At 66.9% G+C, this 56,879-nt stretch carries 49 protein-coding genes and 1 tRNA gene (2 of these 50 running past the window's edge); 23 read left to right on the top strand and 27 right to left on the bottom strand.

What is annotated here, in order from left to right; translation table 11 throughout:
• Positions 1-445: the 5' end (the start) of a S8 family serine peptidase gene (locus SOM26_RS02545; RefSeq protein ID WP_320451152.1), read on the bottom strand. The gene continues 833 nt to the left of window position 1, outside the view; only the first 445 of its 1,278 coding nucleotides appear in the window; its start codon is at positions 443-445; its stop codon lies beyond the left edge, outside the window.
• Positions 446-542: 97 nt separating this feature from the next.
• Between SOM26_RS02545 and SOM26_RS02550 the strand changes: the two genes are divergently transcribed.
• The 6 genes from SOM26_RS02550 to SOM26_RS02575 all read left to right on the top strand — a co-directional run bounded on the left by SOM26_RS02550 (position 543) and on the right by SOM26_RS02575 (position 7,632).
• Entirely contained in the window at positions 543-1,034 is a 492-nt protein-coding gene (locus SOM26_RS02550; RefSeq protein ID WP_414712006.1) for an RNA polymerase sigma factor, read from the top strand.
• Complete coding sequence (locus SOM26_RS02555) at positions 1,031-1,741, top strand: anti-sigma factor family protein (RefSeq protein WP_320451154.1); 711 nt, start codon at positions 1,031-1,033, stop codon at positions 1,739-1,741. The genes SOM26_RS02550 and SOM26_RS02555 overlap by 4 nt, the downstream gene beginning before the upstream one ends.
• A gap of 73 nt (positions 1,742-1,814) precedes the next feature.
• Positions 1,815-2,831, top strand: coding sequence for an LLM class flavin-dependent oxidoreductase (locus SOM26_RS02560; protein ID WP_320451155.1), 1,017 nt, complete (start codon positions 1,815-1,817; stop codon positions 2,829-2,831).
• 346 nt (positions 2,832-3,177) lie between these two features.
• On the top strand, positions 3,178-5,928 hold the full coding sequence (gene gyrA / locus SOM26_RS02565; protein WP_320451156.1) for a DNA gyrase subunit A: 2,751 nt from the start codon (positions 3,178-3,180) through the stop codon (positions 5,926-5,928).
• Positions 5,929-5,969: 41 nt separating this feature from the next.
• Positions 5,970-6,275 (top strand): DUF952 domain-containing protein, encoded by a 306-nt coding sequence (locus SOM26_RS02570; protein WP_320451278.1) that lies wholly within the window; start codon positions 5,970-5,972, stop codon positions 6,273-6,275.
• Positions 6,276-6,348: 73 nt separating this feature from the next.
• The gene (locus SOM26_RS02575; protein ID WP_320451157.1) at positions 6,349-7,632 is read left to right on the top strand and encodes a methyl-accepting chemotaxis protein; all 1,284 of its coding nucleotides are present in this window, start codon (positions 6,349-6,351) and stop codon (positions 7,630-7,632) included.
• Between the two features lie 4 nt (positions 7,633-7,636).
• Here the strand turns inward: SOM26_RS02575 and SOM26_RS02580 are convergent, their stop codons facing one another.
• Entirely contained in the window at positions 7,637-8,071 is a 435-nt protein-coding gene (locus tag SOM26_RS02580) for a DUF488 domain-containing protein (RefSeq protein ID WP_320451158.1), read from the bottom strand.
• Positions 8,072-8,145: 74 nt separating this feature from the next.
• On the opposite strand from SOM26_RS02580, the gene trmFO reads away from it, so the two are divergent.
• Positions 8,146-9,540 (top strand): methylenetetrahydrofolate--tRNA-(uracil(54)-C(5))-methyltransferase (FADH(2)-oxidizing) TrmFO, encoded by a 1,395-nt coding sequence (gene trmFO / locus SOM26_RS02585; RefSeq protein ID WP_320451159.1) that lies wholly within the window; start codon positions 8,146-8,148, stop codon positions 9,538-9,540.
• Here trmFO and SOM26_RS02590 read toward each other — a convergent pair.
• The 4 genes from SOM26_RS02590 to pdhA form a co-directional block, all read right to left on the bottom strand.
• Entirely contained in the window at positions 9,449-9,940 is a 492-nt protein-coding gene (locus SOM26_RS02590) for an EF-hand domain-containing protein (protein ID WP_320451160.1), read from the bottom strand. The two genes, trmFO and SOM26_RS02590, sit on opposite strands and share 92 nt — an antisense overlap.
• 271 nt (positions 9,941-10,211) lie before the next feature.
• Positions 10,212-10,904, bottom strand: a complete 693-nt coding sequence (locus SOM26_RS02595) for a squalene/phytoene synthase family protein (protein WP_320451161.1) — start codon at positions 10,902-10,904, stop codon at positions 10,212-10,214.
• Between the two features lie 89 nt (positions 10,905-10,993).
• Positions 10,994-12,424, bottom strand: coding sequence for a pyruvate dehydrogenase complex E1 component subunit beta (locus tag SOM26_RS02600; RefSeq protein WP_320451162.1), 1,431 nt, complete (start codon positions 12,422-12,424; stop codon positions 10,994-10,996).
• 1 nt (position 12,425) lies between these two features.
• Positions 12,426-13,469 (bottom strand): pyruvate dehydrogenase (acetyl-transferring) E1 component subunit alpha, encoded by a 1,044-nt coding sequence (gene pdhA / locus SOM26_RS02605; RefSeq protein ID WP_320451163.1) that lies wholly within the window; start codon positions 13,467-13,469, stop codon positions 12,426-12,428.
• Between the two features lie 171 nt (positions 13,470-13,640).
• Between pdhA and SOM26_RS02610 the strand changes: the two genes are divergently transcribed.
• The 3 genes from SOM26_RS02610 to SOM26_RS02620 are packed head-to-tail and all read left to right on the top strand — an operon-like array spanning position 13,641 to position 17,193.
• Entirely contained in the window at positions 13,641-14,993 is a 1,353-nt protein-coding gene (locus SOM26_RS02610; protein WP_320451164.1) for an MFS transporter, read from the top strand.
• Positions 14,990-15,910 carry a cysteine synthase A gene (gene cysK / locus SOM26_RS02615; RefSeq protein ID WP_320451165.1) on the top strand — a complete coding sequence of 307 codons (921 nt, stop codon included), beginning with the start codon at positions 14,990-14,992 and terminating at the stop codon, positions 15,908-15,910. Before SOM26_RS02610 ends, cysK begins: the two co-directional genes overlap by 4 nt.
• The gene (locus SOM26_RS02620) at positions 15,907-17,193 is read left to right on the top strand and encodes a cell wall hydrolase (RefSeq protein WP_320451166.1); all 1,287 of its coding nucleotides are present in this window, start codon (positions 15,907-15,909) and stop codon (positions 17,191-17,193) included. The genes cysK and SOM26_RS02620 overlap by 4 nt, the downstream gene beginning before the upstream one ends.
• 4 nt (positions 17,194-17,197) lie before the next feature.
• Here SOM26_RS02620 and SOM26_RS02625 read toward each other — a convergent pair whose 3' ends face one another.
• The 4 genes from SOM26_RS02625 to SOM26_RS02640 all read right to left on the bottom strand — a co-directional run bounded on the left by SOM26_RS02625 (position 17,198) and on the right by SOM26_RS02640 (position 18,826).
• Positions 17,198-17,608: a MerR family transcriptional regulator gene (locus tag SOM26_RS02625; protein WP_320451167.1), complete on the bottom strand. Its 411-nt coding sequence runs from the start codon at positions 17,606-17,608 to the stop codon at positions 17,198-17,200.
• Between the two features lie 32 nt (positions 17,609-17,640).
• Positions 17,641-18,135, bottom strand: a complete 495-nt coding sequence (locus SOM26_RS02630) for a hypothetical protein (protein ID WP_320451168.1) — start codon at positions 18,133-18,135, stop codon at positions 17,641-17,643.
• Between the two features lie 8 nt (positions 18,136-18,143).
• Positions 18,144-18,506, bottom strand: a complete 363-nt coding sequence (hisI, locus tag SOM26_RS02635) for a phosphoribosyl-AMP cyclohydrolase (RefSeq protein WP_320451169.1) — start codon at positions 18,504-18,506, stop codon at positions 18,144-18,146.
• Positions 18,507-18,574: 68 nt separating this feature from the next.
• Positions 18,575-18,826 (bottom strand): Rho termination factor N-terminal domain-containing protein, encoded by a 252-nt coding sequence (locus SOM26_RS02640; protein ID WP_320451170.1) that lies wholly within the window; start codon positions 18,824-18,826, stop codon positions 18,575-18,577.
• A 144-nt stretch (positions 18,827-18,970) separates the two neighbouring features.
• Between SOM26_RS02640 and purF the strand changes: the two genes are divergently transcribed.
• Positions 18,971-20,422, top strand: coding sequence for an amidophosphoribosyltransferase (gene purF, locus SOM26_RS02645; RefSeq protein ID WP_320451171.1), 1,452 nt, complete (start codon positions 18,971-18,973; stop codon positions 20,420-20,422).
• Positions 20,422-21,132: an SDR family NAD(P)-dependent oxidoreductase gene (locus tag SOM26_RS02650; protein ID WP_320451172.1), complete on the top strand. Its 711-nt coding sequence runs from the start codon at positions 20,422-20,424 to the stop codon at positions 21,130-21,132. Before purF ends, SOM26_RS02650 begins: the two co-directional genes overlap by 1 nt.
• Positions 21,133-21,266: 134 nt before the next feature.
• On the opposite strand, the gene SOM26_RS02655 is transcribed toward SOM26_RS02650, so the two are convergent.
• From SOM26_RS02655 to SOM26_RS02670, 4 genes are read right to left on the bottom strand one after another with little or no spacing between them, the layout of a single operon-like run.
• Entirely contained in the window at positions 21,267-22,238 is a 972-nt protein-coding gene (locus tag SOM26_RS02655; protein WP_320451279.1) for a DNA polymerase III delta subunit-related protein, read from the bottom strand.
• Positions 22,239-22,248: 10 nt separating this feature from the next.
• Complete coding sequence (locus SOM26_RS02660; protein WP_414712000.1) at positions 22,249-23,421, bottom strand: D-alanyl-D-alanine carboxypeptidase family protein; 1,173 nt, start codon at positions 23,419-23,421, stop codon at positions 22,249-22,251.
• A 31-nt stretch (positions 23,422-23,452) separates the two neighbouring features.
• Positions 23,453-24,130 carry a septal ring lytic transglycosylase RlpA family protein gene (locus SOM26_RS02665; RefSeq protein WP_320451173.1) on the bottom strand — a complete coding sequence of 226 codons (678 nt, stop codon included), beginning with the start codon at positions 24,128-24,130 and terminating at the stop codon, positions 23,453-23,455.
• Complete coding sequence (locus SOM26_RS02670; protein ID WP_320451281.1) at positions 24,114-25,130, bottom strand: lytic murein transglycosylase; 1,017 nt, start codon at positions 25,128-25,130, stop codon at positions 24,114-24,116. Before SOM26_RS02670 ends, SOM26_RS02665 begins: the two co-directional genes overlap by 17 nt.
• 190 nt (positions 25,131-25,320) lie before the next feature.
• On the opposite strand from SOM26_RS02670, the gene SOM26_RS02675 reads away from it, so the two are divergent.
• Both SOM26_RS02675 and SOM26_RS02680 read left to right on the top strand, forming a co-directional pair.
• Positions 25,321-25,410: transfer RNA gene (locus tag SOM26_RS02675), tRNA-Ser, on the top strand.
• A gap of 313 nt (positions 25,411-25,723) precedes the next feature.
• The gene (locus SOM26_RS02680) at positions 25,724-29,326 is read left to right on the top strand and encodes a family 43 glycosylhydrolase (protein ID WP_320451174.1); all 3,603 of its coding nucleotides are present in this window, start codon (positions 25,724-25,726) and stop codon (positions 29,324-29,326) included.
• On the opposite strand, the gene SOM26_RS02685 is transcribed toward SOM26_RS02680, so the two are convergent.
• Entirely contained in the window at positions 29,301-30,761 is a 1,461-nt protein-coding gene (locus SOM26_RS02685) for a family 43 glycosylhydrolase (protein ID WP_320451175.1), read from the bottom strand. The two genes, SOM26_RS02680 and SOM26_RS02685, sit on opposite strands and share 26 nt — an antisense overlap.
• A gap of 32 nt (positions 30,762-30,793) precedes the next feature.
• Complete coding sequence (locus SOM26_RS02690; protein WP_320451176.1) at positions 30,794-31,480, bottom strand: acetylxylan esterase; 687 nt, start codon at positions 31,478-31,480, stop codon at positions 30,794-30,796.
• A gap of 220 nt (positions 31,481-31,700) precedes the next feature.
• Here SOM26_RS02690 and SOM26_RS02695 point away from each other — a divergent pair, with 220 nt between their 5' ends.
• Positions 31,701-32,612 carry a dienelactone hydrolase family protein gene (locus tag SOM26_RS02695; protein WP_320451177.1) on the top strand — a complete coding sequence of 304 codons (912 nt, stop codon included), beginning with the start codon at positions 31,701-31,703 and terminating at the stop codon, positions 32,610-32,612.
• Positions 32,613-32,640: 28 nt separating this feature from the next.
• Here SOM26_RS02695 and SOM26_RS02700 read toward each other — a convergent pair whose 3' ends face one another.
• Positions 32,641-33,234: an exopolysaccharide biosynthesis protein gene (locus SOM26_RS02700; RefSeq protein ID WP_320451178.1), complete on the bottom strand. Its 594-nt coding sequence runs from the start codon at positions 33,232-33,234 to the stop codon at positions 32,641-32,643.
• Between the two features lie 124 nt (positions 33,235-33,358).
• Here SOM26_RS02700 and SOM26_RS02705 point away from each other — a divergent pair, with 124 nt between their 5' ends.
• The 3 genes from SOM26_RS02705 to SOM26_RS02715 are packed head-to-tail and all read left to right on the top strand — an operon-like array spanning position 33,359 to position 36,897.
• The gene (locus SOM26_RS02705; protein ID WP_320451282.1) at positions 33,359-34,372 is read left to right on the top strand and encodes an SDR family oxidoreductase; all 1,014 of its coding nucleotides are present in this window, start codon (positions 33,359-33,361) and stop codon (positions 34,370-34,372) included.
• A 50-nt stretch (positions 34,373-34,422) separates the two neighbouring features.
• Entirely contained in the window at positions 34,423-36,276 is a 1,854-nt protein-coding gene (locus SOM26_RS02710; protein WP_320451179.1) for a DUF885 domain-containing protein, read from the top strand.
• Between the two features lie 30 nt (positions 36,277-36,306).
• Positions 36,307-36,897, top strand: a complete 591-nt coding sequence (locus SOM26_RS02715) for an NADPH-dependent FMN reductase (RefSeq protein WP_320451180.1) — start codon at positions 36,307-36,309, stop codon at positions 36,895-36,897.
• A gap of 90 nt (positions 36,898-36,987) precedes the next feature.
• Here the strand turns inward: SOM26_RS02715 and SOM26_RS02720 are convergent, their stop codons facing one another.
• Positions 36,988-39,174, bottom strand: a complete 2,187-nt coding sequence (locus SOM26_RS02720; RefSeq protein ID WP_320451283.1) for a putative bifunctional diguanylate cyclase/phosphodiesterase — start codon at positions 39,172-39,174, stop codon at positions 36,988-36,990.
• Positions 39,175-39,310: 136 nt separating this feature from the next.
• Between SOM26_RS02720 and SOM26_RS02725 the strand changes: the two genes are divergently transcribed.
• The 3 genes from SOM26_RS02725 to SOM26_RS02735 all read left to right on the top strand — a co-directional run bounded on the left by SOM26_RS02725 (position 39,311) and on the right by SOM26_RS02735 (position 41,313).
• Complete coding sequence (locus SOM26_RS02725; protein ID WP_320451181.1) at positions 39,311-40,153, top strand: hydroxypyruvate isomerase family protein; 843 nt, start codon at positions 39,311-39,313, stop codon at positions 40,151-40,153.
• Positions 40,154-40,220: 67 nt separating this feature from the next.
• Positions 40,221-40,688 carry a YaiI/YqxD family protein gene (locus tag SOM26_RS02730; protein ID WP_320451182.1) on the top strand — a complete coding sequence of 156 codons (468 nt, stop codon included), beginning with the start codon at positions 40,221-40,223 and terminating at the stop codon, positions 40,686-40,688.
• A gap of 49 nt (positions 40,689-40,737) precedes the next feature.
• Positions 40,738-41,313, top strand: coding sequence for an FKBP-type peptidyl-prolyl cis-trans isomerase (locus tag SOM26_RS02735; protein ID WP_320451183.1), 576 nt, complete (start codon positions 40,738-40,740; stop codon positions 41,311-41,313).
• A 25-nt stretch (positions 41,314-41,338) separates the two neighbouring features.
• On the opposite strand, the gene SOM26_RS02740 is transcribed toward SOM26_RS02735, so the two are convergent.
• Positions 41,339-43,147 carry a M14 family metallopeptidase gene (locus SOM26_RS02740; protein ID WP_475527923.1) on the bottom strand — a complete coding sequence of 603 codons (1,809 nt, stop codon included), beginning with the start codon at positions 43,145-43,147 and terminating at the stop codon, positions 41,339-41,341.
• Positions 43,148-43,317: 170 nt separating this feature from the next.
• On the opposite strand from SOM26_RS02740, the gene SOM26_RS02745 reads away from it, so the two are divergent.
• On the top strand, positions 43,318-44,751 hold the full coding sequence (locus tag SOM26_RS02745) for a serine hydrolase domain-containing protein (RefSeq protein ID WP_320451184.1): 1,434 nt from the start codon (positions 43,318-43,320) through the stop codon (positions 44,749-44,751).
• Here SOM26_RS02745 and SOM26_RS02750 read toward each other — a convergent pair.
• The 8 genes from SOM26_RS02750 to SOM26_RS02785 all read right to left on the bottom strand — a co-directional run bounded on the left by SOM26_RS02750 (position 44,723) and on the right by SOM26_RS02785 (position 56,262).
• A complete protein-coding gene (locus SOM26_RS02750) occupies positions 44,723-45,547 on the bottom strand; it encodes an AAA family ATPase (RefSeq protein ID WP_320451185.1) in 825 nt (274 codons plus the stop codon). The genes SOM26_RS02745 and SOM26_RS02750 overlap by 29 nt on opposite strands.
• Positions 45,537-46,508, bottom strand: a complete 972-nt coding sequence (locus SOM26_RS02755) for a 2-hydroxyacid dehydrogenase (protein ID WP_320451186.1) — start codon at positions 46,506-46,508, stop codon at positions 45,537-45,539. The genes SOM26_RS02750 and SOM26_RS02755 overlap by 11 nt, the downstream gene beginning before the upstream one ends.
• Positions 46,505-47,194, bottom strand: a complete 690-nt coding sequence (locus SOM26_RS02760) for a hybrid sensor histidine kinase/response regulator (RefSeq protein WP_320451187.1) — start codon at positions 47,192-47,194, stop codon at positions 46,505-46,507. Before SOM26_RS02760 ends, SOM26_RS02755 begins: the two co-directional genes overlap by 4 nt.
• Before the next feature lie 137 nt (positions 47,195-47,331).
• On the bottom strand, positions 47,332-48,825 hold the full coding sequence (locus tag SOM26_RS02765; protein ID WP_320451188.1) for a tryptophan halogenase family protein: 1,494 nt from the start codon (positions 48,823-48,825) through the stop codon (positions 47,332-47,334).
• Positions 48,822-49,850, bottom strand: coding sequence for a cupin-like domain-containing protein (locus SOM26_RS02770; RefSeq protein WP_320451189.1), 1,029 nt, complete (start codon positions 49,848-49,850; stop codon positions 48,822-48,824). Before SOM26_RS02770 ends, SOM26_RS02765 begins: the two co-directional genes overlap by 4 nt.
• On the bottom strand, positions 49,843-50,547 hold the full coding sequence (locus SOM26_RS02775; RefSeq protein ID WP_320451190.1) for a SapC family protein: 705 nt from the start codon (positions 50,545-50,547) through the stop codon (positions 49,843-49,845). Before SOM26_RS02775 ends, SOM26_RS02770 begins: the two co-directional genes overlap by 8 nt.
• 60 nt (positions 50,548-50,607) lie before the next feature.
• Complete coding sequence (locus tag SOM26_RS02780) at positions 50,608-53,859, bottom strand: TonB-dependent receptor (RefSeq protein WP_320451191.1); 3,252 nt, start codon at positions 53,857-53,859, stop codon at positions 50,608-50,610.
• Between the two features lie 138 nt (positions 53,860-53,997).
• Complete coding sequence (locus tag SOM26_RS02785) at positions 53,998-56,262, bottom strand: beta-glucosidase family protein (protein WP_320451192.1); 2,265 nt, start codon at positions 56,260-56,262, stop codon at positions 53,998-54,000.
• Positions 56,263-56,571: 309 nt separating this feature from the next.
• Here SOM26_RS02785 and SOM26_RS02790 point away from each other — a divergent pair, with 309 nt between their 5' ends.
• Positions 56,572-56,879: the beginning of a LacI family DNA-binding transcriptional regulator gene (locus SOM26_RS02790; protein ID WP_320451193.1), read on the top strand. The gene runs 736 nt beyond the window's last position; only the first 308 of its 1,044 coding nucleotides appear in the window; the start codon lies at positions 56,572-56,574; its stop codon lies off the right edge, out of view.

Consider the following 56,879-nt stretch of genomic DNA (forward strand, 5'->3'; position numbering starts at 1 on the left):
CCAGCGCCTTTTTGAGCGGTAAACCCGACGGCACGCGCAACCGGACGAAGCCGACGCGGAGAACGTCGTCCCGCTCGATCACCGCATAACCCGCGAGCTTCGCCGCCGCGATGAGGGTATCGCTGGGCGCATCGACCACCACCTCCCCGGCGCGCGCCGGAAAACCCTGTGGGTCGAGCGTGATCGCGTCGGGATGCTGGCGTACAAGCTGCGCGAAGGCCTCGCGGCGCAGCGCCTCCAGACGGCTGGCCGTGGCGCGAACCGCATCGTCGACCGGCTGCAACAGGCCTTGGGCACGGGGCAAGCCCAGCGACGACAGGGCATCGGCGGGCGATGGCAAGCGAGGCAGCCCCCCGCCCAGCTGTGCCCGGCCGATGCCGGTGCCGCCCGCGATCGTGGCGGTCGCCAGCGCCAGCATCAGACAGGTCCGTCCCCGCCACCTCATTCCCGACCTTCCTCCATTCACGCTCTCCCATTGCCAAAATTCGCGCTGACATGGATTAAACGATCCTCGTCATCCGTTTCATCCCCGCAAGAAGGAAATTGGCTTGGCCGCGTTCGAGAATGAGCTGTTGGCGTTGCTCCCGCGTCTGCGGCGGTTTGCGCGTTCGCTCACCCATGATGCGACGGACGCCGATGATCTGTGCCAGGTCACGATCGAAAAGGCGCTGCTGGCGCGAGCGTCGTGGCAGGCGGGGACGAGATTGGATAGCTGGATGTACCGGATCATGCGCAACGCCTGGATCGACACCGCCCGCGCACGCCGTCGGGCTGCGGAAACCTTCGTCGGGGAGGACGCCGGGCTGTCCGTCGGCGCCCAGGGTAATGCCGAGGCGCGGGTCGCGCTGGGCGAAGTCGACGCCGCCATGCGCGCGCTACCCGACGACCAGCGCGAGGCGGTCGCCCTCGTCCTGGTCGAGGGGCTGGCCTATAAGGAGGCGGCCGAAATACTGGACATACCGATGGGGACCCTGACCTCGCGCCTCGTGCGCGGGCGTCAGGCGCTGATGGCGCGGCTGGGAGAAGCGGCATGACGATCGAACCCGAACTGCTCATGGCCTATGCCGACGATGCGCTCGATCCGCTGACCGCGAAACGGGTCGAACGCGCCGTTGCCGCCGACCCGGCGCTGGCCGAGGAGGTTGCGCGCCACCGCCGCCTGCGAGCCACGATCGCGCAAAACTATGCCCCGATCGCGAGCGAACCCGTGCCCGATCGGCTTGCCGCGCTGCTGACCAGCAATGTCGTGCCGATGCCGGCGCCAGCGCCCCGCACCGCTTCCCGCTTCGCGCTGCCGCATTGGCGGTCGGCGGCGGCGATGGCGGCCTGCCTGGTCGTCGGCGTCTTCGTCGGACAGGGACTCGACTGGAGATTCGACCAAGGGCCGATCGCGGCCAAGGGTGATGGCCTCTACGCCGCCGGATCGCTGGCCCGCGCGCTCGATGATCAGGCGAGCGGCGGCACCGGCCCGGTACGGGTCGCGGTCAGTTTCCGGGCCAGCGACAACGGGTTCTGCCGGGTCTTTCAATCGGCGCAGGCGGACGGCATCGCCTGTCGCGACCCTCAGGGCTGGGCGCTCCGGCGTACCATGCCGGGCACCCCGCCCGCCACGAACGGCGGCTATGCACAGGCAGGCTCGTCGGATGCCGAACTGATGGCGGCTGCGCAGAACATGATGGCCGACATGCCGCTGGATGCGGCGGGCGAGAAGGCGGCGATAGCCAAGGACTGGCGTCGCTGACGGCGGTTTTCGGAAAGCGATCGTTTCCGCGCGACCGGCTGGACCGGATACGCATGCGACCTATCTTGAGCCCATGAAAAAGATCGGTTTCCTGTCGTTCGGCCATTGGTCGCCCTCGCCCCAGTCCGCCACGCGCTCGGCGCAGGACGTGCTGCTCCAGTCCATCGACCTGGCCGTCGCGGCCGAGGAACTGGGCGCGGACGGTGCCTATTACCGCGTGCATCACTTCGCCCAACAGCTTGCCTCCCCCTTTCCGCTGCTCGCCGCAGTGGGAGCCAAAACGTCGCGGATCGAGATCGGCACCGGCGTGATCGACATGCGCTATGAAAACCCGCTCTATATGGTCGAGGATGCTGGCTCCGCCGACCTGATCGGCGGCGGCCGCCTGCAACTGGGCATCAGCCGGGGCTCGCCCGAGCAGGTGATCGATGGCTGGCGGCATTTCGGCTATGGCCCGGCACAGGGCGAGACGGATGCCGATATGGGCCGTCGCCATGCCGAGGTGTTCCTGCACCTGCTGAAGGGCCAGGGCTTCGCCAAGCCCAGTCCGAACCCGATGTTCCCGAACCCGCCCGGCCTGCTCCGGCTCGAGCCGCATTCGGCGGGCTTGCGCGATCGCATCTGGTGGGGCTCTGCGTCGAACGCCACCGCCATCTGGGCGGCCAAGCAGGGCATGAACCTGCAAAGCTCGACCCTGAAGGCCGATGAAAGCGGCGAGCCTTTCCATGTCCAGCAGGCGAAGCAGATCCGCGCCTATCGCGAAGCCTGGGCGGCGGCAGGTCATACGCGCACCCCGCGCGTCTCGGTCTCGCGTTCGATCTTTGCGCTGACCACGGATCAGGACCGCGCCTATTTCGGCCGCGACACCAGCCAGGATCAGGTCGGCGTGATCGACAATATGCGGGCCGTCTTCGGCCGTTCCTATGCCGCCGAGCCCGAGCGGCTGATCGAACTGCTGCGCGCGGACGAAGCCATCGCGGAAGCCGATACGTTGCTGCTGACCGTCCCCAACCAACTGGGTGTCGATTACAATGCGCATGTCATCGAGAACATCCTGCGCCACATCGCCCCGGCGCTCGGCTGGCGCTGAGGCATCGCGGCCTGGCTTGCCGCAGAGGTGTGCGAGAACGTTCGAATTTATCGTTCGGATTACAGGATCGTAACATCCGAGACATTCTCGCGAAAGCCGTCGGATAGCATAAGACCCTTGCTGGCCACCGTTCACTCCCGTCGGTGGCCAGTATCCTGCAAGTCCCGCGAACCTGCTGCCGTGGGGGGAGCACTCCCGCCGGGCCCATCCCCGCCGCCCCGTCCCGCCGCCGCCGTTCCTCCCAAACGGCCCCTCGCGAATGGGTTGAGCGGGGGTGGTCAGGCGGCTCACGCTGGTCTAGTACCTCTGGTTCCCATCTGACCATCAAGCCGGAAAGCAACAGACTTTGGCCGACGAGACGACCCTCGCGGAACCTTCCGATATTTCGACGATCTCCATCGTCGACGAGATGAAGTCGAGCTATCTCGACTATGCGATGAGCGTGATCGTGGCGCGTGCGCTGCCCGACGTGCGTGACGGCCTGAAGCCCGTCCATCGCCGTATCCTCTATTCGGCCGCCGAGAGCGGCTTCGTCGCGGGCAAGCCGTACCGCAAGTCGGCGCGCATCGTCGGTGACGTGATGGGTAAATACCATCCGCACGGCGACAGCGCGATCTACGACGCGCTGGCCCGCATGGCGCAGGACTGGTCGATGCGGGTGCCGCTGATCGACGGTCAGGGCAACTTCGGATCGATGGATCCCGATCCGCCCGCCGCGATGCGCTACACCGAGGCGCGTCTGGCCAAGGTCGCCAATTCGCTGCTCGACGATCTCGACAAGGACACGGTCGACTTCCAGCCCAACTATGACGGCTCGGAGCGCGAACCCTCGGTTCTGCCCGCCCAGTATCCGAACCTGCTGGTCAACGGCGCGGGCGGTATCGCGGTGGGCATGGCGACCAACATCCCGCCGCATAACCTGGGCGAGGTGGTCAATGCCTGCCTGGCCTATATGGAAAACGGCGCGATCACGGTCGAGGAACTGAACGAGATCGTTCCCGCCCCCGACTTCCCCACCGGCGCGCTGATCCTGGGCCGCTCTGGCGCACGCTCGGCCTACCAGACCGGGCGCGGCTCGATCATCGTTCGTTCGCGGCACGAGATCGAGGAGTCGCGCGGCGACCGCCGGGCGATCGTCCTGACCGAAATCCCGTTCCAACAGGGCAAGAACGCGCTGGTCGAAAAGATCGCCGAGGCCGCCAAGGAAAAGCGGATCGAGGGGATCAGCGACATTCGCGACGAGTCGAACCGCGAAGGCGTTCGTATCGTCATCGACTTGAAGCGCGACGCGACCCCCGAGGTCGTGCTCAACCAGCTCTGGCGGCACACGCCCGCCCAGACCAGCTTCCCGGCCAACATGCTCGCCATTCGCGGCGGGCGGCCAGAGCTGCTCAACCTGCGCGACATCATCCAGGCCTTCGTCCAGTTCCGCGAGCAGGTCATTACCCGCCGCTCGAAGTTTGAACTGGCCAAGGCCCGCGAGCGGGCGCACATCTTGCTGGGCCTCGTCATCGCGGTGACGAACCTGGACGAGGTGGTGCGCATCATCCGGGGTTCGGCCTCACCGGTCGCCGCGCGCGAAGCGCTGCTCGCCCGCGAATGGCCGATCGCCGAGATCGCGCAGTATATCCGCCTGGTCGAAGCTGTCGAACATGAGGGCTTTGGCGACACCTATCGCCTGTCGGAGACCCAGGTTCGCGCGATCCTCGACCTGCGCCTGCATCGCCTGACCGCGCTCGGCCGGGACGAGATCGGCGACGAGTTGAAGGGTCTGGCGGACTCGATCACCGAGCTGCTGGCGATCCTGGCCGACCGCGTGAAGCTGTATGAGGTGATGCGCGGCGAGTTGGTGGCGATCCGCGACCAGTTCGCGACCCCGCGCCGCTCGGAAATCGCCGCCGCCGCCGATGGCATCGACGACGAGGACCTGATCGAGCGTGAGGACATGGTCGTCACCGTGACCATGCAGGGCTATATCAAGCGTACCCCGCTCGATGCCTTCCGCGCGCAAAACCGGGGCGGCAAGGGCCGCTCGGGCATGGCGACCAAGGACGAGGACGTCGTTACCGAGTTGTTCGTGACCAGCACCCACACGCCGGTCCTGTTCTTCTCGAACCATGGCAAGGTTTATCGCTACAAGGTGTGGCGCCTGCCCGAGGGCGGGCCTGCCACCCGTGGACGGCCGATGGTCAACCTGCTGCCGCTGGCACCGGGCGAGGTCATCTCGACCGTCCTGCCGTTGCCGGAGGACGAGGCGGAATGGGGTGCCCTGCACGTCATGTTCGCCACCGCCAAGGGTGCGGTGCGCCGCAACTCGATGGACGCGTTCACCAACGTGCCGTCCAACGGCAAGATTGCGATGCGCTTCGACGACGAGAGCGACGATCGCCTGATCGGCGTCGCCTTGCTCGGCGCGGAGGACGATGTGTTGCTCGCCACCCGTTGCGGCCGCGCGATCCGTTTCGCGGCGGACGATGTGCGCGAGTTCCAGAGCCGCACCTCGACCGGCGTGCGTGGCATCACGCTGAAGGACAATGACGAGGTCATCTCGCTGTCTGTCCTGCACCGCGTCGGCACCACCCAGGACGAACGCGAGGCGTATCTCCGCTTCGCCCCCTGGAAGGGTGAGAAGGAAGGCGAGCCCGAGCTGTCGGTCGAGCGGTATGACGAGCTGCGCAATTGCGAGCAGTTCATCCTGACCGTCTGCGCCAATGGCTATGGCAAATTGTCCTCGGCCTATGAATATCGCCGCACCGGTCGCGGCGGCCAGGGCATCACCAATATCGACAATATCGCCCGCAACGGCGATGTCGTCGCCAGCTTCCCGGCGGCCAAGGGGCATCAGCTGATGCTCGTCACCGACCAGGCCAAACTGATCCGCATGTCGCTGGCGAGCTTGCGCGTCATCGGCCGTGGCTCGGCGGGTCTGCGGCTGTTCAACGTGGCACCGGGCGAGCATGTCGTCTCGGCGGCGCGCATCGAAGAGACCGAGGAAGACGCGGAGATGAACCTGGCCGACGGCACGCAGGAGATCGCGCCCGAGCCGGACGCGGTCATCGGCGAGAACCTCGCCGCCGGGCCGGAGGATGGCGAGTGACCCGGCCGACCACCGCCTATAAGGTGCTGACCGCCGGTCAGATGGCGGCGTTGGAGCAGGACGGCGTCTTCACGGGCGCCCCGGTGGATAAGGCCGATGGCTATATCCACCTTTCCACCGCCGCCCAGCTGACCGAGACGGTGGACAAGCATTTCGCCGGGCAGGACGACCTGCACATCGCGGCGGTCGACCTGGAGGCCATGGGCGAGGCGGTGAAGTGGGAAGAGAGCCGTGGCGGCCAGCTCTTCCCGCATCTCTATGCCGATCTGCCGCTGTCGGCGGTCGTCGCCTATGGCCCGATGCGGCGCGATGACGACGCAACGGTACGTCTGCCCATTTCGGGCTGAACGACCGTTTCGTCATCGAAACGTCACCAAACCCTAACACGACATTTACCGGTGACCGGTAGAGAATAGGGCAATGAAGCCGCCCTTCTTCTCTACCGGCCCCAATTCGGCCGAATGCCCGGTGATCGCGGCCGGGGAGACGTTGACCGCGGCCATTGCGCTGTTCCGCCAATATCCCGACATGCGGCTGCTGCCGGTCCTCGATGACGACCAGCGGCCGATCGGCGCCATTCGGGAGCGCGACGTGAAGGGGCTGCTCTACAATCCGTTCGGCCATGCGCTGTTGCAGAACCCCGATTTTGGCGCGTCGTTCACCGGCTATGTCCGGGCACATCCCTGTTGCGAACATGACGTGCCGTTGGCTGAAAAGCTGGCGCTGCATGCCGATTGGGACGCGCCCGACGCGCTGATCCTGACCGATCGGGGGCGGTTCGCCGGGCTGCTTGATGCGGCGACCCTGGCGCGGCATGCCGTCGATGCGCAGACGGCCCTGGCTCGCGAGCGTATCGCCCGCGCCGAGCGGGTCGACGCGGCCGCCCGCCAGTTCAATGCGGACATCTCCATACTCTCCGACACGTTGCTCCGCGCGACCGGCGACATGACGGCCATGGCCCGCGAGTTGGGCGGTTATGCAAACGCCACGCACCGGGGGGCCGAACGCATGACCCAGGCGATGGACGATACCGGTCAGGCGCTGGGCGATATCGCACGACGCGGTCACGGCCTGGCCGCCACCTTTGCCGCGATCACCCGCGACATGGAGCAGGCCCGCGTCATTCGCAGCGCGGTGCGCGACCAGATCACCGCCACCGATCAGCGGGCAAGCGCACTGGCGGACAGCGCGACCGCGATCGATGCACTCCTCGCACTGATCGAAGGGGTGGCGGCGCGCACCAACATGCTCGCGCTCAACGCCGCGATCGAGGCGGCACGAGCCGGAGACGCGGGGCGCGGCTTTGCGGTGGTCGCGCATGAGGTCAAGGCCCTGTCCGGCCAGACCCGCGCCGCCGCGCAGGATGCGACGCGCAACGTCGCGGAGGTCAAGACGCACCTCCATGCACTGCTGGCCGAACAATCCCGGTTGAACAAGGGCATCGACCAGATCGGCACCCTGTCGCATTCGATCGACCAGTCGGTCGCGGCCCAGGCGGTGGCGACGACCGCGATCGCGGCGAATGTCGACCAGTCGGTCGCCGCCGCCCGGCAGATGGGCCAGCAGGTTCAGCAGATCGAGGCCGACGCCACGCGCATCGACCAGGACGCAGGCGCGCTCCTGACCCTGGCCGATGCCCTGGGTCGAATGATCGACACGTTGCGCAGCCGGACCGCGCTGTTCGTCGAGACGGTCGCCGCCTGACCGATCAGACGTAGAGGTCGACGACCGTCATCCCCTGCCCCACCGCCTCCAGCAACAGCGTCCGGTGGCAATGATACGGATCGCGCTCGAAGCAGAGCAATACACTGGGTTTCTCCCCTGCCAGATCCAGCATGCGGGCGGCGGCCGCCTGCGCCTCGGGCAGGGCAAGCTGGTCGTCGTAAACGTCCCGCAACGTCCCTACGTCACCCTTCTTGGCCGCATCGCGTCCGCGCTTCGGCGTGCCCAGATCTTTCAGATGGACATATTCTATCCCGACTTCCTTCAGGGCGGCGGCAAGCGGCGATTTGGAAAAGCCCGGCCGCCGCGACAGTGGCAAGGCGCGGACGTCGATCAACCGCGCAACCCCCGCCTGCTTCAACGTCGCGAGAAAGCCGTCGACGGTCGCGCCTTCATAGCCGATGGTAAAGATGGTTGTCATCGAACCGAGGTGGGGAGCCGGGTCGGGCGCGCCAAGTCCTTCCAACCTGAGGCTTCCGGGTTTAAGGCAGCGCGATGACGTATGACATTCATGTGATCGGTGGCGGGCTTGCAGGCTCGGAGGCCGCTTGGCAGCTGGCCGAGGCGGGTCTGAAGGTGCGCCTCTCCGAAATGCGCGGCGGAGCCGACACGACGCCCGCCCATCATGGCGGCGACCTGGCGGAACTGGTCTGCTCGAACTCCTTCCGTTCGGACGATGCGACCTCCAACGCGGTCGGCCTGCTGCACCAGGAGATGCGCGCGCTCGGCTCGATCATCATGGCCAAGGGCGATGTCCATGCGGTGCCTGCCGGTTCGGCGCTGGCGGTCGATCGCGACGGCTTTTCGGGCGGCGTCACGGCGGCGCTGGCGGCGCATCCCAACATCACCATCATGCGCGAGCGGATCGACGCCCTGCCCGAAGGGCCGGCGATCATCGCGACCGGGCCGTTGACCGCGCCGTCACTGGCGGGCGGCATCGGCGAGGCAACGGGTGCGGAGGCACTGGCCTTTTTCGACGCCATCGCGCCCATCGTCCACCGCGAGTCGATCGACATGGACGTCGCCTGGTTCCAGAGCCGTTGGAACAAGGGCACGGGCAAGGATTACATCAACTGCCCGATGGACAAGGAGCAATATTACGCCTTCCATCAGGCGCTGCTCGACGGTGAGAAGACCGAGTTTCGCGAGTGGGAAAAGAACACGCCCTATTTCGACGGCTGCATGCCGGTCGAGGTGATGGCCGAGCGCGGGGTCGAGACGCTGCGCTTCGGGCCGATGAAAGGTGTAGGGCTGGACGATCCGCGCACCGGGCGCTGGCCCTATGCCGTCGTCCAGTTGCGGCAGGACAATGCGGCGGGCACGCTGTGGAACATCGTCGGTTTCCAGACCAAGCTGAAATATGCCGAGCAGATCCGCATCTTCCGCACCATTCCTGGCCTCGAAAAGGCCGAATTTGCGCGGCTGGGTGGATTGCACCGCAACACCTTCATCCGCTCGCCGGAACTGCTGGATGCGACGCTGCGCCTGAAGGCGCGGCCGAACCTGCGCTTTGCGGGCCAGATCACGGGGTGCGAGGGGTATATCGAGAGTGCTGCGATCGGCCTGCTCGCCGGGCGTTTCGCCGCTGCCGAACTGACCGGCAGGACGATCGCGCCGCCACCGGTCGAAACGGCGCTGGGCGCGCTGCTCGGTCACATCACCGGGCTGGCCGAGGCCGAGACCTATCAGCCGATGAACGTCAATTTCGGCCTCTTCCCGCCCATACCCGGCCGGACCAAGAAAGCCGATCGCAAGCGGATGTATACGGACCGTGCGCGCGATGCGCTGCCAGGTTGGCTCAACTCTCTTCCGCCGGGCCCGCCTCCGGTGCCTCAGCCGGCGCCGTTCGCGCCGGAGGACAGTCCCGCCGAACAGCCGGTCGACGCTTGACGGCGGTGGTGGCGAACTCGGGCGCGTTCATCGTGCCCGATTTGTCCCAGTCGGCGGTGGCGAATTTGGTCGTAGCCTTGATCGCCCATTCGTCGAAGGACAGCTTGCCGTCGCCGTCCCGGTCCAGCTTGGCATAGGCCTTGCGCCGGGCGGCGAGATATTCCTCGCGGGTGATCGTGCCGTCGCGGTCCTTGTCGTAACGGTCGAAGCGCTTCTGCTCGCGGGTCTTGGCAGAGGCTTCGGGGAGAGGTGCGTTATCCTCGGCGGATTGCGCTGGTACGCCCGAGGCGGCACTGGCGGCGGGAAGCGGGGATGGCGCATCGGGGCGGCTGCCCCACAGGAACAACCCTGCCCCCACCAGCACAAGCGTGCCCAAGCCACCCGCCAGATAGCGCCACATCTTCGTCTCCCCCGTCTGACCCGCTATGGTTAACCAGGGTCGGGGATGGGCGGCAAGGCAATTCCCTTGGCCTTCGACTTCGCTCAGGCGGAACGGACGTTGGGTGCAACTTCTCCCCACCGTGTCCACCCCGGCGAAGGCCGGGGCCCAGTATCTCCGAAGCCGGTGGCGCGCTCCTCATTCGAGTGGGAGGCAAGGGCCCGACGCCTTCAATAAGGCACCGCTACTGGACCCCGGCCTTCGCCGGGGTAGATAGCGGGATAAGGGTCGTTCAGCGCCCCGTCAGGCCATGCCACGCCAGCCGCGCAGCCCGCAACGGATGGCCCGGCAAGCGATCCGGGTGGCGTAGACTTTCGCGCGCCAAGACCGCCAGGCCGGTCAACCCACGAGCAGGCTTGGGCGATTTTCGGGCCAGCACCGTATCCAATTCGGCCTCCGCCATTCCACCGGCCGACGCCGCGACCGCCTTATCGGAAAGATGCGACGCTAGATCGGCTTTGCCCCAAGCGACGCCTATCGCCTCCATCCCATCCACCCTCAGCAGCTTGCCCGTGGCAGCAAACAGGACCCCGCCCCGCGCCTCGGCATGACGGGCGATCCGCTCCCCGTCCAATGGCTCGCCGTCATCGAGCAGCGCCTCCCACCCCTCGATCATCGGGGCGAGGTCCGCGCCCCTCACACCAGCAGGCAGCACCGACGCCCCCAGCCGCTGCAAAACCGGATGGGCAGGCGCAGGTTCTCGGTCGAGCTTTTCCAGCGCCTCATACCACCAGGTCAGGCGCATCTGGCCGATCATCGGCTCGGTCGTGCTTTGCAGGATCGAGGCAAGTTGGTGATCGAGATCGAGCAGCGCGGCAAACCCTTCACGCGCCGCTGCAGGAGCATAACCCACCGCCAATGCCTGTTCGCGCATGACCGCCTCAATGGCGGGATGGGGCGTGTCGGAAGCGGGGGTGTCGGTCATGCTCCAGCCTTTCGCACAGCAGGCCTCCACGAAAAAGGGCCTCCCGGTTTCCCGGAAGGCCCCATTCCATTCACCGATCACCCCACGGCTCAGCCGCGATAGGTGACCTTCTTGACGGCGGCGACGACCTTGTTGGCATCGACCAGCGCCAGCTTCTCGAGGTTCGCGGCATAAGGCAGCGGCACGTCCTCGTTGGTCACGCGCAGCACCGGCGCATCGAGGTCGTCAAAGCCCTCTTCCATGACGACGGCGGCGATTTCCGACGCGATCGAACAGGTGGGCCAGCCTTCCTCGACCACGACCAGGCGGTTGGTCTTTGCGAGCGACTTCAACACCGTCTTGGTGTCGAGCGGGCGCAGCGTGCGCAGGTCGATGACCTCCGCGTCGATGCCTTCGGCGGCCAGCTTCTCGGCGGCTTCGAGCGACACGCCCACGCCGATCGAGTAGGACACGAGCGTCACGTCCTTGCCCTCACGCATGATCCGCGCCTTGCCGATCGGCAGGACGAAATCGTCGAGCTTGGGCACGTCGAACGAACGACCGTACATCAGCTCGTTCTCGAGGAACACGACCGGGTCTTCCGAGCGGATCGCCGCCTTCAGCAGGCCCTTGGCATCGGCCGCGTCATAGGGCGCGATCACGATCAGGCCAGGGACCGAGGCGTACCACGGGCCATAGTTCTGCGAATGCTGCGCGCCGACGCGGCTGGCGGCACCGTTGGGACCACGGAACACGATCGGGCAGCGCATCTGGCCGCCGGACATATAGTTGGTCTTGGCGGCCGAGTTGATGATGTGGTCGATCGCCTGCATGGCGAAGTTGAACGTCATGAACTCGATCACCGGACGCAGGCCACCCATGGCCGCACCCGTGCCGACACCGGCAAAGCCGTATTCGGTGATCGGTGTGTCGATGACGCGACGGTCGCCGAACTCGTCGAGCAGGCCCTGCGTCACCTTGTACGCGCCCTGATACTGGGCGACTTCCTCGCCCATTACGAAGACGCGGTCGTCGGCGCGCATTTCCTCGGCCATCGCGTCGCGCAGCGCTTCACGGACGGTGGTCTTCACCATCTCGGTGCCTTCCGGGATTTCCGGCGAGGCGGGCGCTTCCTGCTCGGCGGCGGCGACCAGCTTCTGCGTGCCGCTTTCCTGCTCGGCCGCAGCCGCACCTTCCGGCATCGGCGGCGCAGCATGGTCGGTCGGCTCGTTCTTGGGCGCGGCGTTGGCCGCATCGCCCGAACGCGAACCCGACGCGGCGGCGGACGCGACGTCCTCGCCCTCTTCGGCCAGCAGCGCGATGGCGGTGCCGACCTTCACATTGTCGGTGCCTTCGGCGACCAGGATCTTGGCGATCACGCCTTCATCGACGGCTTCGAATTCCATCGTCGCCTTGTCGGTCTCGATCTCGGCCATGATGTCGCCGGACTTGACCGTATCGCCTTCCTTCACCAGCCACTTGGCGAGCGTGCCCTCTTCCATCGTCGGGGAAAGGGCCGGCATCTTGATCTCGATCGCCATCTCAGTAACGCTCCACCAGCACTTCAGTGTAGAGTTCAGCCACATCGGGCTCGGGGGTCTGCTCGGCGAAGTCCGCCGCTTCGTTCACCTGCTTGCGGATGTCCTGCTCCAGGACCTTCAGATCGGCCTCGGTCACGCCCTGCTCTTCGAGCAGCTTCTTGACGTGGTCGATCGGATCGGACTTGTCGCGAACGCCCTGCACTTCCTCGCGGCTGCGATACTTGGCGGGGTCGGACATGGAGTGACCGCGATAGCGATAGGTCTTCATCTCGAGGATGACCGGACCCTTGCCCGCGCGGACCCAGGCCAGCGCCTCCTCGGCGGCACCGCGACAGGCCAGCACGTCCATGCCGTCGACCTGGATGCCGGGGATGCGGAAGCTCTCGCCACGGCGATAGAGCTGGTCCTCGGACGAGGCGCGGTTGACCGCGGTGCCCATGGCGTACTGGTTGTTCTCGATCACGAAGATGATCGGGAGCTTCCACAGCTCGGCCATGTTGAAGCTCTCGTACACCTGGCCCTGATTGGCAGCACCATCGCCAAAATAGGCGAGGCAGACGCCGCCGTCATTGCTGTACTTGTGCCCGAACGCCAGGCCGGTGCCCAGCGACACCTGCGCGCCCACGATGCCGTGGCCGCCATAGAATTTATGCTCGGTCGAGAACATGTGCATCGACCCGCCCTTGCCCTTGGAGATGCCGGCGGCACGCCCCGTAAGCTCGGCCATGATGACCTTGGGATCGATGCCGTAAGCCAGCATATGGCCATGGTCGCGGTATCCGGTGATCACCGAATCCTTGTCGCCGTCGAGCGCCGACTGCAGACCCACCGCCACGGCCTCCTGGCCGATATACAGGTGGCAGAAACCGCCGATCAGGCCGAGGCCATAAAGCTGACCCGCCTTTTCTTCGAAGCGGCGGATCAGGAGCATCTGCTTGTAGAAATCCAGCAACTGTTCCTTGGTAGCCTGGAACGGTTGCGGTTCGGCGGGACGCTCCCGATTGGGAATGGGGGGCTCGCTGGTACGGCTTGGAGCTTTTGCCACAGTCGGGAACACCTTTGTTTCCGTTAGGGAAGGATCGACGCCTATTGGCGTGCTTTGTGACGAAACTCAATTCCCCCTATTAATTCCCATCAGGACAGCGGGAATTTAGGGGCGAATAGCTTTGCCTCGGTTGCCTTGTCGGCGAAGCGCAGCCTACAACGCTGGCAGATTATGGATAGACCTCTTCACCCGTTCCGCATCGCGAATTTCCGCAGCTACTGGCTGTCGCGGTTCAGCGGGACCATCGCGGTATCGGCCATGTCGATCGTCATCGGCTGGCAAGTGTACAATCTGGCGCGTGAGACGATGGACGTGCGCCAGGCCGCGTTCATGCTGGGCATGATCGGCTTTGCGCAGTTCGTGCCGCTGTTCCTCCTCACGCCGATCACCGGGCTGGTCGCGGACAGCGTCGACCGGCGCTGGATCGTGCGGGCGACCACCGCGTTGCTGGTGCTGACCGCCGCGAGCCTGTGGGGCCTGACCTGGTCGGGGCATCTGTCGCTGGGGGCATTGTTCACCGCCGCTGTCGCCTTCGGCATCGCCCGCGCCTTCTCGGGACCGGCCTATTCCTCGCTCGCCCCCAATCTGGTGCCGCGCGAGAGCCTGCCCACCGCCATCGCCGTCAGTTCGATCGCGTGGCAGGTGGGCACGATCGCGGGGCCGAGCGTCGGCGGCCTGCTCTACGCGGTGCACCCGGAGTTCGCCTACGGCGTCGCGACGCTGTTGTTCGCGGTCGCGCTGTTCTGCATCTTCCTGATCGGCCCGGTGCCGCAACCGCCTGTCCAGACCGATCATCGCCCGCTGGCCCGAATCGTGGAGGGGTTCAGCTATGTCCGCCGCAACCGGCTGGTGCAGGCGACGATCACGCTCGATCTGTTCGCGGTGCTGCTGGCGGGGGCGACCTCGCTGTTGCCGGTCTATGCGCGCGACATCCTGCATGTCGGGTCGCAGGGGCTGGGCGTGCTGGCGGCGGGGATGGGTATCGGCGCGGCGACCACCGCCATCTGGTTCTCGTTCAAGCCGATGACGTCGAATGTCGGCGTGAAGATGCTGATCGCCGTCGTCGTCTTCGGCCTTTCGATCCTGACCTTCGGCATCGCCAGCCACATCACCGGCGCGCTCGGCCTGACCAGCGGCACGGTGGGGCTGGGCGGGGCGAACATCTTCGTCCATCCAGCCTTCCTCCTCAGCCTGGTCGCGCTGATCGTGGCGGGCGGCGCGGACATGGTGTCGGTCTATGTCCGCCAGTCGCTGATCCAGCTTCACACCCCCGACGCCATGCGCGGGCGGGTGAGCGCGGTGTCGCAGCTGACCATCTCGGCCTCCAACGAGCTGGGCGAGTTCGAGAGCGGGGTCATGGCCTCGCTGCTCGGTCCCGTCGGCGCGGTGGTGTTCGGCGGCGTCGGCGCGATCGGCGTCACCCTGCTCTGGTCGCGACTGTTTCCGGAACTCCGGCGCGCGCGAACCTTTGATCCGCCTGAAATCCTTGCAACCGAACCAAACCACGGAGAAGCCAAGCCATGAAGGCCAACACCATCCTGGAGACGATCGGCAACACGCCGCATGTGAAAATCCAGCGGCTGTTCCCGGGATCCGAGGTCTGGATCAAGTCGGAGCGTTCCAATCCCGGCGGCTCGATCAAGGACCGTATCGCGCTCGCCATGATCGAGGCGGCCGAAGCCAATGGCGACCTGAAGCCCGGCGGTACGATCGTCGAGCCGACCAGCGGCAACACCGGTGTCGGCCTGGCGATGGTCGCGGCGGTCAAGGGTTACAAGCTGATCCTGGTGATGCCCGAATCCATGTCGATCGAGCGCCGCCGCCTCATGCTGGCCTATGGCGCGACGTTCGACCTGACCCCGCGGGAAAAGGGCATGAAGGGCGCGATCGAGCGCGCGCTGGAAATCGTGCGCGAGACGCCCGGCGCCTGGATGCCGCAGCAGTTCGAGAACCCGGCAAATATCGACGTGCATGTCCGCACGACCGCGCAAGAAATCCTGAACGACTTCCGCGATTCGCCGATCGACGTCATCATCACCGGTGTCGGCACCGGCGGCCACATCACCGGCGTCGCCGAGGCGCTGAAGAAGGAATGGCCGCAGTTGAAGGTCTATGCGGTCGAGCCCGCCGCCTCGCCGGTCATCCAGGGTGGCCAGCCGGGTCCGCACCCGATCCAGGGCATCGGCGCGGGCTTCATCCCCGCCAACCTCCACACCCAGTCGATCGACGGCGTGATCGAGGTCGATGCCAATGTCGCCAAGGACATGGCGCGTCGCTCGGCGCGCGAGGAAGGGCTGCTGGTCGGCATCTCGTCGGGTGCCACGCTGGCGGCGATCCTGCAGAAGCTGCCCGACCTGCCCGAGGGGGTGCGCGTGCTGGGCTTCAACTATGACACGGGCGAGCGCTATCTGTCGGTGCCGGACTTCCTGCCCGAACAGTGAGCACGCCTGATCGGCCGCGCGGCGGCATCCGCGCGGCGCTTTTCGCCATCGCCGGTACGGCCAGTGTCGTGCCGGCTTTGCTCGTGGCGAACGCCCCCGCCATCCCCAAGGCCCAGCGCGCCGCCACCCAGCGGCTGCGGCAAGCGCAACGCGTCGTGCCGCCCGCCGAGCTGCCGCCGGTCGAACCGGTCGCCTTCATCGACATGAGCCCGGACGAGGCGCGCGCCTATAACGAAGGCGTGCCCTTCTCCACCGACCCCAATCCCGCCGCACGCCCGTTCGTCTATCGGGGCACGGCCGAGGACAAGGCGCGGGCGCTCGACTGCCTGGCAGCGGGCGTGCTCTACGAGGCAGGCGACGATGCCACGGGCGAACAGGCCGTGGCACAAGTCGTCCTCAACCGCCTGCGCCACCCTGCTTTTCCCAAGACGGTGTGCGGCGTGGTGTTCGAGGGGCAGGAGCGATCGACGGGCTGTCAATTCACCTTCAGCTGCGACGGCGCGCTGACCAAATGGCAACCGCCCGAGGCCGCCTGGACCCGCGCGCGCGAGATTGCGGCGATGGCCCTGAACGGCAAGGTCTTCCGCCCCGTCGGCCATTCGACCCATTATCACACCGACTGGGTCGTCCCTTATTGGCAGGCCAGTCTGGACAAGGTGGCGCGGGTCGGCAGCCATTTGTTCTTCCGCTGGTCCGGCTGGTGGGGAACCCCGCCCGCCTTCAACCGGCATCTCGTTCCCGGCGAGCCGGTGATCGAGCGTCTCGCGCCCTTCTCGCCCGCCCATAGCGCAGGGGCCAACGCCACCGAACAGGCGGGGGCCGCGCTGGCCGAAGCCGGGGTGGTGACGGGCGCAGCGACGCCGCTGGCCAGCGACCCGGACATGTTCCTGGCGCCCTTGCCCGTCGGCCTGACGCCGGAGGGTTTCCCGGCCTATGCGACGACGCTGTGCGGTGAGCGCAAGCGTTGCACGGTCATGCTGTGGCGCGAAGCGCCCATACCGCAGGCAGTCCCCCTGACCGCGCCTCAGATGGAGACCATGGCGTTCAGCTATCTGCGCGACGCAGCCTCGGGGCTGGAGCGCACGCTGTGGAACTGCAAATTCTATCCGGCGGTGCCGTTGGCCCGGTGCATGAAGCGCCAGACCCTGACCGTCACGCCCCCCACGCCGGTCGTCAGCCCGACGCCACAGCCCAGCCCTTCGCCCACTCCATCGGGCGAATTGGGCGGTATCCGGCGGGCCGGCAATCCTGCAAGCGAGGCCAAGCCATCGCCCCAGCCGTAGGGCCTCAGTCGTGGTGCGAACGGACGACCGCGACGAAGTCGGTCAATTCGGCGATCGCCGCGTCGATGTCGCGCCTCTGGGCCAGAAGCGCATCGATCTTGGCGGTGCAGCGGGCGACGGCCACCTCGCGCTGCTGGCGGCGACCGTCGCCCAGATCGTAGAGGTCGATCATTTCGCGGATATCGGCCAGGCTGAACCCCACCCGCTTGCCACGCAATATCCAAGCGAGCCTCGCCCGGTCACGCTGGGAATAGATGCGCTGCGTCCCCCGCCGTTCGGGCGAGATCAGCCCCTCGTCCTCATAGAAGCGCAGCGCCCGCGCGGTAACGCCGAATTCGGCGCATAGTTCGGTAATCGAATAATCGTCGCGATCGGCGCGCGGCAGCGGTTCGGCGGAGGCGGCGACCTGGGTCATCGCGATCAGGCTATATACCCTTTACGTGAACGTCAATCGACGCAAAGCGCCTTGCCCCCCGGACTGCGCAGCGTCCGCGCCTCCGCCAGGGATGCACTGACCCGCTCGACGATCAGCGCGGACAGGGTGGCGCGGCCGGTACACAGGGTGGTGCAGGCGGCGGGCAGTGAAGCCGGAAACTGGATGCTGTCCCCGTCGAAGCGTGCGGCGAAGCGGCATTGCCCGAACGCGACCTTCAATTCGGGGCCCGAACGCCGCAGCGTGCCGGACGCGACGCAGCCCTGCCCTTCGCCATAATCCAGCGTCACGCCGATCCGCCGCGCCGAGCCATCACCGCTTCCCGTTGGGGATATGCACATCCGGTCGCTATCGCGCGACCAGACGCCGTCGAGCGGCGCGGCGGCGGGGTCCGCGACCAGTCCGGCCGCAATGCTCGCGGTTTCCAGACGTTCGCCCGCGGCATTGTCGGCGCCGTCACCCCCCTGCCCGCACCCCGCCAAAATCAGGAGACCTGCCAGGGCGATCACGCCCCGCTTCACGCGACCGACACCAGCCCGTCGCCCTCGATCCGGCGAAAGAAGCAACTGCGCGCGCCGGTGTGACAAGCCGGACCCGCCGGCTCGCAGATCACCCAGAGCGCATCCTGATCGCAGTCGATCCGCATCTCCACGACGTGCAGCACATTGCCCGAGCTTTCGCCCTTCTTCCACAACCTCCCACGGCTACGCGACCAGAAATGTGCCTCGCCGGTGGCCCGCGTGGCGTCCAGCGCCTCGGCATTCATATGCGCGACCATCAGCAGCTCGCCAGTCGCGCGATCGGTCACGATCGCGGTCAGCAAGCCATGGGCGTCGAATTTTGGGTCGAGCGTCAGCCCGGTGTCGCGGTGGTCGGCCATGCGGCGGGGTTAGAATGAAACGGGGCGAAAGTCATCCGTTGCCGGTGTTGCCCGCCGCTGATCCCACCTCACCCATGACCGCGAATCGCGTCGACGAGTTCAGCCTTGGTCATCTTCGACCGGCCCGCGATGCCGATCTTGCGCGCCTCGGCCATCAGGTCGACCTTCGTGCGATCCTCCAAATGGGTCGCATTGTGGCTCAGGGAGCCATTCGCCTTGGCATTGGCGATGCGTGCGGCCTTTTCCTTGGACTGGCCCTGCTTGCGCAGCTCTTCATAGAGCGCATCGTCCTTGATCTGGGCGCCGTGATCGCGTGCCATATGCCATCCCTTCCGTTGGGGCCCGAAACGCAGTCTTCGCGAAAATGATCCCGCCGATGATGACAAACAGGCGACAAACGCCGATCACATTCCTATATGCGCCCCGTCTGCCCCTTAGTTGCGAACGTTGCGAGCGCCTCTCCCATGCTGACCACCAACCCCTTCGACGACGACAAACTCCGCGAGGAATGCGGCATCTTCGGCGTGTCCGGCGCCACCGGCGCGGCCGCGCTGACCGCGCTGGGCCTTCATGCGCTCCAGCATCGCGGGCAGGAAGCGGCGGGCATCACCAGCTTCGATGGCACCGTGTTCCACACCCACCGTGCGATGGGCCATGTCGCGGGCAATTTCGATCGCGACGACGTGATCCGTGGCCTGCCCGGCGAAGTCGCCTGCGGCCATGTCCGCTACTCGACGACCGGCGACACCTCGCTGCGCAACGTCCAGCCGCTTTATGCCGATCTGTCGACCGGCGGCTTCGCCATCGCGCATAACGGCAATATTTCCAACGCGATGAAGCTGCGTCGCGAACTCGTCCGTCGCGGTTCGATCTTCCAGTCGACCAGCGATACCGAGACGATCATCCACATGGTCGCGACCTCCAATTACCGCACCTTGCTCGACCGTTTCATCGACGCGCTGAAGCAAGTCGAGGGCGGCTATGCGCTGATCGTGATGACGCCGGAGGGCATGATCGCCTGCCGCGATCCGCTGGGCATCCGGCCGCTGGTCATGGGTCGCCTGGACGGCGCGGTGATCTTCGCCTCGGAGACGGTGGCGCTCGACGTGTGCGGCGCGACCTTCGAGCGCGCGGTCGAACCGGGCGAGCTGGTCATCGTCCAGGGCACCGAAATCCGCTCGATCCGCCCGTTCCAGGCGGTCGATCCGCGCCCCTGCATCTTCGAATGGGTCTATTTCAGCCGCCCCGATTCGATCGCGGGCGACCAGTCCGTCTATTCGGTGCGCAAGGAAATCGGCGCGCAGCTGGCCCATGAAGCACCGGTCGAGGCCGACCTGGTCATCCCGGTGCCTGATTCGGGCGTGCCCGCCGCGATCGGCTATGCCCAGGCATCGGGTATTCCGTTCGAGCTGGGCATCATCCGCTCCCACTATGTCGGCCGCACCTTCATCCAGCCAGGTGACAAGGTCCGCCATCTCGGCGTCAAGCTGAAGCACAATGCCAATCGCGCGCTGATCCAGGGCAAGCGGATCATCCTGGTCGACGATTCGATCGTGCGCGGCACGACCAGCCTCAAGATCGTGCAGATGATGCGCGAGGCGGGTGCGGCGGAAGTGCACATGCGTATCGCATCGCCCCCCACGCGCCACTCGTGCTTCTACGGCGTCGACACGCCCGAGCGCGCCAAGCTGCTCGCGGCCAAGCTCGACCTGGGCGGCATGACCGACTTCATCCATGCCGACAGCCTGTCCTTCGTGTCGATCGAGGGCCTGTACAAGGCGCTCAACGCGACGCGCGGCGAAAAGCCCAGCTATTGCGATGCGTGCTTCACTGGCGACTATCCGACCACGCTGACCGACCATGACGAAACCGCCTCGGTCGACCAGTTCGCGATGCTGGCCGAGCGGGTCGCCTGATGGCGGGCGCGCTCGACGGCAAGCTGGCGCTGGTCACCGGCGCCAGCCGCGGCATCGGTGCGGCCACCGCCATCGCGCTGGGAGCGGCGGGCGCGCACGTCGTCCTGACCGCGCGCACGCCGAAGGGTTTGGAGGAGGTCGAGGAGACCATCTTCAACGCTGGCGGCTCGGCGACCATCGCGCCGCTCGACCTGGCCGAGAATGAATCGATCGGCCGTCTGGCCGCTGCGATCGGCGAGCGCTGGCAGGCGCTCGACGTGCTGGTGCTGAACGCCGGGATGCTCGGCACGCTGGCCGCCGTGCCCGCGATCGACGCCAAGGAATTCGCGCGCGTCCTGACGCTGAACGTCAGCGCACAGGCCGCGATGATCGCCGCCTTCGACCCCATGCTGCGCCGCTCGGCGGCGGCGCGGGTGATCGGCGTCACTTCGTCGGTCGGCCGCAAACCGCGTGCCTATTGGGGGGCTTATGGCGCATCCAAGGCGGCGTTCGAGACGTTGCTTGGCGCCTACGGCGACGAGACGACGGAGATCAGCAAGATCCGCACCGCCATCGTTGATCCCGGCGCAACGCGGACCCAGATGAGGGCCAAGGCCTATCCTGGGGAAGATCCAGCTTCGGTCAAGGCACCGGAAGTCGTGGCCGAGCGAATCCTGGCGCTGGCGATCGACGGTTTCGCGCCGGGGCATTTCGAGCGGGTGGGTTTGTAAGGGCTGTTTGGCTGACGGTGGTGCGTGGCCTTCGACTTCGCTCGGGCTGAGCGGACTTAGGAGCGTTGGCCTTTCCCAAAAGCCGTTCAGGCTGAGCGAAGTCGAAGCCCGCGCCCTGCTCCTACCCGGAACTCTCACCGCAACGTCGCGATAATCCCCGCCATCTCAAACACCGTCCCCTGGGCATCGAGTGAGAGCCCCCGCGCCGCCCCCGCGAGGTCCTGCGCCGCCGCATAGGCGTCCAGTGCGATCTTCAACCGAGGGCCCGACCGACCCCGCGCCTGACCGGCGACGAACGCGGGCGCCCGGTCCAGAAACGCCTCGTACCGCGCCTGCGCCGCCTTGCCCGCCAGCGACTTGGCCAGTTTCACCCGCTCGGCATTGCCCGGATCACCCGTCTCGGCGATGCGCGCGATCGCAGCGTCCAGCCCGGCGATGTTCAGCCCGGCAAAGCGCAGGGCCCGCCCCGGCGCCCCGTCCGCCACCGCGACCAGCGAAGCGATCTCGTCCTCGTCCGCTTCGGGCAGTTGCTGGCGCAACACCCGCGCGACATCGGTATCGGACAGCCGCTCGAAGCGCAGCAACCGGCACCGGGACCGGATCGTCGGCAACAGTCGTCCCGGCGCGTGACTGACCAGCAGGAAGACCGTCCCTGCAGGCGGCTCTTCCAGGTTTTTCAGCAGCGCATTGGCCCCGCCGCGCTCCAGATCGTCGATCGCGTCGATCAGTACGACGCGCGCCGGTCCCATGGCGGGCGCGGTCGCGAACATGGGTTGCAGCGTGCGGACCTGCGCGATGGTGATCGACCGCGCCAGATCCTGATCGGGCTTTTCGGCATCCTTCGGCAACCGGGCCAGCACCCGGTAATCCGGGTGCGACCCCGCCGCCATCAGCCTCGCGGTCGGATGATCCTCCGGCACGGCAAGGCCGGGCGGCAAGGCCCCCGCCCCGCTCGCCCGCGCCAGCAGCCGGGTGGCCGCCGCGCGCGCGAAGCTGGCCTTGCCCACACCTTCCGGCCCGGCGATCAGCCAGGCATGGTGCAGCTTGGCCCCGCCCAGCGCGGCGGCGAAGGCAGCCTGGCCCGCATCATTGCCGACCGGCAGCATGGTCAAGCGATCAGCCGAAGAACGAGGTCAGCCCCGACCAGGCACGGCCGAAGAAGCCCGCCTCGGCGACGTCCTTGTCCGCGACCAGCGGCAGGCGCTGCGCAGGCATGTCGGGCGAGGTGACGACCAGATCGGCGATATGCTGGCCCGCCTTGATCGGTGCCTTGATCGGGCCCTGATAGACGACCTTGCCGCTGATCGCGGGGTCGAGCCCGGCGGGCAACGTGACGGTCAGCTGGCGCGGCGCGACCAGGCCGACGCTGCTCGACGATCCCATCTGGACCTCGGCATCGGCGACCTTCTTGCCCTTGGCGACGACCGGCTTGGCCTGCCACGCACGGAAGCCCCAGTTCATGAACTTCACCGATTCCTCGGCGCGTGCGTTCGAACTGTTCAGGCCCGCCATCACCATCACCAGGCGGCGGCCATTCTGCTCGGCCGAGCCGGTGAAGCCATAGCCCGCCTCCTCGGTATGGCCGGTCTTCAGCCCGTCAGCCCCCGCGACACGGCCCAGCAGCGGGTCACGGTTCGCCTGGGTGATGGCATTGCCGCCCATTGTCTTGCCCCACGAGAAGTCGCGGCGCGAGTAGAACTGCTTGTAGAGCTGCGGGAAGTCCTGGATCGTATGCTCGGCAAGGTCGGCGAGGTCACGCGCGGTGACATAGGTCACACCGCCGTCAGGCCAACCGTTTGAGGTGCCGAAATGGCTGTTGTTCAGCCCGATCTGCTTGGCGGTGCGGTTCATCCGCTCGGTGAAATTCTGCTCAGTGCCCGCGATATGCTCGGCCAGCACGACACAGGCGTCGTTGCCCGACAGCGTGACGATGCCGTACAGCAGGTTGGCGACGCTGACCTGCTCGTTGGGCGACAGGAACATGGTCGAGCCCGCTTGCGGCCCATGCCACTTCTTCCAGGTTTCCGGCTGCACGGTGACCATGTCGCTCAGCTTCAGCTGGCCCTTCTTGACCAGGTCGAAGGCGACATAGACCGTCATCATCTTCGCCATCGACGCGGGCGGCATCCGGCGATCGGCATCCCGCTGGAACAGGATCGCGCCCGAGGACAGGTCCTTCATGAACGCGACCGGCGCGGGCGTGTCGAACTGCGGCGCGGCGGCGACCGAGGGGGTAACCATCGCGACCAGGGCGAGCGGAGCGGCAAATGATGCGTACAGGGTCTTCATGGGTGTTCCGTGACCAAAGGGAGCCGGGAGGTCAATCCTGATGCAGGATGCGGGCGTCTTCATAACCGGCCTGGACCGCCGCGTCACGCAGGGCTTTGGCACTTTCGGCGCTCATGCCCGACCGCTCGACCCGCCATAGCCGGCCAGCCGCGGTCGCATGAGCATCGAACCGCCGGGCCAGTGCCACCGCGCGCGGGTGGCTGGAAAAGCTCGCCAGTTGCACACGGTATTGCGCGCGTGGATCGAGGGCGATCGGCCGGACGACCGGCGCCACCGCCGTCGCGCCCGCCAGGATCAGGCCAGGCCGATCGGTTCCGGGGCTCAGCGCCCGCAAACGGATATGCGCGACCGACCGCTTGTTCGTGCCCAGCAACCGTGCCGCGCCCAGCGACAGATCGGCCACCCGGTCACCCCGGCCCGGCCCGCGGTCGCCCACCCGCGCAACGATCGTGCGCCCCGTATCGACGTCCGTCACCTCGACCATCGATTCGAGCGGCAGGGTGCGGTGGGCGATCATCACGTCGTCGGGGTCGAACTGCTTGCCGGTCGCCGTCCGCCGTCCCGCCAGTTCATGGCCGTACCAACTCGCCCGTCCGGTCGCGTCATACCCGCCATAACGCGGCGACGCCGAACCGTCGGTAGTCGCCGCCGCGACCGGGGCCGCGAGCAACGCCACGGCCAGGGCGATCCACTCAGCCCGCAATCGCATCGGCCAGCAACCCCACCGAGAGCGCGTAGAAGTTCGAGCAGTTATAATCCAGGATCACCCGGTAGTTGCCGGTCAGCAGATAGGCGGTCGCCCCCTGCCCGTCCGGCTCCATCAGCGTCGCCAGCACCTGATCGTTCGGCCAGGCCGCGCCCTGCGGCACGATGCCCATCGCGCGCCACTCGGCGATCGTCCGCCAACCGCTGTGCCGCTCGAACACGCGCGGGCAGCGTGGGCTGACCAGCCGGTTGCGGACCATCGAACGGTCGAAGCCCGCCGGCACCGTCACCGCAAAGCCCCAGGGCTGGCCCGCGCGCCATCCGGCATTGACGAAGTAGTTGCCGATCGAGGCCAGCGTGTCGGCCTCGCTGTTCCAGATGTCCGCACGCCCGTCGCCATCGCCGTCACGCGCGAGGCGCAGATAGATGGAGGGCAGGAACTGCGGATTGCCGGTCGCCCCCGCCCAGCTGCCCTTCAGCTGGTCGCGGGTGACGCCCCGGTCCATCATCTTCAGCGCGGCGATGAACTCCCCCTCGAACAGGGGCCGCCGCCGCCCTTCATAGGCCAGGCTGGCGAGCGAGCGGAGCAGATCGAAATTGCCGGTATAGGCCCCGTAATTCGTCTCATGCCCCCAGATGGCGACCATGATCGATTCGGGCACGCCCGTCTCACGCTCGATCCGCGACAGACGCGGGCGCTGCGCCAGATACTTGGTCCGCCCCCGGCCGATCCGCGCGGCATCGACATGCGCGGCCTTATAGGGTGCGAAGGGACTGAACCCCGAATTGGCCGGGCCGCCGGGCTGGCGTCGATCCAGTTCGATCACGCGGGCATTGAGTGTAAGCGTCGGCAACACCGAGTCCAGCGTCGCGCGGCTGACCCCTTGCGCCATCGCGGTGCCCCGCACCTGCTGAAGATAGCTTTGAAAGCCAGCCTCGTCCTGCGCCTGAGCCGGTACACCGCCGACCAGCATCGCCAAGGTCGAAATAAAGCCAAGGCGCATCACGCGCCGGGTAATTGTCCCCCACATGCCCGACTGTGTGCCATAGCTGCGGGCGCGCCGGAACCTCGCACCACCGCAACCCAGGCACAGCCAGCCGCTCTCCGGCACCGCCGCCACGCTTCACGAACGGTGGTGCATTCGATGGTGGATTCCGCCTCCCGCTTGGCGTACAGGCGCTGTCCGCCGATCCGGAAGAGTGGCCGAGCGGTTTAAGGCACCGGTCTTGAAAACCGGCGACGGTGTGAGCCGTCCGTGGGTTCGAATCCCACCTCTTCCGCCAGAACGCTGCGATTTCCTGCCGCTTTCACTTATTTGTCTATCATGTCCGCGAAGAGCGATCGGTTGTCGCACGCGGGACGATAGCCTCGGCCGGTCGCGGAGGCGTTGAGCGGCCATTCTTCGTCCGACTAATCAGTGTGGTCGCCCAACCCTGCAGCCAAAAGCCAGACCTGGGCCATCGAGGATTTGCGCGGTCAAACTAGTCTACGACCCTCTAAATCGCGCTCTTGCCATGCCGCAAATGTCCTACATAATGCGGCGATATGACGTGACGAGATGACGCGGTCATCATCGTCGCCACCGGGAGAGTCTGGATGAACGACGCGCGTTGCCCCCTGAGCCTGATCATCATCACAGCGTCCGGCTTGGCGCTGGCAGGGGCCGCGCCGGTCGTGGATCCGACGACGGCCGCTATCGCCCAGGTGCTTCGCGGCGATCCCGCCTTTGCGGCTCCGATCCGGGGAAACATCACATTGCCCGACAATGCGTCGGCTCTGACCGGACTTCCGCGCAATGCGGATACCGCCGCCGCGCGGATCGCATGGCATTCCTCCAGCCCGACCGTCATCTCCGACACCGATCGAGGTCGTGGCGTTGACGCAGTGCGCAAGGGGGTGGTCATGCGCGGCGCGGTCGATCAGCGCATACGCCTGACCGCCACGGTTTCGCTCCCCGGTCACCGACCGCTAGCCGTGCCGATCGACGTGGTCGTGCGGGCCAAGCCGACAGCACCGCCCCCGCCCTCCGCCTACATGTTCGTCTATTTCACCGGCAACACGATCGACGGGGAAAAGCTGCGCTTTGCGGTGTCCGACGGCAACGACGCGCTGCAGTGGAAGACACTGAACGATGCGCAACCGATCCTGGAATCCGCTGAGGGTACGCGGGGGCTTCGCGATCCCTTCATCATGCGCTCGGCCGAGGGGGATCGCTTCTTCCTGCTCGCCACCGACCTTTCGACGGGACGTACCGGCTGGGATCGATCGACCAGCCAGGGCAGCCGGTATCTCGAAATCTGGGAATCGACCGACCTGATCCACTGGGGCAAGCAGCGCCATGTGCGGGTCAACCTGCCCAATGCCGGTATGACCTGGGCGCCCGAGGCGACCTATGACCCCACGATCGGTGCCTATGTCGTCTATTGGACGTCCACAATGTACAAGGACGCCGCGCATAGGGTCGAGGACGGCAACGGGCCGCAGATCCTGCGCGCGACCACCCGCGACTTCCGCACCTTTTCCACCCCCGTGCCCTGGTTCAAGGCCGCCGACGTTCCCGGTGCCGTCAAGGCCAAGGGCATGATCGATGCCACCGTCCTGAAGGACGGCGACCAATATTATCGCTTCACCAAGGTCAGCGATGCCGACGGCTGTCCGTCCAGCGACATCCTTGCGCAAGCCTCTCCCTCGCTCCGCGCCGATGGTGCCTCCGGTGCATGGACGATCATCGACCGCTGCATCGGTCGTCGCAGCGGCACGCCGGAGGTGGAAGGCCCCACCGTGTTCCGTGCCAATCCCGGCGATACCAGCGGCTTTCGTTATTTCCTGTGGGTCGATGATTATGGCGGCGTGGGTTACATTCCGCTCGCCACCCATTCGCTTCGGGGCAAGATCCGGTGGACCTATCCCCGGCAGTTCAACCTGCCCAAATCGCCACGCCATGGCACGGTGCTGGCCATCACGGCGGCCGAGCGCGATGCGCTGGCAACGCGTTGGGACCGTGCCGATCCCGACACCACGACCCTTGCCGATCGCTGGATCGTCGCTCCGGTCCTGGCGTCGGGATCCCACCTGCCCGTCCCGGCGGGTTACAAGGCCGTATGGCGCGCCGATGGCCGCGTCGTGCCCGACGGCGTCCTGACCAACACGGCCACGCAGGCACGGGTCATCCGCCTGGAGGGTACGCTGACGGGGGCAAACGGCACGAGCCTGACCAAGCAGTTCACCGTCAATCTGCTGGGAGCATCCTCCCGCCGGATCGAGGCCTATGCGCGGGTGCCGACCACGACCCAGGATGCCAACCAACCGACCGTCGCGCGAAGCGTCCATCTGGGGCTGGCGGATGCGGACGGCCGGATGGTTCCGCTCAACGATGATTACGGCGTTGCGTTCGCGCGGGGCGACTATGTCGGGATCGACCGAGTGGCGCTTCGGGGCGTCGCATATCCGTCGCTCTTCTACTTCGCGGATGGCGAAATCGGCATCATCGCCGCACGCGTGGACATGGACGGCAATCCGGACCCTGGTGCGGCGGTCGTCTTCCGTCGCGATCCCCAGACCTCGGACTTTCGCGAGCTCGGCACGCTGGACCTGGGTGCGACAGCGATTGGCATGACCATGCCACGGGCCATCTGGGATAGCTCTACCCGGCGCTACATCGTGTCATGGATCGACCGCTCCGGCCGTCCACGCTGGACGACCGTCGCCGATCTCGCGCGGCAGGAGTGGCAGGCGACACCCTTTTATCCCGAAACGGGGGGACGAAGGCCGCGGATCGCCTCCACGGGCAATGTCGGACAGGTCCTCACCGGTGACGTGACGGTGACGGCGAGCGACACATTGCCGATCGACGCCGCCACCGCAGCAGCACTGACCGCGCGGTACGGGCGGGTCGTCAACACCACGGCGACCGTGACCCCGCAAAGCATCGGCATGAAACAGGCCAGCGCCCTTAACGGCGCGCGCGTGACCTTGGGATATTCGGACGGCTCCACCGCCACGCGTGCGGTCGACTGGGACGCCGAGGACGTTGCGCGCCTGACCCGGCCGGGCCGCTATCTGGTCCACGGCGCGGTCCGCCAGCGGCGCTATCCGGCGATCTTCGCCTATAACCGAGCCGACCCCGACATCTATCGGTGGGAGCATAAGGACCGCGTCCGTTATCTTTTCGTCGCCACCGACGACACGGACAACGACAATGTCGGCTCTGTGCATCTGCCGCTTCGTGTCGCGGACAGCATCGCGGATCTCGCCGACGACAATGGCGGCCGCGCGCGCGAAGTGGACGTGCTCAATCGACGGACCCGCCACGATCGCACGGCCGAGGGGCGCGTGATCGCGGGCTGTTACTGGGCACCCGAAATTCACGAGATCGGCGGGAAGCTGTCAATCCTCTTCGCGCCTTGCTTCAACCCCAAGGACGGTCGATCGAGCGATGGGGGATTATGGTCGACCGTCCAGTCGCATATCATCCAGCTGCGCGATGGTGGTGATCCGGCCAATCCCGACGACTGGTCCAAACCCGCTGCCATTCTGAAGGCCGACGGCAGCGCGCTGGGCCGGGCGGAAATGCCGGCCAATATCAGCCTCGACATGTCCTATTTCGAGGTGAAGGGCCAAGGCTATTACACTTGGTCGCAGCGCTATCTTCCGAAATCCGGCCCTCTGGGCGATCCCCTGACATGGATCGCCAAGGTCGACCCCGCCAGGCCGACGCGACTTGCCAGCGCGCCGTCCCCGATCATCGCGCCCGTAACCTCGGTCGAAGAGAACCTTGCCGAGGGCGCGTTCGCGCTCGTCCATGACCAGCGGGTGACGCTCGTCTATTCCAGTTCCGGCGTCAGCCCGACCTATGTCGTCAACGGCATCTCCGCGCCCGTCGATGCGGATCTGACCCGGATCGATTCATGGCGCAAATGGTCTTCCCCGCTGCAGAAAAGCATGCCGATGCCCGCGGGCGACGAGGACTATCGCCGATACGAACAAGGGCCAGGGCACGGCGCCTTCACAAGCGACGAGGACGACACCCCCCTCTATGTCTATCATAGCTGGGGCAATGGCGTCGGTGGGAACGGACGGGACGCGCGCATCCGTCGTGTTCACTGGGCGGCCGACGGTCGACCTCTACTCGACATGACGCCCGATGAAGAGGTTGCCCCTCCCAACCGTCGTGTCACGATGACGGTGACCGTTCGCTGAACCGCCATCGCCCGGCATCGCTGTCGGGGTCGAAGCGGGTCAGCGTTACGGTGCTGGTGCCGATCGCCATCAATGCCGTATCCTCGCCCTTGGCCTGGACCTTGGGGGTGATGCGGTAGCTGCCGTCGGTGAGTTGGTCGATCCGCCAGAGCTGCGCGTCGGCACCGGTATAGCGGGGCACCGCCTCGACCTCGCCCGCGCCGGTTGCCGCCAGCGTGCGCTCGGTGCCCGCGATGCCGATCCGGTAATAGGGTGCGCCCATATAGCCGCCCGCCATGGCCACCGGGGTGATCGTCCATTGCTGGTGCGGGCGGATCATATAGGCCGCCATGTCGACCCGCGTCGCCCCCTGCGGCCAGCTCGCGCTGTCCTGCGCCAGGGTCTGGTCGGGCAGCGATACGACCGGATCGGTCGGCTTGGCGCGGAAGCTGGCCCGTGCGTCGAAGGGGATGCGGACGAAGTCGACGAGCAGCTGAAGCGCGTTGCCGCTCCGCTCCGATTTGATCTCATAGGTGCCGGGGCGGACGTTGCTGCCCGCAACGGGCCAGCCGTCGCGCCATAGCAGCGGCTCGATCGCCAGCACGCTGCGGCCCGAACGGTTCATGTCCGCCTCGTAATGCATCGAGAATTTCTGCATGCCGCCGCCCAGATCGATCAGGCCGAAATGCCCGGGCCCCATCGCCCGCCCGCCCGCGCTGACGACCAGCTTGCCGCCGCCCTTGAGCAGCGGCACCCCCATCGCATCGACATAGGGGCCCAGCACGCTGCGCGAGCGGCCGACGCGGATGTTGTAGGTCGAATTGGGCCCGTCGCAGCAGGTCCCGTGGGTGCCGAGCAGGTAATACCAGCCGTCACGGTGCATCAGCGCGGTCGCCTCCATGTCGATCGCGATGTCGACCGGCCGGTTGCCCGCCATGCGCCGCCCGGTGGCGGGATCGAGTTCGACGATGCGGATGGCACCGAAATAGGTGCCGTAGCTGAGCCACAATCGCCCATCGGCATAGAGAAAAGCCGGGTCGATCGCGTCGTTGTTCTCGATCCCGTCGCTCGATGCGACCGTGCCGACATCGTGATAGCCAAAATCGGGCGACTTGGGATCGAGCGTCCGGGTCCACATGATCTTCACGTCGCTGGCATGGCCGCCCGACATGCCCCCACCACCGACCGCATAGGCGACATAATAGCGGTCGCCGATCTTGATGATATCAGGCGCGACACCGCCGCCGGGGCGTACCGCGCCGCCGCGCCAAGTCCAGCCATCGTCGGAGATCAATCCGCCGCCGCGCGTGCCGAAAGTGTACCATTTGCCGTCCGAGCGGGTGACGGTCGAGGGATCATGGATGAAGACCTCTCCCGCCAGCTGCGCGGCGGCGGGGACGGGCGTCACGCAGGCGCAGGCCAGGGCGATATGGGTGGCAAGCGGGGCACGGCGCATCGGGGGCAGTCCTTGGATCTGTCTGGAGGCGCTCATTGGACGGCCAGCGTCAGGTCGCGGACAGGCTTTCCATCGGCATCGACGAAACGGACTGCGAAATCGCTGAGCCCCGGCCCGTTGATGACCGCGCCGCGCAGGATATTGCGTCCCTGGCGCAAGGTAAGCCGGTCGGACAGGACATCGTCCATCACCATCCGCCGGTCGTCATACAGGTCTGCGACGTTCGCCCCGTTCAACCACCAGCGCGAGGCCGAGTTGGAGCCGACCGCCAGGCGGACGTTCCGCCGCTCGCGCGGGCTGGTTACCACCGTCGTCGTCCAGAAGACGACACCATATCTCGGTTTGCCCAGGCTTTGGGCGAAGTGGAACAGCTTCACGTCCCAAATCCGCGAGTCATAGGCGTGCCAGAGCAACGACTGGTCCCCGACGCGGACCGTCTGCCCCTCCCTGGGCAGCACGGCCCAGCGACCCGGATAGGTATCGGGCGACAAGGCCTGGCGGACATAGGTGCCGGTGAACACCGCATTGGTCGGGTTGGGCTTGGCGACGGCCTCAAGGATCAACCAGCGGCGCAGGAAACCATCCGCGTCCGGAGCGGCGGGAGCGGACGTCACCGGCGCGAACAGATCGCCGAGCGGCGGCACCGGCGGCGGCGCTGTCTGGGCGGCGACCGGTGCCGCGATCGCCACGATGCCTGCGATCCATGCCGTGCGTCGCATCCTGCTCTCCCTCTCATGCCAGTCGCCGGGGCGGTCATGTGCCGCCCTCGTCTTGTCCGGTCGCAACAGGCTAACGCCCAGAATGTTAGCGCGTCAACTTTCCAATCGCTTGCAGCCAGCCCTTATTTCTTATGCCGATTACCGTATTGCGGGTCAGGCCGAAGTCCTCCACGTTGGCGCTAACATGACGACGGCGAACGGCGCGTGGTGAGGGAGAGCGATGATGGCGACAGGATGGCTTCGGGGTATCGCAGCGGCGGCGCTGATCGGCACGGCCGGTTGGGCAGGCGCGACCGACAACGCTGTGGAACACGGCACGGGGCGCTTTCCCGCGATGCTGGAGGAGCGGGCCGACCTCCCCGATCATGTCGTCTATCGCCCGCGCGACATGGCGGCGCTGGGCCGGGCGAAGCTGGGCATCTATGTCTTCGGCAATGGCGGCTGCGGTGCGGACGGGACGGCGTCGCGCAACCACCTTCTGGAGATCGCTTCGCATGGCTATCTGGTGATCGCCTCCGGCACGATCCCCAAGCCCGTTGACGTGAAGGCGTCCCCACCCGGTGGCGGGCTTCAGGTCGCGACGGCCACCCATCTGCTATCCGACGCGATCGACTGGGCGGTCCGGGAGAACGGCCGGGCGGACAGCCCCTTTCGCGACCGCATCGCCACCGACGAGATCGCCGCCTCGGGCTGGAGCTGTGGCGGGTTGCAGGCCCTGGCCGTCGCGGCCGAGCCGCGCGTGAAGACCAGCGTCATCATGAACAGCGGCTTTTTCCCCGCCGGTGCCAATCCCATTCCCGGCATCGTGTCGGACAAGGCGCTGCTAAATCGGTTGCACGGCTCGACGCTCTACATACTGGGGGGCCCGAGCGATATCGCGCACGGCAATGGCACCGATGATTTCGGCCGGATCACGCATATTCCAGCGGCCCTGGTCAACATACCGGTCGGGCATGGCGGCACCTATATGCTACCACATGGCGGCGTCGCGGCGGAGGTCGTGACGGCCTGGCTCGACTGGCAGCTCAAGGACGATGCGAAGGCCCGGCAACGCTTCGTCGGGGCCGATTGTGGTTATTGCCACGACCCGCGCCTGACCCTCGATCGCAATGCGCTGTTGCAGAAACGGTAGGTCGGTCGGCTTCTGAGGGTGAACGCGATCAGGCTTGCGTAATCGCCAGATAGGTCCCGACGCCGACCGCCACCACCGCCAGCAGGATCGCGACGATCATCACCAGCCCGTCGCCGACCATCAACGCCAGGCCGAAGGCGGCGATGGCGGCCATCGGGGCGGTGGTGGCCAGTGGCAACAGTTCCAGCGGCGGCACCGCCAGCGCCAGGATGATACACGCCACCGCCGCCACGCGAGGAAAGGGCCCGTGGGTCAGGTATGGCAGCCGTCCGTGAAACCAGCGATCCGCCCAGGCGGCGGGTTTCCTGGCCTTGTCGATCGCACGGCGTACCGTCTTGCTGGCGACCGAACGCCGCCGGATGAAGCCCGGCAGCCACAAATGCTTGCGCCCGAAGGCCAGCTGGACGGCGACCAGGATGATGATCGCGGCCAGAACCGTCGGCAGTCCCGGGATCGAGCCGATCGGCGAAATGTCGATCAGCGCGGGGATCAATAGCAACGGGCCGAACGAGCGCCGCCCGAACGCCTGGACCACATCGTCCAGCGCGACCCGGTCCTGCTTGTCGGCCAGACCGCGAAGTGTCTGCAAGATGTCGCCGATGCTGCTGGGGCCGTCCGTCATTCTTCGCAAACGGCAGGTGCGCTGCACGGTTCCTCGCGATGCGGTCGAGGATCGCTTGCGCATGTCGATGGTTGCAACAGGAAACACGCGACCTTTCCACCGGTTGTCCCGAAGGAACGAGATGATGAGCGACGCCGACACTTCCCGCCGTAGCGTCCTGGGCGGGGCCGCATTCGGACTGGCCGCCGCTGCCGCGCCCGGCGCCGCGATCGCCCAGGCCGCGGGTGCCCCGGCGGGTGCGCCGATCACGCCGGTGCCGAGCCTGCGCGATCCCCGCAGCGCGTACACCAGCACCCCCTTCCCCGAACAGCGCCAGCCCTGGCCCGCGCTGGCCGGCAAGATGACGCCGCGTCCCGATCACGGCGAGACGAGCTATCGCGGATCGGGCAAGCTGACCGGTCGCAAGGCGTTGATCACCGGCGGCGACAGCGGCATCGGGCGCGCCGCCGCCATCGCTTTTGCGCGCGAAGGCGCGGACGTCGCGATCAACTATTATCCCACCGAGGAACCCGACGCGCGCGAGGTCGCCGACCTGATCCGCCAAGCCGGGCGCAAGGCGGTGCTGCTGCCCGCCGACATCCGCACGCAAAAGGCATGTGAGGACACCGTGCGCCGCGCGATCGCGCAGCTTGGCGGGCTGGACCTGCTGGTCAACAACGCCGCCTATCAACAATCGAAGGCGGACATCATGGAGATCAGCGACGAGCAGTTCGTCCGCACTTATGAAACCAACGTCTATCACGTCTTCCGCTTTTCCAAGGCGGCGATCCCGTCGATGCCGCCCGGATCGGTGATCATCAACACCATCTCGCAGAACAGCTATGATCCCGGCGAGGACCTGATCGACTATGCCTCCACCAAGGCGGCGATCCAGAACCTGACGCGCGGCATGGCCAAGCAACTGGCCAAGAAGGGCATCCGGGTCAACGCGGTGTCGCCGGGCCCGATCTGGACCCCGCTTCAGGTGGCGGGCGGCCAGTTGGCGGGCAAGATGCACGAGTTCGGCCAGGACACGCCGCTCGGTCGTGCCGGACAGCCTGCCGAGCTCGCATCGCTCTATGTCGCGCTGGCGTCGGGCGAGGCGACCTTCTCGACCGGCACGGCCGTCGGCGCGCATGGCGGCAAGGGCTTTCCGTGACATGGTAAAGCATATTTGACGGGCGGCGGGTGGAGGGTCATCAATCGGGGATGACCAGCCTGCTCTCCCGTCGCCAGACCCTGATCGGCGCGACCGCCCTCACCGCCGCCACCGCGCTTCCGACCGCGCTGAGCGCCGCCACCGCGCCCGCCGATGCGGGGGCGACGCTCGACCGCATCGCCTGGGGGCTCCTGCCCCTGATGCCCGAACGCGCGACGACGCTGGGCGTGGACGAAGGCACCCATGCGGATCTGCGGCGACGGCTGGAGGATCGTTCGCCCGCCGGGATCGCCGCGCGCCAGCGTTTCCTGACCGACAGCCTGAAGACGCTGGCGCAGATGCCCCGCGAAGGCCTCGACCCGTCGACCGCGACCAGCATCGCCGTCGTCGAAAGCGCGTTCCGCACCGCCCTCGACGGCATGGCTCTGCCCTACGGCGTCGCCACGATCGGGGACTGGCGCAACACGCCGTACGGCGTGATCCAGAATGTCGGGGCCTGGCTCGACGTGCCGCAGATGCTCGACGGCGATCAGCCGGTTCGCAACGTCGCCGATGCGGAAGCCTATCTCGCCCGCCTGGCCGCCATGCCCGCCCAACTGGACGGAGAGACGGTACGCATCCGGCAGGCGCGCGAACAGGGGCTGGTGCCCCCCTCCTTCCTGCTCGACAAGACGATCGCCGGCATAACCCGAACGATCGCCGAGGCCGCCACGCCCGATGGCCCGCTCGTCGGCCCGCTGGTGCGCAAGACCAAGACGATCCCGGGTGACTGGGCAGGCCGTGCGGCGCCGATCGTTCGCACCGGCATCGTGCCCGCGCTGGAGCGTCAGCTGGCCGAACTGCGCGCCCAGCGTGCGGTGGCGAGCGATGCGGCGGGCTTGGGCACCCGCCCGCACGGCCCCGAATGGTATGCCTGGGGTCTGCGCGCGGGCACGACCACGCGCCGCAGCCCGACCGAACTTCACCAGATGGGCCGGGCCCGGCTGGCCGAGCTTCAGGCGCAGATGGACGTGATCCTGCGCAAGGAAGGCCTGACCGAGGGGAGCGTGGCCGAGCGTGCCATCGCCTATCAGCGCCGCCCCGGCATCGGTTTCCCGGACAATGACGACGGGCGGCGTCAGATCATCGCCTATATGCAGGCCCGGATCGACGCGATCCGCCCGCGCCTGCCCGATGCCTTTCGCCGTCTGGCGCGCGGAAATCTGGAGATCCGGCGCATGCCGCTGGCGCAGGAGGCCGGGGCGCCCGCCGCCTATGGCGGACCGGGCACGATCGACGGGCGGGAGCCGGGCAAGGTCTGGGTCAATCTGGGCGATCCGACCATCCATAACCGGGTGACCATCCCCGACCTCGTCTATCACGAGGGCATTCCGGGCCATGTCTGGCAGGGCGAATATGCGCAGAAATTGCCGCTGATCCGCTCGATCCTGGCGTTCAACGCCTATTCGGAAGGCTGGGCACTGTATGCCGAACAACTGGCTGACGAACTGGGCATGTATCGCGACGATCCTGCCGGGCGTCTGGGCTATCTGATGGGGCTGGCGTGGCGGGCGGTGCGGCTGATCGTCGACACGGGCATCCATGCCCTCGGCTGGTCGCGCGACAAGGCGCTGGCCGAATTCATCGCCGCCACCGGCCTGCCGCGCACCAATGCGGTCAGCGAAGTCGACCGCTATTGCTCCTGGCCGGGCCAGGCCTGCGGCTATGAGGTCGGTCGGGCCGAGATCGTCGCCCAGCGGGCACGGGCGCAGGCGGCATTGGGTGCGCGGTACGACCTGCGGGATTTCGACCAGGCTGTCGTCGATGGCGGCAATGTCTCGCTCAACGTCCTGGCGGACAACGTGTCGCGCTATATCGCACCAACCAAGCGCCAGGCCGGATCGACGCCCCGTGGTGGGCGTTGATCCGGCGAGCAGGCAAGGAATATGTGTGGCATGGCTGACCGGATATTGATCTTCTACGGCTCCTATCGATCCGATCGGCAGGGCATCCGACTGGCCGATTATCTGGTCCGCGCCTTTCGGAATCGCGGTGCCGAGGCCGAGCTGATCGACGCCAAGTCCGTCGACCTGCCGATGCTCGACCGCATGTACAAGGAATATCCCAAGGGCGAAGCACCCCCGGCGCTGGAGGCACTGGCCGACAATATCCGGTCCGCCGACGCATTCGTGTTCGTCACCGGCGAATATAATTGGGGACCGCAGCCCGGCCTCAAGAACCTGACCGACCATTTCCTCGAGGAATGGTTCTGGCGACCTGCCGCCATCGCCAGCTATTCGGCGGGACGACTTGGGGGTGCGCATGCCAGCGTCGGATGGCACGGTACGCTGACCGAGATGGGGATGGTCGTCGTGTCGAGTACACTGGCGATCGGCCGCATCGGCCAGGCGCTCGATGAACAGGGTCGACCGACCGGGGATGGCGGCGCCTCGCTGGCCCGTGCCTTTCCCCGCTTTGCGGACGACCTGTCCTGGTGGGCCGCCGCCGCCAGCGAACATCGCGCCAAGGTTGCGCCGCCCTATTGACGGCGGCGGGCGACCGTTCACTTCGGATCGAAGTACAGGGCCTTACCGGCGATTTGCGATGATCGCGGCAAGGGTAGGAGCGCGGCCGCGTCAGCTCACGCGGCGCATCGCGGGCGGGGATGATACCGCCGCGATGCCTTCGCTCCGGTATTCGCCCGAAACCGCGAACAGCTCCGCGATCGCTGCCGCTTCCATCGGTCGTCCGGTGAACCACCCCTGTGCCTGCGACCAGCCATTGGCGCGCAGCCAATCGAATTGCTGCTGGGTCTCGACGCCCTCGGCGGTGGTCGTCATGGCAAAGGCCTGTCCCATCTCGCCCGCCGCGCGCGCGATCGCCTGCGACTGGCGTGAACTGCCGAGATCGCCGACGAAGCAACGGTCTAGCTTCAGCTTGTCGAACGGGAAATGCCGCAGATAGGATAGCGAGGAATAGCCGGTTCCGAAATCGTCCAGCGCGATCCGCACACCCGCCTTGCGCAGGCTGTGCAGTATGGCGAGATTGCGTTCGTTCTCGCTCAGCAGCACCGACTCCGTGATCTCCAATTCCAGCCGCCCTGCTGCCAGTCCCGCTGCGGCCAGGGCGCCGATCACCCGCAGGGGCAGGCTTTCGTCGCGGATCTGGACCGGTGACAGGTTGACCGCGATCATCCTGTCCTGCGGCCAGGACGCTGCCGTTCGACATGCCTCGGACAGGACCCAGTTGCCCAGCGGCACGATCAGGCCGGTATCCTCGGCCAGCGGGATGAATTCGGCTGGCGAAATCTCTCCCTGCACCGGATGTCGCCAGCGCAGCAACGCCTCGGCACCGGCATATTGGCCGGTCGCAATGTCCATGATGGGCTGATAGACCAGCCGCAATTCGCCCCGGCCCAACGCCACCTCCAGGTCGCGTTTCATCGACTGGCGCGCCTGCGCCCGCTCGGCCATCGGCGCGTCGAAGGTCCGGATGACGCCGCGCCCTTCCGCCTTGGCGCGGTAGAGCGCGATGTCGGCCGCGCGGAACAGGTCGTTCTCCGAACTATGGCTTGGCGACGAGGAGGCGATGCCGATGCTCGCGGCCAGCTTGATCGCCACCCCGTCGACGGCGAAGGGTTTCGCCAGCGCGGCCATCAGGGCACTGGCCAGACCCTCGGCATCGCTGGCGCCCGACTGGGGCAGATGGACGACCGCGAACTCGTCGCCGCCCAGCCGCGCCAGCACATCCCCCTCGCCCAGCGCCGCCGTGAAACGGCCCGCCACGGCGCGCAGCAGATCGTCGCCGACCGAATGGCCCAGCGTGTCGTTGACCTCCTTGAACTGGTCGAGATCGAGCAGCAGGATGTGCGTCTGCCGCTCCAGGCGACCATCAAAGGCATGGCCCAGCGCCTGGTTGAAGACCGCCCTGTTGGCGAGCCCGGTCAAGGGGTCCTGATGGGCAAGCTGGACCAGCGTGTCGCTGGCCCGGCGCGCCTCGGTCACGTCATGGAAGAAGACCGCCAGCCCGTCACCCGTCGGACAGGCCTTGATCTCCAGCCATTTGTTCACATTCGGCAGATAGGCGTCGAAGCGGACCGGCTTGCCGGTGTCGATCGCCTCCTGATAGCGGAGCTCATATTCCGAGCCGCGATATTCGGAATAGATATCCCAGAAAGAGTCGCCGACCGTCCCGCCGCGCATCAGTTTGACGAACTCGGCCCCGCGCATGTTCATGAAGGTGATGCGCCATTCGCGGTCCATGACGACCACGGAGTCGGTCGTGCTTTCCAGGATGTTGCGGGTCAGCGTCTCGCTGGCCTTCAGCGCTTCCTCGGCCAGCCGGGCATCGTGCCGGTCCTCCATCGTGCCGTACCAGCACCGGATCGCGCCATCCGGCCCCCGGCGCGGCGTCAGGCGGCTGTGGAACCAGCGGGCCTCACCGTTCCGCATCACCAGTCGCTGCTCGAACTCGAAAGGCTCGCCCAGTGCCAGCGCGGCCCTGCACCGGGCCAGCGTCGCGACCTTGTCGTCGCCATGCAGCGCCCGTGTCCAGCCGGCACCCAGACTGTCGCGAATGCCGAGACCGGTCAGCGTCTCCCAGAGAGCAGGAAGTTCGGTGACATCGCCATTGGGCGCGGTCGTCCACAGGATCTGGTTGCTGAGATCGCAGGCATATTGGAAGCGCGCCTCCTTGTCGGCCAGCCGTGCCTGCAGGTCCGCCACCGCCGCTTCCAGCGCTGCGACCCGACCGGCATCGGCCGACGGATCGGGACGCGGTCGGCCATCGGAGCAAAAGGGCTCCGCGCGATCCGGGCCAGGCATCTTCGTCACTGTCTTCACGGCCTCTCCCGCACCTTCATTACCCTATACGTAATGCACGATGCTTAATGCTCCGTTGCCATCGTCGAGAGAGCCGTCACGCCCTTGCGCTGGTCATCTGCCGGGCTAGGCTGTCGCCATGATAAACCGGCGCCACCTCATCGGATCCTCCCTCGCCGCCTGCGCCACGCACGGTGCGATCGCCGCGACGCCGGCTCCGCGTGGCCGCTTGAAACAGTCGGTCAGTCGCTGGTGCTATCAGGATATTCCGCTCGACACGCTGTGCGCGGCGGCGGCCCGGATCGGCTTGCAGGGCATCGACCTGCTGCAACCCGCCGAATATGACGTGCCGCGCCGCCACGGCCTGCGCTGCACCATGGGCTATGCCGCCGAGATGATGACCATCGCCGACGGGCTCAACCGGCGCGAGCATCACGACGCGATCGAACGCGCCTTTCGAATCGGCATTCCGCAAGCCGCCAAGGCGGGCGTACCCAATGTCATCGCCTTTTCGGGCAATCGGCGCGGCATGTCGGACGAGGAGGGCGCGGCGAACACCGTGATAGGCCTGAACCGGTTGAAGCGGATCGCGGAGGATCACGGCGTGACCATCTGCGTCGAGTTGCTGAACAGCAAGGTCGACCATCCCGATTACATGGCCGACCACACCGACTGGGGCGTCCGCGTCGCCCGCGAGGTGAACTCGCCACGGGTCAAGCTGCTCTACGACATCTACCACATGCAGATCATGGAGGGCGACCTGATCGCCACGATCCGCAGGAATATCCGCTGGATCGGCCACTTCCATACGGGCGGGGTGCCGGGCCGCCACAATCTGGACGATAGCCAGGAGGTGAATTGGCGGGCGGTCGCCAAGAGCGTCGCCGACCTGCCTTTCGACGGCTATTTCGCGCATGAATTCGTGCCGACCGGCGACCCGCTGACCGTGCTGGCGCAGGCGGTGCGGACCTGCACCGTCTGACCGGGCGATCCGCGCGACGGTCCGACAAACATTGCCGTCTGCGGTCGCACCGTGGCATGGCGGGAGGGTGCAACACCAACCCCAGATCCTCGTCGATGCCGACGCCTGCCCCGTAAAGGAGGAAATCTACCGCGTCGCCTATCGCCTGGAGGTGCCGGTGATCGTGGTCAGCAACGCGCATCTGCGGGTGCCGCCGCATCCGCTCATCACGCGCGAGGTCGTCGGCGCGGGCTTCGATGCCGCCGACGACTGGATCGCCGAGCGCGCCCATCCGGCCAGCGTCGTGGTCACGGCCGACATCCTACTCGCCGATCGTTGCCTGAAGGTCGGCGCGGCGGTGATCTCGCCCAACGGCAAGCCGTTCACCACCAGTTCGATCGGCAACGCGGTTGCCGTTCGCGCGATCATGGCCGACCTGCGGGCGGGCGGCGACCGGATCGGCGGGCCGCCGCCTTTCGGCAAGGAGGACCGGTCGCGCTTTCTGTCCGCGCTGGATACGGCGCTGACCGCGATCCTGCGCAAGACCAGAAGCTGAGCCGTTCGCCCGCTTGATCGCCCCCGGTCAGGCGGTTAGGCCCCGGAACATGACCAACTTCCCCCACCTGCGCCGCCGCTTCGCCGCCGCCCTCACCCTGTCCGCCATCATGGCATCGCCTGTGGTCGCCGGGGCCCAGACGCGGCCACCGGCTGCCGCACCGACCCCGGCCGGTGGCGGTATCATATCCCTGCCGCTGAACCCGATCGTCCCGGCGGCGCAGCGGACCTGCACCGCAAAGACACCGTCGGGCCTGGGCTATTCGGTGCTGCGTCCGGGGACGGGTGCCAAGCCGACGGCCGACGACACCGTCCTGGTCAACTATATCGGCTATCTCGCCGCGACCGGTGCGGCCTTCGACCAGTCGATGCAGACACCAATGCCGGTCGGCGCGGTCATTCCGGGCTTTTCGCAGGGGCTGCAACTGGTCGGACGCGGCGGGGTCATCCGGCTCTGCATTCCCGCCGCGCTCGGCTATGGCGCACGGGAATCCGGACAGATCCCCGCCAATTCCGACCTGGTCTTCCAGGTCGAGATGCTCGACTTCAAGACGGCTGCGGAAATCGCCGAGATGCGCAAGGCCGCCGAAGCCGCTGCACCGACCCCGTCGCAGCCGCAGCCTTGATCCTGGCGGGCCGTCGCGCGGGGGCTCAGTCGACCTCGCGCAGGATCGGGTAACGCAACGGATAGGGATGACCCGGCCCGGCCTGGGCGTAAAGCCAGGCCAGCCGGGCATCGGGATCGGCCGCAAAGCCCGGTTCGGCCTTCAGCTTCGCCTCGAACGCGGCCTTTACCTTCGCATCGGTGTCCAGCAACCGCTCGCCCAGCGCGGCCAGGATATAGGCATCGGTGCTGGGGGCTGGCGACAGCATCTCGGGAAAGAAACCCCAGGCCAGGAACGAGTCCTGGCTCTCGGGCTCCAGCAGCGCCGCCGCCAGCAGGCCGAGCGGCTGGTCGGCGGACACCCGGACGCTGCCCGCAGCCAGCGTCTGTTCGGCCGGTTCGTGGACGAAGCGCGCGGTGATCGGATAGCGTCCCTCACTGGCTTTCCGTACCTGCGGATCGACCAGCCGGACCCGGTCGACGCGAAGGGTGCGGGGGGCGGCGATCGTGTCGAATGCGATACCGTGCAGGCGCAGACGCTCGATCACGTCGGTCTGCGATGGCGGCACCCACCAGGCGCGCGGCAGGCGGGCCGTCTCGGTTGCCTCCTGACCGATGATCGGCATCCGAAACGTGATCGGCTTGCCCAGCCAGCGCTGTTCGTCCCGGCCCGATGCGGGCGAGCGATAGGTGTCGAACGCCACACCCTTGAAATTGTCGATCCAGCCGATCGGCTCGGCTTTCGGTTGCCAGCGGGTCAGCAATTCGGCCGGACGGCTGGCACGGTCGCGTGCCTTGGCGGCGGCGATCCGGTCGGCATCGCTGGCGGCGATCTTGAGCGCCGCCTCCAGCAGGACATAGGTGCCCAGCACGCGCTGGCGATAGGGTTTGAGCATATGGTTCTCGACCAGCACGGTCGGGATACCGACGAAATCGCCATAGCCGGTCGAGTAGCGTGGCCCCTCCGGGCTGTAGCGGATACCCTTTTCCGGGTACCGCGCATCGATCGGGCTGGGATAGATGATCGGGGTGTGCCCCGCCCCGGTCAGCGCACCGGACACGGCCGGACCGAAGCGCCCCTGGAGCCAGTCGGCGGTCGCGCGGTGGCGCGCATAGGTGCCCCAACCGGCATAGGTAAAGGTCACGTCATACTGCATGTCGAAGCCTTCGCTGACATGGCAGTCGATATAGAGGATGGGATCGAGCGACCGGATCAGGCCGATCATCGCACGCGATTCCGGCGCATCCAGCTTGGCGTAATCGCGGTTCAGGTCGATATCGCGCGCATTCGTATCGCGGCCCTTCTCGGCCGGTCCCCGGATATGCGGGTAGTTATAGGCGCTGGTCTGTTCATGCCCGTCGATATTGTAGATGGGCACGAAGACCAGATCGACCTTGTCGAGCAGGCTGTCCTTGCCCCGCAGCGCGATGTCGCGGAGCAGCATCAGCCCGGCATCCTTGCCGTCGATCTCGCCCGCATGGATACCGCCCTGGACCAGGACCACGGGCTTGCGCGCGCCCCCCTTGCTGGCGCGGACATAGACCATCTCGCGTCCCTCGCCGGTGCGGCCGAATGTCTGCACCTTGATCAGCGGCGACGCGGCGGCGAGGCGATCGAGCCAGCCCCGCACCTCGGCATAGCGCGGCGTCGTCCGGAATTGCGCGGCCTCCGCCGGGGTGATCCAGGGGTCGTTCGCCGGGGCGATCAGGGTCTCGCTCTTTCCCGACCAGGGCAGTGTCGGCGGCAGGCGCAAAGGCTCCTGCCCCGGCAACGCACCGCCCGTCGCAAGCAGGATCACGCCGAGGATGGAGGCAGTATGCAAGTTCAAGGATCGACTTCCAATTCGCTGGATCATGTCGGACGCCACATATGAGACGTTGCATCATACCGCAACGGTCGGACAAATCCGGGTTGCCGTTCCACTGCCTCCGTTTCAGGATATGTAACTGTCCGTCAGTCGGCTTGTGACGCTGTGGGACGCTTCCCACCTGCATGGCCGATACAGCACGCAGATGGGTGTGAGACATGAGCAGACTGACCGGCGTGGCATGCCTCCTCTGCGCGTTTTCGGCCCCCGCGTCGGCGCAGGAATTGCGGCCCCCGACGGTCGCGATGACCGAGCAGGGCTTGCGGCCTGCGGTGATGCTCGCGGGATCGCCGCCGCCGCTTCGTACCCTGACGGCCGAGATGGACCGGCTGCACGTCCCCGGCGTCAGCATCGCGGTCATGCACAACGGCGTCATCCAATGGGCCAAGGGCTATGGCGTCACCCGCGCCGATGGCGGGCCGGTCACCCCCGACACGTTGTTCCAGGCCGGGTCGATCAGCAAGCCGGTCACCGCGCTGGCCGCCTTGCGGCTGGTCCAGCGGCATCGGCTTTCTCTCGACGGCGACGTCAACGCACGGCTGAAGGGGTGGAAGCTGCCGGTGCCGCCCGGCGCGCCGGTGACGCTGCGCGAACTCCTGGCCCATAGGGCGGGGACGACCGTGCACGGCTTCCCCGGCTACCCCGCCGGTGCCCCTTTGCCGACTGTCGAGGATATCCTGGCTGGCCGCGCGCCCGCCAATACGGAAGCGGTCGTGGTCGATACGCCGCCGGGCACGGCCTGGCGCTATTCGGGCGGCGGTTATACCGTCGTGCAGAAACTGATGGGCGATGTGACCGGGCGGTCCTTTGCCCAGGTGCTGACCGACGAGGTCCTGCGTCCGGCGGGCATGACGAACAGTCGCTTTGCCCAGCCCTTCCCCTCAGCTGAACTGGCCCGCGCGGCTTTGCCGCATGACGCCATGGGCCATCCGCTGCCCGGTGGTCCGCGCACCTATCCCGAACTGGCCGCCGCCGGGCTCTGGAGCACGCCGACCGATCTGTTGCACTATGCCGTCGCGGTGCGCGACAGCGCGCAGGGCAAAAGGGGGGCGCTGCTCGATCAGCAGCTTGCGACCCAGATGCTGACGCCTGGCAAGGGCGATTACGGCCTGGGCCTGGAGGTGCACGGCACGCCCGACAACCGTGATGCCTCCCATGGCGGCAGCAATATGGGGTATGAGGATTTTCTGGTCAGCTTCACCGGGACCGGAGACGGCGTCGCGGTCATGACCAACGGCGCGCAGGGCAACGAACTCGCGCTCGAAATCACGCGCAGCGTCGCGGCCGCCTATGACTGGCCACGTTATCGCACCATCGAGCGCGCCCGCGTCCCGATCCCCGCCGCGACGCGGGCGCGACTGGCCGGGACCTACGCCATTCCCGGGCTTGGCACTTTTTCGATCGGCGGGGCGGCGGATGGCCTGACCCTGTCGCTGAAGGACGGCGCCAGCGAGCCGCTCTACGCCGCAGGCCCCGACCGCTTCTTCATCCTGTCGACCGACCTGATCGTCCAGCTCGACCCCGGCACCACGCCGATCACCGGCCGGATCGTCACCGGCCCGTTCAACATGGCCTTTCGCAAACAGGACTGACACCGGGCGCGGCCGCCAGGGCGCGATCGGGGTTCAGCGGTAGCCACAGGTCGGCCCGGCTCGGCATTTCGGCGCAGATGTGGCGGGTCAGCCGCTCATAATGGCTGACGAAGCGGGTTAGCTGCTCGGCGTCCATCACGCCATCTTCACACCCCCGCGAGCGGCGCAGCACCTCTTCCTGTTGCGTGCGCCAGCGCAGCACCATGGACCAGTCGGGGGGCGTCATCACGACGAGCAGGTCGATGGGATCGAACAGCGGCCGATAGGCGGTGGCCAGGGCATGATTGACATGGCGGCGCCAGACGCCGTCGGCATCTTCCTCCGCCTCCAGCCGGTTGAGCGGCTCGATCAGCGCCTCGTCGCTTTCCGGTCGCGCGCCCACGCACCAGCCCTCGAAGATCAGCAACGAACAGGACGCCGGCGCTCGGGGCCAGCCACTGGCGCAGGCGCGGTCGTCGATCGCCTTGTCGAACCGGGGCAAGGCGGGCCGTTCGCCGCGCCGGATCGCCGCCAGCGTCTCGACGCCCAGCGCGACGTCATGCGTGCCCGGCACCCCGCGCGTCCGGAACAGGGGATGGACCTCGGCCGCCAGCCGCCGCCGCTCGGCAAGGGTAAGGTACAGGTCGTCGAGCGACAGGATCGCGGTGCCCGCAAATTGTTCGGCCAGCCGGGCGGCGACGGTCGACTTGCCGCTGCCCTGCGCGCCGCACAGGCCCAGGACCAGCGGCGGATCGCCTGCCCCGCGCGCCGCCAGCCGGTCGCGGACCAATGGGGCGATCACCGCCTCAGGCGACACGATCGGCAGGCTCCTCGCCACAGAAAAAAGCCGCCAGATTGTCCGCCGCGCGAAGGCCCATCGCGGTCCGCGCTTCGATCGTCGCGCTGCCCATATGCGGCAAAAGGACCGCACGGGGATGCGCCAGCAGGCCGGGATGAACCTGCGGCTCCCGTTCATAGACATCGAGCCCGACGCCGCCGATGACGCCCCGATCCAATGCGTCGACCAGCGCCGCCTCGTCGATCACCGACCCGCGCGCGGTGTTCACCACGATGGCATGGGGCCGCATCTGCGACAGCAGGCCTGCATCGACCATGTGCCGGGTGTCCGCCCCACCCGGCACATGCAGCGACAGGACATCGCAAGCCTGCGCCAGTTCCGCGATCGACGGCACGCGTTCGGCACCGAGCGCCTGCTCGACCTCCGACATAGCGGCCGAGCGACTGGCATAACGGATCGTCATACCCAGCCCGCGCGCCTTGGCCGCCGTCGCCTGCGCGATCCGGCCGAAACCGACAAGCCCCAGCGTCTTGCCCGACAGCGCCTGCCCGATCAGATGCGAGGGACGCCATCCGCTCCACTGGCCTGCACGCAATTCGCGCTCGCCTTCGCCCGCGCGTCGTGCGGTCATCAGCATCAGCAGGATCGCGATCTCGGCGGTCGCCTCGGTCAGGACGTCCGGCGTGTTCGTCACGATCACGCCCGCCTCACCCGCCGCCGCCAGGTCGATATGGTCGATGCCTGCCCCATAATTCGCGATGATCCGCACCCGCCGCCCCGGCACGGCGAACAGTTCGGCGGGTATCCGGTCGGTAATCGTCGGCATCCAGGCATCGTAACCGGTCATCGCCTCGGCCAGCGCGACGGCGTCGAGCGGCCGGTCATCGGCGCTGAGCGTCGTGTCCCAGGCCTCGGCCAGATGACGCTCCACTGCCTCGGGAAGGCGGCGGGTCACGAGCAGCTTGGGTCGGTCGGTCATGGTCGTCGACAATCCTCATGGCGGGTCAGGACCAACTCTGGAAAACCCAGCGTGATCCGCAACCCCGGCCGCGTGTCGACGATGTCCAACGTGGCGTCGAGCCGCACGCGGTCAACAGGCGCACGCGGTGGTGCGACGCCTGCCTCCTCGGCGCGGACCAAGGACAGGAGCTGCGTCACCAGATGCTCCAGCCGATCGGCAGCCTCGGCGATCTCGCCCAACGCGGTCGGACTGCCCCGTCGGGCCAGCGCCACCTGCACCGCCAGCGGCGTGCGCATCTGGTGCGAGGCATCGGCGGTAAAGCGCCGCATCCCCGCCGTCGCGCTGTCCAGCCGGGCGAGCAGATGGTTGAACGCATCGGCGAGCGGACGCAGGCTCCAGGCGAGCGCGGGGCGGATCAGCAGCATGGCGACGCCCACCAGCAGAAGCTCACCCAATATCAGGGCCAGCACCAGCCGCCGTCCCAGTGCGCGGATCCGCGCCTCCCGTTCCTCCGGCGCAAAGGGCTTTCGCAGATAATCGTCCGCACCCAGGTCCAGCCCCCGCACCCGGTCGTCCAGCGCATCGCGGGCGGTCAGCACCATGACCGGCACCCGGTCGCCCCGCCCCTCGTCCTGCTGCCCGCCATGGGCTGCGACGGACAGCTCCAGGCCCGTCAGTTGGTCGACCTGAGCGACATCACCCATCCGATGCTGGGCGACCTGACTGGTTAAGTAGCGCGAGGTAGGAGCCGGCACCCTCCGGTAGCGTGGATCGGCAGTCGTCCATTCCTCCCCTTACAGGGGAGAAAAAGAAGACCTCGCCGCTTCAATCTCGATCGCCCCTAGCCGGAATGGGGGCAATATCGGGTGAGGTAGGCGGCATGATCAGGAATGGGCTGCAGCTGCCTCGACAACTGTTCGTCCAGCCCCTCTAACGACTCCCGCAACGCCTGTTCGGACAGCATCCGCACGATCCGGTGATGGTCCCGGGGCATCAGCTTCTGCCCCAACATGACCGAAACCCAGGAGTCGATCTTGAACAGGTCGTCCTGCCCCTGCCACGCCCCCGCGCTCTCGGCGAACAGTGCCATGCGCTGGGCCAGTGTCTCGGGCACCGCCATCGATCGACAACGATCCCAGAATGGCGAGTCCGCACGTTCCGTCTGTGCGTAGTGCAGGATGATGAAGTCGCGGATATGCTCCCATTCGTGGTGGGACTGGGCGTTGAACCGCGCCGCCAGCGCCGTGCTCTCCCCGCCCTGGAACGGGAAGGACTGGATCAGGCGCATCACCGCAATCATGACCAGGTGGATGCTGGTCGACTCCAGCGGCTCGATAAAGCCCGCCGCCAGGCCCAGCGCGACGCAATTATGGCTCCACGCCTTTCGCCGCATCCCGGCGCAGAAGCGCAGGGCACGGGGGGCGAACAACGGGGTGCCTTCTACGCCGTCGAGAAGGGTGGCCGTCGCCTCGTCCTCGCTCATATGGTCGGAGGAATAGACCAGGCCGTTTCCGACCCGCGTCTGCAACGGTATCCGCCACCGCCACCCCGCCCGATGAGCGATGGCCCGTGTATAGGGCACTGGCGCGCCGACCGCTTCGGTCTGGACGGCCAGCGCACGGTCGCAGGCCAGCCATTCGCTCCAATCCTCGAAGCCGGTCTGAAGCGCGCCGTCGATCAGCAGCGCGCGAAATCCGGTGCAGTCGAGGAACAGGTCCCCCGCGATCCGGTCGCCCGTTGCCAGGTGCAGCGCCGCGATGTCGCCATTGGTTCCGTCGCGCTCGACCTGCACGATACGTCCCTCGATCCGGCGCACGCCTGCGGGCTCGGCGATTCCGCGCAGGAAACGCGCATAGGCCGTCGCGTCGAGATGATAGGCATAGGCCAGCGTATCGGCGCCATCGCGCCCGAACCGGCCCACCGCCGCCGCCCGCGCTTCCAGCGAGTAATCGGTATAGGCGCCGCCGAAACCGTGCCGCCGCGCCTCCAGCCAGAAATGCTGGAAATCGGCGATCGCTACCGATCGGCCCACCGTTCCGAAGGGGTGGAAATAGCGCTCGCCCAGCCCTCCCCAGTTCTCGAACGCGATGCCGAGTTTGAAGGTCGCTTGCGTCGCCTGCATGAAGGCCGCTTCGTCGATCCCCAGGAACGCGTGAAAGCTGCGGGCCGTCGGGATGGTGGACTCGCCCACGCCGACGGTTCCGATTTCGTCGGACTCGACCAGCACGACATCGACCAGCGGCCCCAGTTGCCGCACCAGCGCGGTCGCCGCCAGCCACCCCGCCGTCCCGCCGCCTGCGATGACGACACGGGTCTGCGGCCGGGGATCGCTCATCGGTTGAGCCTTTGCAGAAGATAGGCACGAAGCCGCCGTGCCGTGGCCCCGTCCAGCGGCGCGAGCGGACCGTGCGACGCCGGGGGCAGATGACCGATAACCGCCTCGGGCTGGCCGAAGATATAATGGTCGAAGATCGCCCGCCAAGCCTGCTTCTCGGCGTCCGGCCGGTCACGCAATGACAGCATCGCGTGCAGCACCGTGTCCATCGGCGTGTCGAGATAGTCCGGCGCTGCATTCCACCAATAATTGACGAGGATATTGAACGCCTCCAGCGCCTCGACATGGTGCCACCATAGGGCCGGATAGACGAGCATGTCGCCGGGTTCGAGCTCGGCCACGACCGCATGATCGATCGCCTCGGCGAAGCGAGGATAGCGCGTCAGATCGGGCCTGGCGAAATCGACCATGCTGACCACTTGGCCGCCCGGCGTCGGGGCCAGCGGGCCGGGATAGAGATTGCCGATCTGGTCGGGCGGGAACAGCGTGAACCGGCGCCGACCGACCGCACAGATCGCCGCATTGTTCGCCATGTCGTAATGTGCCGAGGCGATGGTGCGGTTGCCGATCCAGATGCTGGCCATCGGCGGATGCCGCGCGAACAGACCGTCCGACGGCACGAGCGCGTTCTCGTCCCGAAGACCGGGCAGATAGGCGTCGAGATCGGTCGATCCCATGTAGAGCGCGGGCGAACCCTCCGCCCCGTCCAGCACCTGCGCCATGAAGTCGCACAGCGGCACGGTCACGGCCTGGAAATTCAGGCCGGTCGCGGTGGCGTCATAGTGGAACCTCCCTTCGATCGCCGCTTCGCCGACATAACCGGTGACAGGCCGCCCGCGATCGAAGCGCAGCACATAGTCGGCGGCCGTGCGGGCGGACTCCAGACCGGCGCGGACCAGCGGCCAGTTCGCCGCATAGCCTCGCAGGATCACCGGTTCGTTCCGCAGGACCAGTGCGGCCAGGTCGGGCTCGCCCGTGATCGTCATCTCACGCGCCTGTCGCGCAACGGGCAGGCGATCAGCCATGGACGTCCCGGCGCAGCTTGCGGTCGATCAGATGCTGGAGATTGCCGAGCGAGGACGCGATCCAGAACGCGGGACGCAGATGGTCACGCGCGTGGAGTTCGCCCAGCGCCTCGCCCTCCAATGCCGCCAGCCGCCCGGTGTCGATGGTCAGGCAATCCGGGACAGTGTACCGCCGCCCCTCGTCCAGATCGAGCTGGAGGACGGCGGGCGTCAGCAAGCCCAACGCTTCCCAGGCCTGGAACAGCGCCTGCTCACCCTGCACCCCCTGATAGATGCGCTGGAGCATGACCGAGACATGGTCGAGCAGCGGCGCATTGCCACCATGCGGACGAAATACCGCCATGCCATCGGCGGTCAGACGCGGATGCTCGGGATCCACGAACACCATCGGTTCGCCATCCGGGTCATGGCCGATCGAAAAGGGCCCGCGTGCGCGGGTCGCGGGAATGTAGCGCGCGTCCCAGCGGTCGTCGGCCAGGAACAGATTTTCGTCGGGGTCCAGGCCCAGCAGGACGGTCGCATAGAGCGCCCCCGCCTCGTCCCGGCGCAGCACGATGGCATATTCGCGCTGCAACTCCTCATATTCGGCGGGGAATACCCGCGTCTGGTTGACGGCATCGCCGAAGCGCGCGTGATGGCCGATCGCGACGCGCAGGTCGCGATGGTCGATATTGTTGAGCAGGACAGGTGCGGCCATGATCGCCTCATGTACCCGGAAGACCGCAGGGGGGACAGCGGCCTTCCGAGTTTCGCGAAATCAGAAACGATACCGGGCGCCGACCAGATAGCGGGCGGAGCCTTCCGCCAGATACCAGGTATTCATCCGGTCGCGGCCATAGGTCTGGACACCCTCCTCGGTCAGGTTGATCGCCTCGAAGCCGAGCGCGAAGCGCGGCGTCAGGTCGAAGCTCATCGAAAGGTCGAGCTGCCCATAGGGCGCGGTAAAGACCGGGTTGCGATCGCCACCACGGTTGATGTCGCTCAGGAACTTGTCGCGCCAGTTATAGGACAGCCGCATCGAAATGCCGTTCTTGTCATAGATCAGCGTGGCATTGGCGGTGTCGGACAGGCCGACCAGCGCGAAGGTGTTCACACTGGGATCGGCGGCGATGTCGATCCCGATATTGCCACGGACCAGCGTATAGCTGGCGGCCACGCCGAAGCCGGTGTCGCCCAGGAAATACTGGCCCGCCAGCTCGACGCCATAGATATGCGCGTCGCGGTTGTTGATCGGCGTGTTCACCGCGAAGTTGAACAGCGGATCGCTGGCATTCGGGCTGATGTCGATCTGGCTCAGGATCGAGTCGACAAAGCCCTGGTTCAGCGCGCGGCTCTGCGTGTTGTAATTGGCCGCGAACTGCGCATTGGCCGCCGCGACATTGCCCGCATTCTGTTGGAGGAGCGCCGTGTAGGTGAACAGGTTCACGTCGGTGATGTCCGCACCGAACGTGTTCGCCAGCTGCTCGCGGGCCGTACCCGACCGGGTGCCCGCCTGCCCCGACGTCGCATCGCGCAGGCCGAACAGGTTGCGGTTCACCACCGTGTTGCCGATGAAATTGTGCACCCGCTTGTCGAAGAAGCCCGCCGACAGGAAGACGTCCTTGCGCGGATACCATTCGACCGACAGGTCGATATTGTCCGACGACAGCGGCAGCAGGCCGGTATTGTTGGACGAGCCCGTCGCGATGCCGCCGATTGCGGTCGGCCGCCCCGGCGCGCCGACCCCGGTCGAGGCGAAGAGGTTGCCATATGGTGCGCGCGAGATCGTCTTGCTGTACGAGGCGCGGGCGAACAGATTGTCCAGCACCTCGATCTTGGCGTCCACGGCGGGCAGCCAGTTGTTGTAGGATCCCCGCGCGGAGATCGCCTGCTGGTCGGTGCTGTTCTGCACCACGAAGTCGTTGTCCGCGGTCCACACGATCGCCAGCGGCACCGGCTGCAACGACACGGCGCGCACCTTTGTATTCTCGTAGCGCAGCCCCGCCACGACCTGTGCGTTACGGCCGAAGACCTGCCCGTTCCAGCTCCCCTGGAGATAGCCGGACCAGATATTCTCGCGTACCGAATTGTCGCTGTTGGCGTCGATATTGTTGCGGTGGTCGACCCCGTCGTTCGTCACGCCGGAATAATAGTTGAACAGCGTGTTGTAGAGCTTGGTCGCATCCTCGGTTCGGAAGGCGATCTGGGTGTTCGGATCGGCGTTCGGGTTGTTATGCTCGAACTTGCAGGTGTTGCAGAACTGGAAGACCTGCCCCGGTGCCAGCCGCGCGATATCGGGCGGCAGCGAATTGCCCCAGTCGCCCAGCACCTGACGCGTGTTGAACTGGGTCTGGCGGGTCGTCGTGGTGCGGTAATCGGCACCCGCATCGAAGCGGACCTGGTCGGTCAACTCCCAGGCGGCGTCCGCTCGCAATTCGCGGATACGCTGCGTCTGGTTTGAGGCGAATTGGCGCTGCACCGCGCTCGCCAGATCGCCGACGTCCAGCACACCGTTATTGTTGCCCTTGATGAAGGTCTGCCCCGTCGGCGACACGCTGGTGGTGCCGTCGTTGATCGCCAGCGTCTGTTGCGGGAAGCCGCGATCGGTCCAGCGCAGCGTGTGGCCGGTTACGACCGGCGCGTTGATCGCCACGGTGGTCGAGGTCTGGCCATTGGGATTGTCGGGTAGGCTCTGCGCCTCGCCGGCATGGCCATCGACCGACAGGGTGAAGCGCTCGCTCGGCTTCCATTCGATGTTGCCGCCGATATCGTAGAGCTTGTTCTTTTGCGCGCGGTAGGCCTGCTCGAACGCGGCGTCCTTCACGCCATTGATCGTCTCGGCCAGGAACTGGGTGGTGGCGATGCCGTTCCTGGCATCGTCGAACGTCACCTCGCTGAACGGACGATTGAACCAGTTGGACTGGCTCGACCGGCGCTCGGACTGGCGAAGCTGGGCATAGAGGCCGTCGGCAGTGAAGGTCAGCGTGTCGGTCGGGCGGAATTGCAGGATCGCCTGCCCGTTGATCCGCTCGCGGCTGGCCTCGGAGAAGTGGTAGCGGAAGTCGTTGGGCACCGATACCAGCGGGTTGCCGGTCGGGCGATTGTTGATCTTGGTCGCGCCGTTCACAAAGCCGTTCGAGGGGTTCAGGAAGTCGTTCAGCGACCGGATATTCCAGTTGTCGGGCGCCACGCTGGCGAAGCTGAAATTGCGTTTCTGATAGCTGCCGAACAGCGACACGCCGACACGCTTCTCGCTATCCGTCCAGCTGGCGGTGCCCGATGCTTCCGGCGTGACCCGCGCGCCGCAGTCGATGCAATCGGCCGAGCTGTTGTCATAGCTGCCCTTGACGCCCAGCGATCCGACCAGGCCCGTATCGGCATTGTCGAGCGGACGGCGGCTGACCACGTTGACCGTCGCGCCGATACCGCCGGACGGAATGGCCGCGCGTCCGGTCTTGTAGACCTCCAGCGTCTTGACCCCTTCCGAGGCGAGGTTGGAGAAGTCGAACGAGCGCCCGAAGCCGCCCGCGCCGTCGCCGCCCTGGTCGCCGCCGACGGCCACGATGTTGGACGTCGCCAGCTGGCGGCCGTTGAGCGTGACGAGGTTATACTGCGCGCCGAAACCGCGCACGGTGACGGTCGAACCTTCGCCATTGCGCCGGTCGATCGAAACGCCGGTGATGCGCTGAAGCGACTCGGCCAGGTTGGTGTTGGCGAACTTGCCGATATCCTCCGCGCTGATCGCGTCGACGACACCATTGGAGTCGCGCTTGATGGCGATCGAGCGTTCCAGCGAGGCACGAACGCCGGTAACGACGATGTCGCCGGAGCTGGTTTCGGGCTGGGGATTGGTCGGGCTCGCCTCACCCGGCGCGGGGGTTTGACTGCCGGTATCGGCCTGGGGCGTACCCTGTTGCGGATCGATCGGCGCGGTCTGTGCCTGGCCCTGCGAGGCCAGCAGCAATCCCGCCGTCAGGCCCAGAACCGATGTCGAGCGCACGAGCACGCGCGCAAGCGTCTTCCCCTTCATCCCACCTCTCCCTTTGCGGCTTTGGTTGCGCCGCGTTTACGCCGATGGTTTCGGCTAATTATTTTCTTTATAGATCATTGCTATACCGACCGACATCGGTGTCAATCAAAATGCCGCGACGGCGCGGTGCCCGATCAATCAGCCGGGCGACTGTGTTCCCGCCGCCACACTCACCTCGCCGTTCGCGACCGGGCTTTGCGCATCGGTGGCGAGCGTCAGGCGATAACGGCCCGGCGCGGTCGCCCAGCCGCTGCCCGCCGTCCACCGCGCCAGGATGCGCGGATCGGCGGCGATCGACACTTTTTTGGTTTCGCCGGGCGCGAGCTCGACACGCCGGAAGCCCGCCAGTCGTAGCGGCCCCTGCCCCGCGGCCGTCACGTACAACTGCGGCACAGCCACGCCCCGACGCCGCCCGGTGTTGGTCACGGCAAACTCGACAGCCGGGGTCGCGCCGCCGGTGAACCGCGCCGCACCATAACGGAAACGCGTGTAGCTCAGGCCATAGCCGAATGGATAGAGCGGCTTGTCGCCGCGCGCAGCGTACCAGCGATACCCGACATTGCTGCCCTCCGCATAATCGACGGGAAACGGGGCCAGATCGCCGGTGTCGACGACGCCCGCATTGCTGGACGCGTCGGTCAGCGCGGTCACCCCGGCGGGCAGCACCGGACGCGGTCGGGGCAGTTGATCGACACGCGCCGGGAAGCTGATCGGCAGATGGCCCGACGCATCGACCTGGCCGAACAGGACACGCGCCAAGGCCTCACCCCCGCGCTGGCCGGGATACCAGGCCTGGACGATACCCGCGACCTGACCGACCCAGGGCATCAGGACCGGCCCGCCCGTCTCCAGCACCACCACGCTGCGCGGGTTGGCCTTGGCCACGGCGGCGATCAGCGCATCCTGGCCATCGGGTAGCGACAGGGAAGTCGCGTCCTGCGCCTCGGTCTGCCACTGGGTCGCAAAGACGATCGCGACATCGGCCGTCCTGGCGGCCTCGGCCGCCGCCGCCGGATCACGTCCGTCGACGAAGCTGACCTGCGCATTGCCGGCGATCGCACGCATCGCGCGCAGCGGCGACGAGCTGTGATAGGTGATCCGCGCGAACGATGCCGCCGCGCCCTTGGTCAGCGGGATCTCGATCGGCACGCCGCCGACCGAGCGAACTTGGCTCGACCCGCCGCCCGACAGCACGCCGACATCGGCATGACCGCCGATCAGCACGATCCGCTTCGCCGTCGCCGCCAATGGCAGGACGCCGCGATCGTTCTTCAGCAGGACGATGCCCGCCTCGGCGGCGCGCTGCGCGATATCGGCATGGGCGGCATAGTCGATCGGCTGTGCGGTCGCCGGTGTCGGGTCGTCATACAGGCCGCTGGCGATGACCCCGGTCAGGATCCGGGTCACCATCTCGTCCAGCCGTGCCTCCGGCACGCGGCCGCTGGCCACCGCCTCAGCCAGCGGCTTGCCGAAATAGATGTGCTTGTCCAGTTCCTGCCCGGATTCCTGATCGAGCCCGGCCAGCGCGGCCTTCTCGGTCGAATGGACGCCGCCCCAGTCGCTCATCACGAAGCCGGGATAGCGCCACTCGTCGCGCAGGACCCTGGTCAGCAGGAAACTATTCTCGCACGCATAGTCGCCATTGACCTTGTTGTACGCGCACATGACCGATGCCGGCTTGCCCCCGTCGATCGCGATCTTGAAAGCCAGCAGGTCGCTTTCGCGCAGGGCCTTCTCGTCGATACGGGCATCCAGGATGTTGCGGCCCGTCTCCTGCGCATTCAGCGCATAATGCTTGACGGTCGACACGATGTGCCGGGATTCGACGCCGCGAATCGACTCCCCCGCCATGATCCCGGAGAGCAGCGGGTCCTCGCCCAGATATTCGAAATTCCGCCCGTTCCATGCGTCGCGCGTCAGGTTCACGCCGCCCGCAAGCAACACGTTGAAGGTCTTGGCGCGCGCCTCCGTCCCGATCATCGCCCCGCCCGCATAGGCGATGGCGGGATCGAAGCTGGCTGCCGTCGCCAGGCTGGCGGGCAGCGCGGTCGCGGTATCGCCCTTGCGCTGCTCGACCTGGTTGGCCACGCCCAGGCTGGCGTCGCTTTCGCGCAAGGTCGGGATGCCCAGGCGCGGCACACCCGGCACATAGCCCGCCGACGGGATCATGTCGGCATGACGTTCCTTGGTCATCGGCGGGAACAGCCCGTGGACATAGGCGAGCTTTTCATCACGGGTCATCGCCTTGACCAGCGCCCGCGCCCGATCGAGCGCAGGCGCCCCCTTGTTGCGCCAGACGCTCTCGTCGGAACCAGCCGGTGCCGCGGCACCCTGCTGGGCAGAGACGCCGACTGGAGCAGCGCCCGCAAGCAGCGCGACGATCAGGGCGTGGCGATAAGTCATGAGGCGCTCCCAACGATGGCGCGGGATTTAGGCTGGGGTTCACCCGACGCCGCGCCATCGCAGCGCGCAGGTCGACGTGATGATCCTCTCCCGGTTTTCCCGTTTTCACCTTGCGTTGTCCCGAAGACTGACAACGATGTCAACGATCAATCACGCGGCTTCCCAATTAGGAGCACGATACGTCCTGCACGCGGAACGCACCCGATTGCATAAGGCCCCGGCCTGTGGGACGGTTCGCCTTCCTCCCTCGCATCTTCTCGGCCCCGCCCGTACGGCGTACCGCCTTTTGTCTTTCGTCCGGATCTTTCCATGAAGGCGCTTACCATCAAGGACGTGGCCCGCCGGGCCGGCGTTTCCCCCAAGACCGTCTCGCGCGTCATCAATGGCGAAGCGCATGTCCGGCCTGAAGTGCGCGAAGCCGTCGCGCGCGTCGTGGCCGAGATGAACTACCAGCCCAACGCCTTTGCCCGCAGCCTGTCGAGCGCCCGCTCCTTCCTGATCGGGCTGTTCTTCGACGATCCGGCGTGCAGCTACGCCAATGACGTCCTGCTCGGTGCGCTCGACCGGGCACGCTCGCTCGGCCGCCATGTCGTCATCGAGACGGTGTCGCTCGACCG

Source organism: Sphingomonas sp. CFBP8993, from assembly GCF_034044895.1.
Taxonomy (GTDB): domain Bacteria; phylum Pseudomonadota; class Alphaproteobacteria; order Sphingomonadales; family Sphingomonadaceae; genus Sphingomonas.

Excerpts from the sequence above, each read along its gene's own strand:
- SOM26_RS02610 (WP_320451164.1), top strand. The coding sequence starts at position 13,641 with ATGGATAGACCTCTTCACCCGTTCCGCATCGCGAATTTCCGCAGCTAC.
- SOM26_RS02705 (WP_320451282.1), top strand. The coding sequence starts at position 33,359 with ATGAGCGACGCCGACACTTCCCGCCGTAGCGTCCTGGGCGGGGCCGCA.
- SOM26_RS02735 (WP_320451183.1), top strand. The coding sequence starts at position 40,738 with ATGACCAACTTCCCCCACCTGCGCCGCCGCTTCGCCGCCGCCCTCACC.
- SOM26_RS02570 (WP_320451278.1), top strand. The coding sequence starts at position 5,970 with ATGGCGGCGTTGGAGCAGGACGGCGTCTTCACGGGCGCCCCGGTGGAT.
- SOM26_RS02600 (WP_320451162.1), bottom strand. The coding sequence starts at position 12,424 with ATGGCGATCGAGATCAAGATGCCGGCCCTTTCCCCGACGATGGAAGAG.
- SOM26_RS02640 (WP_320451170.1), bottom strand. The coding sequence starts at position 18,826 with ATGGCACGCGATCACGGCGCCCAGATCAAGGACGATGCGCTCTATGAA.
- SOM26_RS02590 (WP_320451160.1), bottom strand. The coding sequence starts at position 9,940 with ATGTGGCGCTATCTGGCGGGTGGCTTGGGCACGCTTGTGCTGGTGGGG.
- SOM26_RS02720 (WP_320451283.1), bottom strand. The coding sequence starts at position 39,174 with ATGCCTGGCCCGGATCGCGCGGAGCCCTTTTGCTCCGATGGCCGACCG.
- SOM26_RS02690 (WP_320451176.1), bottom strand. The coding sequence starts at position 31,480 with ATGCGACGCACGGCATGGATCGCAGGCATCGTGGCGATCGCGGCACCG.
- cysK (WP_320451165.1), top strand. The coding sequence starts at position 14,990 with ATGAAGGCCAACACCATCCTGGAGACGATCGGCAACACGCCGCATGTG.
- trmFO (WP_320451159.1), top strand. The coding sequence starts at position 8,146 with ATGACGTATGACATTCATGTGATCGGTGGCGGGCTTGCAGGCTCGGAG.
- purF (WP_320451171.1), top strand. The coding sequence starts at position 18,971 with ATGCTGACCACCAACCCCTTCGACGACGACAAACTCCGCGAGGAATGC.
- SOM26_RS02715 (WP_320451180.1), top strand. The coding sequence starts at position 36,307 with ATGGCTGACCGGATATTGATCTTCTACGGCTCCTATCGATCCGATCGG.
- SOM26_RS02575 (WP_320451157.1), top strand. The coding sequence starts at position 6,349 with ATGAAGCCGCCCTTCTTCTCTACCGGCCCCAATTCGGCCGAATGCCCG.
- SOM26_RS02560 (WP_320451155.1), top strand. The coding sequence starts at position 1,815 with ATGAAAAAGATCGGTTTCCTGTCGTTCGGCCATTGGTCGCCCTCGCCC.
- SOM26_RS02670 (WP_320451281.1), bottom strand. The coding sequence starts at position 25,130 with ATGCGCCTTGGCTTTATTTCGACCTTGGCGATGCTGGTCGGCGGTGTA.
- SOM26_RS02740 (WP_475527923.1), bottom strand. The coding sequence starts at position 43,147 with ATGATCCAGCGAATTGGAAGTCGATCCTTGAACTTGCATACTGCCTCC.
- SOM26_RS02680 (WP_320451174.1), top strand. The coding sequence starts at position 25,724 with ATGAACGACGCGCGTTGCCCCCTGAGCCTGATCATCATCACAGCGTCC.
- SOM26_RS02555 (WP_320451154.1), top strand. The coding sequence starts at position 1,031 with ATGACGATCGAACCCGAACTGCTCATGGCCTATGCCGACGATGCGCTC.
- SOM26_RS02625 (WP_320451167.1), bottom strand. The coding sequence starts at position 17,608 with ATGACCCAGGTCGCCGCCTCCGCCGAACCGCTGCCGCGCGCCGATCGC.
- SOM26_RS02745 (WP_320451184.1), top strand. The coding sequence starts at position 43,318 with ATGAGCAGACTGACCGGCGTGGCATGCCTCCTCTGCGCGTTTTCGGCC.
- SOM26_RS02685 (WP_320451175.1), bottom strand. The coding sequence starts at position 30,761 with ATGCGCCGTGCCCCGCTTGCCACCCATATCGCCCTGGCCTGCGCCTGC.
- SOM26_RS02760 (WP_320451187.1), bottom strand. The coding sequence starts at position 47,194 with ATGGGTGATGTCGCTCAGGTCGACCAACTGACGGGCCTGGAGCTGTCC.
- SOM26_RS02665 (WP_320451173.1), bottom strand. The coding sequence starts at position 24,130 with ATGCGATTGCGGGCTGAGTGGATCGCCCTGGCCGTGGCGTTGCTCGCG.
- SOM26_RS02755 (WP_320451186.1), bottom strand. The coding sequence starts at position 46,508 with ATGACCGACCGACCCAAGCTGCTCGTGACCCGCCGCCTTCCCGAGGCA.
- SOM26_RS02580 (WP_320451158.1), bottom strand. The coding sequence starts at position 8,071 with ATGACAACCATCTTTACCATCGGCTATGAAGGCGCGACCGTCGACGGC.
- SOM26_RS02655 (WP_320451279.1), bottom strand. The coding sequence starts at position 22,238 with ATGCTGCCGGTCGGCAATGATGCGGGCCAGGCTGCCTTCGCCGCCGCG.
- SOM26_RS02700 (WP_320451178.1), bottom strand. The coding sequence starts at position 33,234 with ATGACGGACGGCCCCAGCAGCATCGGCGACATCTTGCAGACACTTCGC.
- SOM26_RS02595 (WP_320451161.1), bottom strand. The coding sequence starts at position 10,904 with ATGACCGACACCCCCGCTTCCGACACGCCCCATCCCGCCATTGAGGCG.
- SOM26_RS02725 (WP_320451181.1), top strand. The coding sequence starts at position 39,311 with ATGATAAACCGGCGCCACCTCATCGGATCCTCCCTCGCCGCCTGCGCC.
- SOM26_RS02765 (WP_320451188.1), bottom strand. The coding sequence starts at position 48,825 with ATGAGCGATCCCCGGCCGCAGACCCGTGTCGTCATCGCAGGCGGCGGG.
- SOM26_RS02650 (WP_320451172.1), top strand. The coding sequence starts at position 20,422 with ATGGCGGGCGCGCTCGACGGCAAGCTGGCGCTGGTCACCGGCGCCAGC.
- SOM26_RS02770 (WP_320451189.1), bottom strand. The coding sequence starts at position 49,850 with ATGGCTGATCGCCTGCCCGTTGCGCGACAGGCGCGTGAGATGACGATC.
- SOM26_RS02780 (WP_320451191.1), bottom strand. The coding sequence starts at position 53,859 with ATGAAGGGGAAGACGCTTGCGCGCGTGCTCGTGCGCTCGACATCGGTT.
- SOM26_RS02660 (WP_414712000.1), bottom strand. The coding sequence starts at position 23,421 with ATGAAGACCCTGTACGCATCATTTGCCGCTCCGCTCGCCCTGGTCGCG.
- SOM26_RS02710 (WP_320451179.1), top strand. The coding sequence starts at position 34,423 with ATGACCAGCCTGCTCTCCCGTCGCCAGACCCTGATCGGCGCGACCGCC.
- hisI (WP_320451169.1), bottom strand. The coding sequence starts at position 18,506 with ATGGCCGACCACCGCGACACCGGGCTGACGCTCGACCCAAAATTCGAC.
- SOM26_RS02695 (WP_320451177.1), top strand. The coding sequence starts at position 31,701 with ATGATGGCGACAGGATGGCTTCGGGGTATCGCAGCGGCGGCGCTGATC.
- SOM26_RS02785 (WP_320451192.1), bottom strand. The coding sequence starts at position 56,262 with ATGACTTATCGCCACGCCCTGATCGTCGCGCTGCTTGCGGGCGCTGCT.
- SOM26_RS02775 (WP_320451190.1), bottom strand. The coding sequence starts at position 50,547 with ATGGCCGCACCTGTCCTGCTCAACAATATCGACCATCGCGACCTGCGC.